The following is a 57,671-nucleotide window of genomic DNA, read 5'->3' as shown; positions in this document are numbered from 1 at the left end:
GCCCGGCCACGAGCCGCAGCGGCGGCATCGGAATGTCCTTGGAATCATCGCTGGGCAGCGGCCACTGCCGATCGTCGACCGGCAGCGGCTCGACAACGGTGCGTACGAACGGCGCCTTTCGCGGATCGACGCCAGTCGATGGCTCGTCCGCTTCAGCGAAGGTCTGGAGCACAGCCCCTTTCCGCGCCCGCACCTCGATGCGCGAGGTCTGGGAGAAGGAAAAGATCAGGCGATCGGCATCGCCGGCACGTTCTGCGTAAGCGGGGTTGGTGGCGCCGACCAGCAGATGGAGGTCAATCAGGCGCGGCCGCCGCCACGGAGGACCGCCAGCGCCCCCGGGGCGAGGCTGGTCGGCGGTGAGCAGACGAAGCGGATAGACATGATCCGCATTGACGCCGCTCGGCTTATTGAACTCGTCGAATGTATTCTTCCGCCCGAAATAGGGTGCAGTGGCCGACAACACCCAGAAAAACCGCGCGTCACGTTGGGTCGTCTGCGCGGAATGTCGCCCGGCGTTGCCCGCCAACGTAACCTGGCGGAGCTGCGGCTGATCGTCGTCGATGATCAGGTCGGCCATGACTAACCCTCGCTCGCAAAGGCAGCCCACTCAGGCGGCGCGACGTCGGTCTCGATCTCGCCGATCGCCTTCCAGTCGTGCGCGGGGCCTTGGCTTCCCGCCTTTTGCTTCGACATGTCGATCGCGTTTCGCCGGTCTACGGCGCGGATCTTGAACTCCTCCGCCGCACCAAACAGCCGCTCGCGGCAAAGCCGCCACAACACGCCGCCCTTCTTGCCGAACGGGTGCTGATCGAGCGCCAGCACCCCATCAGCCTCAGTCTGTGTCGGCAGGTCAGAGACAGTCAATATTTCCGCGCCGGTGCGTTCGATCACAAGCGTCAGCGGCAGCGTCGTATTGATCGGGGGCAGGACAGCGTCGTCAGCCGCGGATGTCAGCAACGCCAGCACCCGGTAGCGTTCGCCGCTCAAAAATGCGAGATCGGGCAGCGCAGGGCCGGCGAGCGCGTCCGCTTCGGCTTTCAAATTGCCGGCCATGCCCTTCAAAGCTTCGGCGAGACGTTCGTTATCGTCCGACGCGTCAAGGGTGTCGGCGGCAGCGACAAGAGCATCACTGGCATCGGCGAAGCGCTTCTTGACGGCGGCAATGTCGGGCAATCCCTCGAAGTCGAGCTTGAGAACTAATCGCCGCTCAGCGCGCAGCAAAGCAAATGCATTCGCCTTGTCGTTGAAGTCCTTGCGGACCGGATCCTGTTTTGACCCGTCCGGATCCTTCGGCGTGTAACGCGCAGTTTGTTCCTGGATCAGACCATCTGTGCGCGGCACCAGCGAGAAGGCCAGATGGAATTCACGTCCAAGCTTCGCCGGCGAGGGTCCGAACACCTTGTCGATCTCGTTTGTCGCGACCGCAGGCCATCCTGCAGCATGGTCTGCGTCTGCCGCTTGCGGCTCGAACCGAGGCCCACGGCAGCGCACAACAATCGGAACTGGCGGCGCCTGATTGTCGGCCTGCGTATCGGGCCGCGCCACCAATTGCACCACCGCGTCTTCTTCTTCGAGAACAGTCTTTTCGGTTGCTGTGCCCGACGTGCCCTCGCCATGGCGCAGCAAGGCGTAAGTCACGTTCGGGTCCGGCCACCACACGACATCTCTGCGGGCCATGTGGTCGTCTGGATCGGTCGCGATCCATGGCCACGCTTCCTCCACCGTCAGGTCGGCGTGCGAAATGAGGCGCACGCCTTCGACCTGGATGGTGGATTTCTTGCCGTGGCCATCGCGCACAATCTCGATAGCAGGATTACCAAGCAACTTCTCGACCTCACGGCCCTTGAGTTGCTGTCGCGGCGTCTCATCCTGCACGGCAGATACGACGTTGGAGACGACGAGGCCGGCCCGTGCGACGGCGAGTGCCGTGACCCGATAGTGGGGCGGCAATTGATCGATGCGCCAGATGTCGGCGCCCTTCCAGAGCGACGGATAGCGGTCCGCGACTTCGCCAAGCGTCTTGCCGTCGATGTCGTTGTCGCCCAGCGGCCGCTTCAGAGGACCGACCAGTCGCTTGGGATAGAGTTGGACGTCCTCAGGCCACGTGTCGTCGGCCCTGGCCCGCCTGAGCCGATCCGGCCAGTCCCGGTCGCGATATTCGCGTGCGAAGGTCAAGGCCGTTCCTTCGCTGCCCAGCCGGGCGAACAACGAACGATTGGAGAAGGCGAGCGCTTCCTCGCCATGGCGGGCCACAACCAGCTCCCAGATCTCCCCGGGGCTGCCGTCGTCCTTCCTTCCCGTGAGCCGCGAGCCCAGGATGACCGGCGGCTCGATCCTCTCGGTGCGCGGCGATACGGCGACCGCGTAACCGATCGGCTTCTTGAACCTGTTGGCGTCGTCCTTGTTGCCTTCGAGGAGGCCGCGCGTCACCAGCCGCTCGCTGTCCTCCTGGTCGTCGCCGTAATAACCGGCGCCGAGCGCAAGGTTCTGATAGCGCGGCGTCGGCCGCACCGCATAAGCGCGCGCATGGGCCCAGCGATCGGCATGGAGGAAGGACAATGTCAGCATGCCGTCGGAATCGGCGGCCAGATGCCACGGCTGCGCCTTGACCGGCGCAGCGAGCCCATAGGGAAGCTCAGGCGCCTCGCCGGCCACCGCGCCATGATCGAGGAAGCGCTGCGACCAACCTAGATAGGCGCCCATCACCTGCTGGTAGTCGTCGTAGGTCGGCTGCACCAGCCGTCCATCGGAACTCTTCGCCGGCCAGGCAAAGTCGGGGAGCGCCGCCCCCAGATTTCGTTGAAGCGAAGCGAACGCCGCCCTGCTCGCTGTCGTCGATTTCGGCGTTCCCGGTTCGATATTGTCCGGCCGGCTCGCCTCCGCCACGGCCATGACCGACCAGATGTCGGCCTTGATCTCTCCGAACAGCTCGAACGGCGAGCGGCGCGTCACCCTTTCGGAAACGGCGGCGGGTGACTTCAGTTCGACCAGACCCGGCACGTCGTCATGTTCACCCGCGAAGGGCTTGACGGGAAAATCAACGGGGTCATCCGCTGGCGGATCGAAGTCCTTTCTCTCATCGATGATGAATTGCCTCAGATCCTTGAAGAGGACGAACGTCTGCTTCCTGTCGACCGCTTTGTCGCCTGTCGCCGTCGTGATGACAATGCGCGCCCTCACTTTGAGGGCTGCAGCAAGATCGATCGTCTCGTCCGCCGCCACGCGTAAGAACAGGCTGAGACCGGGATCGAGCTTGGTCGAAAGCACCCGCCCCTTCGGCCAGGCGGTGGTCTGCAGGCTCGCGGGCGCCGATTCCATCTGGCCTGGCGTCCCCGCTGGCGCCGTCTCCGGTGGTCTCACCTCGACAATCCTGCCGTCGGCTACGCGCAGCACCTCGAATGTGGGCTTGCCGATCTGATTTTCGAAGCACAGTTCGTAGCCGGCAATGCTGATGGTCTTCCAAATCTCGGAGTTGGACTTTGGATTGCCAGCCGCGATTTGCGCCGATGGCCAGTTCCCCTCGGACCACCCCATCTCGAGCAGATAGTACTTCCAGTACTTCGCCCGTCGCGGGCGCAGCGACAGTTGCGCCATCGCAAGTCCATCATCGTCGAGATTCAAGCCCGCCGTTTCGTCTTCGACGCTCGATGTCGAGAGAACGGTGTTGAACGGCCCCGCCAGCCGATCGCTGCCGGGCTTGAGCAGTACGTCCACGAAGGGGTCTCCCAAGGCGTTGTCGCCACCAAAGACGGAACGATACCGTCTGGCGGCCTCCTTCATTACCGGATCGATCCGGCCGAGGAGCTCCGAGGGCAGGACGAAGCGGTCCTGATCGCGGTCATACAGTCTCAGCGTAACGGCAAGGCCGAGCTGATGCAGGGCCGCCCAGCCATAAGGATCCTTCTCGGCAATCGTTGCCGAGAGGAAGCCGGCAAAATCCTTGGCATCGCCCGGCTGGACGCTTTGGGGCGTCACAACATATCGCCGGTACAACGCCGTTTGCGTCAGCTGGTATTCAAGTTCGCCGATGACCTCTTCGAGCAGCGGATGACGGAATGTCTTGAATTCAAGCGGCTCGATCCACTTGCCGGTTTCAATGTGCGCGCCGCGGATTAGTGTGTGGCCCGTAAGTTCAATGGCCAAACCGTCGAGTGCGGTACGATCCTCCGTGAATATTTCAACAATGGCCGGAGACGGTTTCCAGCCGAACCCGAGCAGCGCCTCCCGGAGCAATCGAGCCGAGAACCTCTGATCTTCGCTGTTGGCCCCAAACTCGCAATGGCCAACGTTCGGGTAGAAAGAGAGGCGGTCCGGATCACCTTCGCCAGCCGCCAGAGCCGTACGCTCCCACCCGCAGCCGGCCAACGCCACTTCGAGCGAGGGCGCGATCGAGAGCAGGGTCTTTTCCGCGCGGCTGCCCGCTGCAGCCACAAGCTGCGCCCTGACGGCGAATGGTCGTCCATTCCGCATCAGATCCGTGACCGCACCTTCCGGAGCGGTCGGCATCAGCCGGATGCGCGGCACCCGTTCGGCGAAATGCAACGTCGATTCAGCGGCCGAGTACCAGGGCGCGCGGATCGGCTGCGATTGCCTGTCGCGCCCCTTACCGCGGTTCAGCAGCCGCCAGGTTTCGCTAGGGTAATGCGCCTGCCAACCCTGCCAATCCCTGTTGTGATCCGGCATGAGGCGCGCCATTTCGGGCGAAACTCTTTCAATGCGCGCAACACGGCGGGCACGCCGCCAGGTCTTGGCGTTCTCCTCGAGCTTTACCGTGCTGGTATCGAGCCGCGCCAGATCATCAAGGTCGAGTTCATGCACGTCGTAGCCGGCGACTGCGGTCTGGTGGATCTTGTCGATGCCGGTCGCCGAACTCGCATCAAATCCGGACGAGGCTGCAAAGGAAATCCGGGTCAGCACGCGCCGGTCGGCGTCGCGCACCAGCGCCGGCGGCTCGCCTCCGATCAGCGAGTCAAGGCCGCCGACCGCACCGACCGGCGGAACGCGGAATCGGGCAAAGCCGGATTCGGCGCGAACCTGTCCGGCAAGATGCGGCGGCATGTCGAGATGGACAGGCCACTCGAACGCTTCCGGCCGCATCAGACCGACGTTCTGCCCCGAACCGTCGTCAACGAGGGGTTGGACCCGCACTTCGATCGCGACAGGAGTCCGCTTTGAATTGAAGGTCGTCACGATCTTCGGCTGCTTCGGATCGCTGTAGTCCATGACCGTATGGAACGTCTCCAGCGAGAAGCGCGTCGCGATGCGCTCCCTATCTCCATTCTCGCGACGCCACAGGCTGCCCAAGAAGACGTCGCTACTGCCGATGCCTTCCGGATCTCTGTCTTCCGGGTTGAGCTTGCGGACCGGAGGTCTCTTGTCGAACTTCAAGTCGAATTCGTTGATCGTCTGACCGTCGAGCCGCCGCCACAGCGGAAACTTGGCAAGCGTGTCGTGGTCAGGCTCTATCCAATCAACGTCGGTATTGTTGGGGACCTTTCCGCCGCGGCGCACGTCAAGGAACAGATCGCGATCTTTGTCCCTGAAGTTGACAATCCAGATCAGCTCGTCGGCGGTCGGCCCAACGCCCGAAGGCGGACCCAGACGCCGGTCGGTCAAGCCATCGGAGCCGTAATGTCCGGAAGGACGTATCGATTCGGGATCGGCGATGAGCCGGTAGTTGCGCACCACGCGCAGGGAGCCGCTGCTCCAATCCTTCTCCGAACGGAACGGATCTCGCAGCGCCATCACGACCCCGACATTGCCCTTCGGAGCAAGATCCGAAGTCCAGGCGACGTCCCCCTTCACGCCTTGTCCCATCTTAGTGACGACAAATCGCAATTCGGCTTCCGCTGGCCGGATCGGAGGCCGCGGCTTGGCCACGTCGACCAAGAAGCTCTTGGGCAAGCCGCGCGTACCGGCGATATCGACCGGCGTCACCGTGTAGGTGACGGATATGGAATCGTCCCCGCCGATCAGATTGACCCAATTGATCGCGGCCTGCAGTGCCTGGGATTCATCGCGTGCCGGCAGCAGCGCGGCGCGCAGATCGGCGGCAATGTCAGCGAGGTCGTCGGTGAATTGCCAGTCAGGCCGGATCAGCTTGACGACACCGCCTTCGCATCCGCCGATGGTGGCCGCGGGCTTGATCTTCATGATCCGCGGTGTGAATTCCTGACCTTCGATCGTGCGCCTGATCTCGTAATGGTGCAGGAAATGCTCGGGATCGCCGTCGGACCACGCCAAGTGCAGCCGCCAGTCGAGCTTGATTCCATCCGGCGCCACCGTGGAGCGTCCGGATGCGAGAATCGGGTCCTGCACCTCGAACCAGGTGTCCTTCCCGTTGAAGATCGTGATCTTGCCCGACTTCGCTACGGGTTTGGCGGTTTCGTCCTTGTCGTCTCGCTCCAGCTTCTCGATGTGGAGGTTCGCGAGGCGCGCCAGGTCGGTGGCCTTGCCGCGGAACACCAGCCCGAGATGGGAGACATGGGCAAAGGCCTCGTCGCGCAGACCGGTGTCCGGAAGCGCGACGAATTGCTCCAGGAACATCGAGAGCACTGTCGAACGCGCCAGATGAACGGCCTCGACGACAGGATTTTCCGCAGCCGTCGCGGCGCGAGCGCGCTGGGCCGTGTCTCGCGCCGCGATCCGCTCCTGCTCGGTGACACCTTCGGAGTCTTCGGCTCGGTCATGCCGGCGCAACGGCGGCTCACACCACGCCGCCAGCGTGACTCGGTAGGGCCCGCCATCCTCGCCGATTCGCCATTCCGTGTCGGTCAGGAAGCACTCGTCGAACAGATGGGCGAGCGTAAACTTTTCCGGACCCGTGCCCGCTGGCTGCTCTGTCTGGACCGGCTTGTTCCACCTGACCTTGATGCCGGCTGTCGTAGGATCGGCCGGATCCGCTTTGACTGGCTGCCAGGTGATGGTGGCAGCATCCCAACGCTCGACGCCGGGCTGATTCCAGTCACCCGCAGGCCCCCGCAGCTGATAAGCGGGCGCATCCTCCGAACGTTCGCCCGTCTTTGGCTTGAACTCCGTCGGCGCGGCGTAAAAGCTGGACCGGTCCGTGATCTCTTTCCCCGGTTCGCACGGCACCAGCAGTGCATAGCAGTCATCGCCACTTCCGACCCGATGCAGCACCAGCCAAAAGTCGGTCGGCTGCGTCGCCGCGCCGAATTGAGCCCGGTACTGCGACGGCTTGAGTGACGCATTGGTCGGATTCGGCTTGACCACCTGTTCCTTCGGCGGCGCCATTGCGGGAGCTTCGGCATTCTTAGCGTCGCTTTCGATCCGCTGGTCGCCGCTGCTGCTCGCCGCGACCGGCGCAGCATCGGGCTCCTCGGCGGTGATCGACATCGCCATGAAGCGCTGCACACGGGCGCGGGCTTCCGCGAGCTGGGTGGCGCCAAGGGTAAAGCCGATGCTGACCGAGAGCGTGCAGCCGAACGCCGAGATTGCGACGCGCGCATGCACCTGGGCACCGACGCCTTCAGTCGAGATGACCATCTCCACCGAGGCCGAAAGCTGCAGCGAGCGCGAGAAGCTGATGCGGATCGTGAAGGACTTGAAGCCGAGGTCGACTTCCAGCCAGGCACGGATCGAGATCGCCAGTGACGCATCCAGAGCGATCAAGCCATAAATCAGCGAGCCCTTGATCCGCCACGACAGATAGCAGATCACCCGCGCGACCAGATGAGCGTCTAGGGTCGCCTCGCCCGCAACGCCGACGGGCCCGATCTGAAGCGCCCCGCCGAAACGGAAAAATGCGTCGGCCTCGATGTTGTAGCCCCACAACAGCCCGTCATCGGCCGCGCGGAAGATCATGCCGCCGCGCACCGTGACGCGCATGTTGGGCTCGTTCATCAGGCGGACCACGAGTTGGTCGGGCCAGCCCATTTCGTAGTGAAACAGGCCGGGCTTGATGAACAGGGTGACTGACCAGTCGATCGAGCGCAGCGCCCTGCGCAGCGGCGGCTCGGAATCGCCGGATTTTGCCAGCGCCGGGATGCGATTGCCGATGTAGCCTTGGCTGTCGCCTATGCCGCGGGCAAGCAGCCGCTTGTGCGGTGCTGAAATGTACAGGTAGCCGCGGAGGCCCGGGTTGCTCCGCAGCTTGTCCTTGTCCTTGAGGTACTCGATGTAGTTGGTGCCGAGCCAGCCGCGCAGCCCCATGAAAAGTGTGAAGTCGGAACGGATGGCTGCCACGAGATCGAACAGGAATGGATTTTCTGCCGCTTCCTCCGCTTCTTCCTTCCAACTCTTCTCCGCCGGATAGGCCTGGATCGCGCCCTTCAGCGCCAGCGTGACGTGATCGCCCTCGACCTCGGGGCGCCAGGCGGAGAATTTGTGAAGGTCGCCTTGCCGCTTGGAGATGTCGTCGAGCGCGCTGATCAGCTTTGGAATCGAAGTCGCCCGATCGGCTGCGGCGAGCGCCTCGAGCGTGTAACGGAAGCCGAAACCGAAGCCGACCTCGCGCAGATAGAAGGTCCAGACGACGGCCGGTATTTCGACCGCCATCTGGCGCTTCTCCGCATAGAAGAAAAAGGACTTGCGCCGCTCGCCCGGATGATCCTCCCGTTCCAGTTCGAGAAAACCCAGGCTTGCGGCAAGGTTGCCGAATCCGGGAATCTCCAGCTCACCTTCCCCCAGGAAGCCGTAGGTGTTGTAGCCGGGCGGCGCCAGCTCGGTGCCTTCCACGGTCGTGCCGGGATCGACCGCCAGCACGGCGCCGCGGACGTGGATCGCGCCCTTGAGATTGAGATCGACACCCAGCCCGTCCGCCCTGATGCGGGGCAGCGACTGGCCCTTGGCGGGCGGCGCAATCCACAACCCGTGAAAGTCGATCTTCGGCTGCATGATGTCGCCGATTTCGACGAACTTGATTTGGCCGGATACGTTGACAGCGGGGTCGCCGCCGAACTTCGGAGAGGCCGGATGATAACCGAAACCCCGTATTTCGAACGAAAAGAGATTGAACAGGCTGAAGGTTTTCTTGGGATTGAGCGATTTCTGAAACGAGATGTGCTTGAGCAGAACCCGCGGATCCGCAGACAAGGGCGTGCGCTCGAGGTTCATCTCGACGCCATCGAGGAACTGGAGCAGCCCGCTCTCGAACTCGCCCGATTTCGGCGTGAACCGCAACGAACCCGTCACGAGATAGTAGAAGTGATATCCGTTGTCCTTGACGAAGGAAATGTCGAGGTCGGTGATCGTGAGCGTGAAACGCGACGCGTGACAGACGATCGGGTCTCCCTTCTTGTCGAGCTCGACCTTGCCCGATTGCAGCACGATGCCTTCCTTGGCGTCCTCTCCGAACGTCAGCGCCACGGTGCAGTCGGCATCGCCGATCAGCTTTGGCGGCAGTGATCCTCGCCCGGCGATCGATGCCGAGACCAGCCGACCGGCCTTGATCTCCAGCGAGCCGCCGGTGAAGCGGAACGGCACGTCGATCCCATTCATCTGCACGGCAGCGTCGCGGACCTTGGCCTTCAGATCGAGGCCGCCGGCGCTGATCTTGAAGATCTCGACGTCGAACACCACACCTTTGCCGTCGGAGGACAGGCCATCGAAACGCAGCTCCATCCGGGCGTTCGTCGTGTTGAGCTCGAAGCCGCTCTGGCCACCGGTGAAACCCAGTTGGAACATGTCGACCGGCGTGTCGGCAAGGCGTTCCTCTTCCTTCTTCTGCTCGACCACCCAGACAAGGCCGAGCGCATGCTCCTCGATGCGCCGCGACTTGATCGGAAACAGCTTCCCCGCCTCGACAGTGACGTCGAAATTGTCGAGGCTGAGCTCGGTTTGCAGCGTGACCTCGGTTTCAACGCCGGCGGCCTTGAGACCCAGGATGAGGTCGACCTCCGCAAAACGATTCGGGCCCGAGATGTTGGCTTTCGCCTTGGTGTCTTTGACCCAGATGACGTTCGACAGTGAGTTCTGCAGCTTGTCGAGAAAGCTCGGCGGTTTCGGACCGCTCGTTTCCATGCCGGGCTCGCCCATGCCCAGCAACGGCAAGATGCGTTTCTTGTCGAACTGGACGGAGACGTCGAATTTGTCCTGAATCGGTTTGAGCACGAATGCACCGGAGACCGTTTTGGCCTTGATGCTGGCCGACGGTACAGGCAGTGGAAGGTCGGTAACTTCCCCGTCGAGCCATTGGAGAAATATCGGGTTGCCGCGATTGAGTCCGGCAACCACAACGATGAGGCTGCCCGCATTCGCGCTGTCCAGAAGGTTCAAGTCGAGCTCAAGCAGCGGCTTCGCCGCGCGATCTCCGGTGCCCGCGTCGGCATCGCGCACCGGTTTCGTCGTGCTTGCTCCAGCAGTCGTGCTCTTCAGCCATAGATCGGTCGATAGGCTCGATGCGGTCAGTTTCGCGCCCGCAGCCACAACATCGTGCGTCAGCGTCAGATAGGCGCCGGGCTGGCTGACGAAGTCGATCAACAGCCCCGGCTGCCAGCCGTTGTCGATGTCCACCTGCACGCCGAGCGCACCGCCCGCGATCTTCCTGCCCGTCGCCGGATTCGGCTCCGCGACCGGCGGCAAGGTGATCAAGACCTGCCTAAGCTCGATCGGGTCGGTCGCGATCCGGATTTCGACAACGAGATTCGGAGTATCCTTGCTGAGATTCCTGAGTTCTTTCAGCGCCGCTCCAATCAGTTCGGCGATGCCGGACAGAATCTTGGATACCAGGTCGGCAACGCTGTCGACGATCTCACCAGCGACAAGCACGGCAGCCCGCGCGACCGCGGCCGCCATCTTCCCGATGATTACGATGATATCTTCTGCTTGCTTGGCGGCGGAGGCGACCAGCTCGAACATGATCTTGACGATCGGAGCCGCTTCGCGCGCAACGGCCGCGGCCGTGTCGGCGATCAGCTGGATCGGATACGGCTCGACCAGACGTAATTCCGTGATCTGGGCGCCTTTTGGGGACAGCTTGAGCTTTCCCGAGAAGGCGAGAAATGCTGTGGGCTCGTCGTGAACCCGGACAATGAGACGACGGAAACTCACATCGACCCACAGCGACTCGCCGCCGGTCGATACTGACGGCACGACGGTCAGACCTTCCCAGGACACTTCCAGTGGCCCGAAGCGAGACTTGCCGGGTTGGACTTCCAGCGGATCCCTGACGGTGATGGTTGCGTCGACGACGAGCTTGGTCGCCGTGGAGGCAAACCGCATCGCCTCGAACGTGGCCACCGGCGCCGCGCCGCCACCCTTGTTCTGCTTAATCGTCGCTTTGAATTTGGCGAGCTTGCCTTCGATCAGGGCATCGGCCCAGTCGCCCTCGGCGAGATCCTGTGTCACGACGGCCCAGTCGATGCCGCCCGCGCCTCCCGGTCTCACGCGCAGCGCCAGCCGCGCTTCCTCGTTCGGCCCCGGAGCAGGATCCTGTTCGAAGCTGGCTTCGATCTTCGCCGCTTCAACCTTGCTCACCAGCCGGTGGAAGGCGCCGGCGAGTCCATTCAGCCCGCTCTTCAGCTTCAGCGGACTGTGAATGGACGGCAAATTGAGTGAGGGCAGCTCGAATTCCGGGAGGCTGATGTTGAAATCGTCCACGTCGATGCGCAATGTCGCGCTGGTCTCCATCTCGACGATGCACACCAGCGATACCGATCGCTTGACGGCGCCAATCGAAAGGCTGGCGCCGCCGACCACCTCGCACCTGCCGCTGAACTTGATCTGCGGCGGATTCTGCTCAAGCATGCTTTCGTCGAGCAGCCTGAGCTTGATTGATCCGCCGGCAAAGGCATTGCCGCTTCCGAACGGCGACGCGACGCCCAGAAAAACAGCCCCCGTCGCCGAGATCTCGACGACCTGGAGGCGTCGCTGGGCCTCGTGCAACAAAGCGGCAAACTGTCGCACGAGACTCGCTTTGGCGGCGTTGAGCGCAGTGGTGAGCTCGCCGTTGAGTTCGGCCTCCGTTCGAAATCCGGTCTTGTCTTCCTTGATCAATCCGGCCGGAACGTCGATCGGTTTGGCTAACGCGACGCTGACACGTTCAGTCGCGTCAGCCTTGACGATGACTTTCGTGATTTGAAATACCGCGCGGTTCAGCTTTTCCGGCGAGGGGCCTTCGTACTCGAATATCTTGCCCGGCGCCCCTGAAGCGATGTCTCCTTCAAGCTGAAGCTCCCAGCTCAGCCCGCCCGGAAGAGGTCCGCCAAATGCCCTCAGCCCTGTCATTGGACACGCCCCAAAAATGAACTGACAAAAAATGAAATGGTGAACTGCTTGCGGCCCCCTCCGATCCGCCTCAAAAGCTGCTGCACTGCACGCTTAAAAATTTCATTCGCGTTATGATTGCAAAATTCATCTAATCATACATCATAGTGCTTGGCTAGGGAGTGCGGAGGTGAAGCGAAGCGCGGGCGACGTTAGTCGATCGCTTGGGGGAAATAGCCAATGGCTGACAGTGATATTGAATTGATTTCATCATTTGTTTGGGGCGAGTCCAGCGGACTGAGCGGTCTGGGTGACGAGCCCGACAAGGCACTGGACCGGCTGTGGTCCGATCTTGCCCACATCGCGATGAAAGCGCGGCCGCTTGGATTGCTCGGACAAATGAAGCGCTCGGGAAGTTCGGTCGGCACCGATGAGACCGCGAACTACACCCGCATGAAGGAGGCCGTCAGAAGGGTCGTCGAGGAAAAATACGGCGGCCAGGGCCTGCCGCAGCAGGCGGCTTTGTGGCAGATCGATGCCGACGGCAGGTTGCTTTTCAACGCGGGCGACGCCGGTCAGGCGCCGCCGTCCTGGATTTTTCAGCCGACCGCGACCCAGGCTGGAGAGTTTTCCAGCAAGGCCGGCGCGCGATTCCGTCTCTATGAACTGAAAGATCCACCGGCCGCCGGTCTGATGGGCTACGTGTCATCCTACAGTTCGACTGGCCTTGCGATCAGAAAATGGACCGTGCCGACGCCGACGCGCAGGATCGCATGGGGCATTGGCATTGCAGCATCGATTCTCTTCGTCTTCGGCGGCGTTCTGGCAAAACGGACCGGAGAGGCAGATGGCGCAATCCGCATGGAGATGGCAACCGCTGATTTCCAATACGACATCGTCTTCAAGCTGGCCAATAACTGCATCAACGACCAGAAACTGTTTCCGAAGTGGAAGCGCGGCGCATGCACCTTTCTTCAGGAAGGCGACAAATACGTTATGCCGCGCAAGGTTGAGGAGGCCGAGGCAGCTCGCGCGAAGGAGGCACAAGCAAAGGGCGTCGCCGTACAAGCGGCTGCTGCCCCCACTGCTACACCTACAGCGGCACCCTCGGCTACGCCGCGCCCGCCCCCACGGCAACACCAACACCCGCCCCCACGGCTGCACCGACGGCGACACCTACAGCTGCACCGCGTGCGTCACCGGCACCTTCGCAGAACGGTTCAGCTCCCAAAAAGGACGTCAGAGAGTTCGGCGACGTCGGCGCGACAATCGCGTTGATACGCAAATGCCTGAACGTAGGGCTGGCGGCGCCGCCCACCGAGGACAAGCCGGCAGGAACTACCGATGCCGATGCTGCTGCCGCCGCCGCGGATCAAGCCGCATCCTGTGAATTGATCGCGCGTAGCGCCGGCAATCTCGTTCCTGTGAAGGCGGATGCCGGTTTTCTCAACAACTCCGTAGCGATGCTCTTTGGAGCCAAGCTTGTCGCCGGAACGAGGTCAATTCTGCTGCAGCTGTTCTTGACGACGATCGGGATCGCAGGGCTCGCGATCGCTCTCGGTCTAGGCACCAAGGGCCGAGTTGACGGCATCTGGGTCGACGAGCGCAACCGTGTATCGCTGGCGCGCGCGCAGGTGACGCTGTGGACCATCGTCGCGCTCGGGGGCTTCGCTACAATCGCCCTATACAATGTGGGGCTAGGGGCGCCGGTCGCGTTTCCGCAAATCCCGACATCGATTGCGGCCGCCCTAGGCATCGCTTTTGCCGCGCCGATGATCTCGGCGCTCATCCTCAAGACCAAGGGACTTGAGGATGTCACGACAGTGGGAGGATCTGCCAGAGACGCCAGGGATTTCGCGGGTCGCGGTGATTTTCTGACGGCGCCGCCTTCGGGGCTCGAGACGCGGGCGGATCCTACCCTGGCATCCATCGCCGATGTGTTCATGGGCGAGAAGGTGACGGATGCGGGCAACGTCGACATATCGAGATTGCAGAACGTCGTGCTGACAGTCACCCTGGTGCTCGGATATTTCGCGATGCTGACCGGACAGCTTCGCGCAATATCTCCGGACAGCATCCTGAGCGGGTTGGACCACCTTCCCGATCCGGGCGCTGCCTTCACTGCGGTTCTGCTGGTCAGCCACGCGACCTATCTTGGCACCAAAGCGTACACTACGGCCGCCCCCGCAACCGGCGACAAGCCCTACTGAGATTTGAAGATGCCGGATTCGAACGCAGCATCCTTCATTGGACTGGGCCTAACCGCGGCGGGGTTTGCATTTGCTCTTTATCAATATCGGAGGAACAGCGAGGAGGCCGATCGTGCCCGGAGACGGGAGCGTGCCGTCATGGCCGTCGAACATATGAAAGAGTTCTACGATGACCCGAACGTGAAATTCGCAATGCAGCTGCTCGACCACGGACGCGCCCATCTTAAGGGCGCCGGAGAAGTTGCGGCTTCCGAGTTGAGTGACGCCTTGAAACAACACTGGGTCGACACACGGCGCGGATCGGAGCAGGAGCGGACAGAGAAAAAATCGTTTACGGCTAGGGACCGAGCGATACGCACTGCGTTTGACGGTTTTCTCGTGCAGCTGGAATCGATCGAGCATCTCATCGTCAACGGCGTGATCGGCGCTCGCGAATTCGGAGAATTATTTTCGTATTGGCTAACTCTTCTGGGGGAGACGGCCCGCCCCGATGACAAGATCGGCCACCTGTCCGATGACGCTCGGAGCGCGCTATGGACTTACATCCGGGTCTATCAGTTCGATGCCGTGGTACGCCTCTTTGCGAGATACGGCCGCGCCGCACCCCGGGGGTAGAGGGTCGCTTCGTCGCGCGCGGCAATGCGAAGATTCCTTTGGAGCAATTATTCTAGACGTCGTTGGTTGCCCGGCAGTTTCAGAATCGAGAGATGGACCGCTTTGCTGCTGGATCAGAACGTCGACGCTTTTCATAGTTTTTGGGCGTGCGTCCACTGAAGACGCATCATGACGGAGGACAGGCCATGGGCAAGATCGAATTTCCGCTGCCGACCGAAACCGACGAGATGCTTGTGGTCGGCGCGATCTTCTCGGAAGCGACGACCGGCGCGAACGCAAGCGACGACGAGAAGCGTGCCATCGGCCTGTGCGTTGTCAACATGGCCTACTATGCGCGCATGACGACGCAGAACGGCAAGAAGTGTTTCAACACGACATTCGGCGACGGCACGATCATCAAGGCCATCAAGACAAGCGTAAAGGGCTACGACACTCCTCGCTGGAGACTGGTCATGAACGGCGACGTTCTCAAGACAAAGGCCGCCCTCGAAAAGGATCTCGACGCACTCGAAACAGCCGTCCTGAAAAGCGTCGTCTCGATTGCTGCCGCGGTGATGAAGGCCGCTTTGCCCGCGGCCGGCCCGGGTTCGACACGCGCCCCGCTGCAGTTCAACCAGGCCGCGAATGATCCACCGAGTAAGCGGGAGGAAAAGATATTCAATCTTGGAAGCCACACGTTCTACGGATTTATCGCCGGAAGGGAGTGTCAGTGAACTCCTTTCCAGGTTGCCGGTCGGCCTTCCAGTGGTGGCGGGCGAGACGCCACGTGGAACAGAGCAAATCCCTCCAGGTGGCGACCGTTATCTGAAGCAGTTCGGCCCCAGCGCTCGGCCCATCAGGCATTTCGCCATCGGTACAACGCCCAACTTCCTCGCAGAACTTGCGGATCGGAAAGTGTCCCGCCGAGCGAGATCGACTGTGTCGTCGATGTAACGACGTCGCGGGCGTCAGCGAAAGAAAGAGCGATCGAACGATAATTGCGAGACGACTGAAACCGCATGCAACGCTTGTCTGAAAGGGCTGAGCAGCGGTCGCCCGCGCGATCGAAGACGTGCTCAGAAAGAGTCTGACACACACGCGGCGATGAATGCGTCTCGCAGGAGAGGAAAATGCCTGCGAGCATGGCCGACATGGCGCTCAGTGTATGAATCTATCAGGGCTTGCGGTGCGGCTTCGAGCCGTCGATGTTTGGATTGTCAGATCCAGATGCATGCGTCGCGTGCGCGATTAAAGCTTGTGGATTGTCCTGGATTGATTTGAGGCGATTTTCAGCGTCATCAAGCAAGGTTGATATTGGAGCACACGCGCGAACTCAAGTTTGACAAAAGCGGACTCGGGGGCGAACGACTCAGCATTCTGCAGATGTTCGATTGCCCGATCTTGATTACCGCAGCTGACGCGAGAGGAAGCCGGCAAACCAGAGCCGCAAGGGAGCCCGTTCAGACGCGAACGAAATTGCGGCCTCGTAGGCCGCCTCCGCTTTTTGGGCGATGTTCAACATCGCCTTTACCCGATGGACGTCCGAATCTTGCAGTTGGTTAGCTGCTCGGCCGCCGCGCCATGTCCAATGCGGAAAGAGGCACCAACCTGTATCCGTCCCTCAGATGCTCCAACGTGTCCACACCGATCCTCGTCACCATGCGAACGTACCAATGCCAACTCTCCATTAGCAACACCCAGATCAGGATGCTCACCGCCTGGATAAATCCCCAAGTAACTTCGGCTGGTCCAGCCCTAACAGACCTTTCTGGCGACATCACTAGGGCAAGCGCCAGCATAACAAAAATCCAAACGAGCCCGACAACTCCCCGCCGCCATTTCCAGGTGCCGCAGACTTGGTTCTCGACCAATCGTAACTGCTCCAACGCAATTGCGTCGTACGGGTGACTGTATACTTGGCGGGCGTGCTGAATCATGGGCTGAAGAAAAGATACCAAGTATTGCCACGCGGCATGGTCGACAATGGTAAACAGCGCCAGGACCCCGACGAACTGTAGGAATGTGTCCACCCACACCAAGGCTGCACCAACAATGAGGATCGCAAAGGCCATTCCAAACGCCTGCAAGGGCATCTTGCCTTTGTTCGGTGCGTCCAAGTAAACCCGCTCCTGCAGCCCAACATCCCAGAGCGTTCCCCACACCCACGCGAAGAAATAGACGACGAGGGCGGTCTTCCAGACGATCCCGCTGGCAGACGCGTTAGAGATCAGCTGCGCGATCTCTGACGAGGACAAATTGCGGAGCTTCAGCCATGTGAAAGCGAGTGGCAGGACGAAAAATATCGAACGGACCATGAGCCGAGCAACGGCCGCGAGTCTCGTTCGAGAGCCAATGTTCGTCGATTTTACGATTGGATCGGTCATAGCCGGGCCCCCGGTCACTACCTTTCCTATCGGACTCGGGAAGAAATTACCCCGAACGTGTCCGCAACGCAATTGTGGCTCACTCTTCACATCCGCGACGAAAGCTCGAACACCTGAGACTGACGTTTAGTCGCAAACACCGCATTCTCGACAAGAGCATCGCTCCTGGAATCGCTGTTATTCTTCAGTGATGCGGCGGCAGGAGCGCAATGCACCGCGCTGGCCAACTTCCGTATCCCTCTAGACTAGAGTAGCGGCGGCGCCGGTTTTTTGCGTTTCAGCCGGAACTCGCGATGAACAAGAGCGCGAGCTCTCGTTTTGAAGCCGCAAGACGTCGCGGCAGCTCGATCGCAGAGTCGTCGCGGACTACCTCCTGCCCTGTGGCGGGTAAGCGCATGTTATGGCTGCAAGCGAACGATGCGGTTCCTATGGAGCGCTCGCGATCCGCTTTATCAGCCGTCCCAACCGGACACGTCGGTAGCCGATTTGCGCGACGATGCGGAAGTCGCGACCATTTGGAGGAAAACTCCGCGATCGCCATGTTGAAGATATCGACAAACCCGGAGCACTCCTGTAGGCAAGTGCACAATGTTTAATGCGCTACCTAAGAGCGTGACCGTAATTCAATCTGTTTCAAGTCGCCCGTATGCTTGGGCTCAATGCTTTCAATGTGAGCTGGCGCGAATGCTTGGTACCCGAGCCCACTTCTGTGGCTTGCCAGCGACCTCCATAAATATGTGAGGAGAGGACGCGATGACTGTGCGCGAGCAGCTGTTTACTTTGTTGCGCAACCTTCGATGGATAATTGTTCTGTCGGTAGCTATCTCGGTGTTGCTCTACCTGCCAGATCAAATTCAGGAGCTTTACCGGATAGCCGCCGACGACCTTGGTTGGGTGACATTCAAGGAGTTCGCTGGCTTGGGCGTGATTGCGATAGCGATTTGGGCAAGCGCCTTTCAGCTCACGACTGCATCCCTGCCGCAAATCCCCCAGCCTTCCGGGCGCCTAGCTTTCTATATAAGACTTGCTCCCGTGTTGCTTGGAGCACTGCCGATCATCGCCGCTACAGCAGGTCAATTCGCCTCGCGGCCGGCGCGAAAGGTTGGCGAGGTCGAGGAAGTCGGAAGCATCTTCCGCATTCAAGACCAGGCGCTCGCGTTTGAGAGGAACGTGCTGTTCGTCCTCGCCATTACCATGCTGATCATGCTCGTCTGTTTCGTGACATTTACTTGGCGAATGGGATCAAGAGATCGTTCGATTGATGTAGCGAGCCGCGCTAATAATGCTTACTTCATCCGTTACAGGTTTCTCGCGCTCTCGATCGGCGGCATCGTGCTGCTGACAGCAGCATTCCTTATGGTGCCTGATAGGCTCGCACAATTTGTCGGATCGTTCGGCGTGATCGCCCTCTTTGCGGTTTGCGTCCTTGGTCTTACGGTCCATTTTTCTCTCCTGACCATCAGATTTGCGTTTCCGTTTATTCCGGTTGTGTTCGGTGGGTTGTTTCTGCTTGCCTCCTTATTGGGAGGTGACGACCATGAACTACGTACCGTCTTTGAAGCAAACAGCTCGCCGGAAAAGGCGCGCATGTCCGCAGCCGCCGCATTCCGCGAGTGGCTTTTACAAAAACCGCGGGTAGAGGAAGCCAAGAGGCTCGGCGAATATCCCGTCTTCATTGTGGCGGCTCAAGGCGGAGGTATCTATGCCGCTAATAATGCCGCGCGGTTTCTTGCGCGGATGCAGGATCTCTGTCCGGCATTTCGCCAACATCTGTTTGCGATAAGCGGTGTGTCCGGGGGCAGCGTCGGTTCGGCAATCTTCGCCGCTGCGCTCCACGCGGAAAATGCGTCCCTTGATCCGAATGCCGTCGACGCAAAAACATGCCCCAAAATCGCGGATTTCCTGGCAGGGGTTGGACGGGTCCAAGATATTGATGCTCCTGGGCCGGTCGAGCAGCGCGTAGCAAGCGTTCTGGCAACAGATTTTCTGTCGCCTTTGGTTGCCGGCTTTCTGTTTACTGACTTCACTCAGATGTTTTCACCGCACGCGATCCCGGCCTTCGATCGCGCGCGCTTCCTCGAATACACGTTGGAGAACGCCGGTGACAGAGTCCTCGGCAGCAGCGAGGGCAGCGGCGATCAATCCAATCTGCTAAGGGCTGACTTCCAGTCCCATTGGGCGCCCGACAACAACATGCCCGCCCTGTTGTTCAACACGACGGATGCGGGCAGCGGCAAACGGGCCGTCATCTCTCCCTTTGATTTCGATTCGCTGCACCCCAAAGACACGGACCTGTGTGTTCTTGCCGCGCTTGAACGTCAGGGCACTGGGATGGACCAAACGGTCAAGAGCCACTCGCTGCATATTCCGCTGAGCACGGCCGCTTTCACGAGCGCACGTTTTCCGTGGGTGACGCCAGCGGCGACCGTCTCAGTCAAAAATGACTGCATAACCTCTCATCCGCAGGCGCGCCTGGTGGACGGCGGATATGTGGAGAACTCTGGGATTGAGACCGCGCTCGACCTGATTGAGAAGCTTAACGCCATCAAGGGCACCTCCGATGCGCCGAAATTCAGGATTTACCTGCTGTCCCTCGTCAGCGGGCAGTTCGGCGATCATGGTTCATTCATGTTCGGAGAGCTCATGGAGCCGGTGCGCGCGCTTCTAAGCACGCGGACCTCCCGTACCTATGTGGCCCTCAATCATGCAACCAGCATCGACCGTCGGCCCGACGTCGATGTGACGTCCAGTGTTCAGCGCTTTCCAACGTTCGGCCGGACGGACATAACAGGATTGTTTTATAGCCTTCCACTCGGCTGGACACTGTCCCAGAAGACCGAGGACATCATCTCATTGAGCAGCGGCCGCTTTTGGGACTGCGTGCCGAAGGACGACTTCGATCAGTCCCGCGAAAGGCAGAGCAATGCAGATTGCCTGCAAGTGAAGTTGTTCCATCTTCTGAATGGATCGGTCGCGACCGCATTTGAGACGCTGAAGGATGCCAAACTTGCACGGGCTGCCTACGCCGACGAGCTAGCGAAGGAATATCAACCAACTCCAAAGATCAAGCCGCAGCCATTGCTTGCTTGTTATGAGAGCAATTGGTTGCAACAGCGCGGTTATGAGGAATATCAGGAAAAAGTCGCCGCCTACGAGCACCAGCTGAGTGAATCGCGCAAAGATTATTCGCCGGCCCCTCGACCCGTTCCGCCATATCGCAAGAGCTATATGGCCTACTATCAGGCCGAGCAGGTCAAAGCCTTGTTGCAGGAATGGGATCGCGTCGAGGAAACGAATCCCCGTATCCTTGCCTATATTCTAGGATCCGTCTCATACGACAGCGCCGATTTTACTCGCAGCAGCGAGAACTTTTCTTACAGCGCGGTTTCTCAACTTCCGCAGAAATGGCGCGATCGCATTGACAAGAACAACTCAAGGCTCCTGGCCGCAAACAAGCCAGCGGTCGACGTGAACTCTTTGCTGAATCATCCCAAGGAACTGGCCAATTTCGTGCTCGCTTACGATGACAACGACTTTGGCAACCAGCCCGGAACGGACGACGGCTGGCTGTTTCGCCCGAGAGGAATGTATCAATTGGTCGGCCGTGAGCAGTATCAGGAGGCGCAGGATCAGATGGTGCAGCTGCGCGAGCTACAAGGACTTGATCTGCTAACGCTACCCGACGCGCTATTTGATGCGAAGATCTCGGCTAAGGTGACCTTCGCTCACTTCCGACTGCACCGGTATAAGGACGGCCGGTTATCTCCGCCGGACAACCGCCGAACGCTGTTCGAATTGCTCAAGGATCGTGCGAACGACTGGACAACGGTGCGCGCGTTGCAAACGGATATGACGCATCCAGCCGATCACGCGCGGGTCAATGCACGCAGTGAGATGTTCCTCGGCTGTATCGAGGAGGCGTTGCATCCGACGAAACTCAAGACCTTGCAAAGCCAATTCTACGGTGAGGAATGAAGGATTTGATCCGGTCGCCCGCATTGCCTTGGCGAGGCGCGTAGCGGCGAGATGTAGTTGTTCGACAGCTGATGTTTAAATTCTTGCTCTTACAGGGGGATTTTCCAATGATCGCGAGGGGTCAAATCAACGGATCTCTGTTTCCGCGACGGCTCGCAAGCTTGCTAGCGGCAGGGTTGATGTTCGTCGCAGCTTTGGAGGTAGGAACGGCTCCCGCGCAAGCCGGGTCGAGGCCGCTTGCGCCCAATGATGTATCCATTCTCTTTCCTCCGCCGAAGTCGGCGGCCGACCTCGCCAATCTGATCGCCGTGTCCGATCTTGCGGGCCCTTCGGGATCGCCGCAGCGGCTGTTTTCCGACGCGGATTTCGCGCATTTTATCGCCAACGCCGAAAATCCGGAGCATCCGGGCGTGCCGGATTCGGGTGCACGGCACATTCAGTTTCCCGATGCCGTGAAAAAGATCGGCGCCTGGTTTGTGGCCGGCATCCGCATCGATCCGGGCGCGCCGGGATTGTCGCCGGAGATCATCGCGCAGTTTGGCCGACAACCACAGATCCGGCTCATCATTCAGCCGGTGACCAACGGGCCGGACGGCTTCAAGGTTCATGACACTGCAGGCCACCTTATCTTCAGCTTCACTCTCGCCCCGGACCCGCCTCTGGACGGTTGCGCGCCCTTCCCGCGATTCAAACCGGACGACGAAGCATTCAAGGCGATCCTTCGTGACGTCGCGTCCTTGCGCGATCAGCTTGGGGCAGGACAGTTTGGCAATGTCAAAGTCTCGACTGCGGGTGATCTGAATGTGCATCCGGGTCTTGTAGGAGCATCGGCAAAGGCGTTCCGCGATGCCCTCAAGGCTTTGATTGAGAAGCACCTCTCGCCGCAGCGTCTCAATACCATGGCCGTGATGGGCATCGCCCCGCCCGAACCCTGGATTTTCGTGTCGATGTTAAGGGTCCCGCAAGCAGGCCTAATCCCGGTACCCGGCCCTACGCTTGATGGCATGCACGTGGCACAGATGTTCAGCGCCGTCGGCGGAAAGCACGTGGTCCCGCAACCGGGCACGAACAATCAAAACCCGGTCACCTGTCGACACGCGGCGTTGCAAAATCCGCCCTTGCCCCAAGGTAATCGTAAGGGTGTTTCGACCTCCGAGTTCATCGATGGTAACGTGCCCAACAGCCGCATCATCGAGATCGTCAATACCATTGCCGATACGAAGAAGAGCCACTTCTTCAATACCGATTGCGTGAGCTGTCACACCGAGACGGCACAGCCACTCGCCCGGAAAATTCCAAATTTCGTAGCGCTGGGCGTCAACCGCGCGGTGTGGCCGAAAGAAAACTGGAATGTTCGCAACTTCGGTTGGTTCCCATCCTTTTTGCGCGGCGGCCCGGCAGCGGCGACGATAACCAGGCGCGCGGCAGCCGAGACGTCCGACGTTGTCGCCTTCATCAATAGCCAATTGCTGAACAAGTAACAGACACCGTCGCCGTTTCCGGTAGCCTGCCGGGTCGGCTGGACGGATGAAAAAGATGGATGGAGTCCTTGCTATGGGCAGACCTTCTTTTGGCTCTCGTCTTTATTCCTGGTTGATGCGCTGGCCTCATATCACCAGCCTGTTATTAGCAACCATCGTTGTCGTGATCGTGGCGGCCGGCCTGGTGTATTTCGCCCCGGAGAAGGTTCGCGACGCAGCCCTTAAGATCAAGAACGATGCCAATCTCGTCGCTCAATTACTGCCTGCGACGCTGCCCGAGCCATCAAAAATCGAAAGCGCTTATTGGCTCCCGCAAAATTGGAGCGCCCGCCAGCGTTACTGGTTTCACCACACATCGCAGGGAACAGCGACCATCCCTGTCCCTTATCAGTGGTTTTTGGCCCTGGAACGCCCGGAGCTGTCCTTCTCTTACACGAGCTTAACGGACGAGAACTACCTGCGCCGCCTCGGCTTCATTCCCAGTCCTGGCTCAAAGGACTTCGCGGGTATTGCGCCCGCATACGGTTATCACGACGATGCGCCGAATGGGGACATAGCCAACCACGGTTGGACTCCAAGCTCGCCCGCGAACCCGAATGCTTTGCCGGTCGGCTTTGCCATCCTCAAGGGCGGTGTCGATCCGGCGACTGGCGTCCCGTATGAAGATCAGATTGGGCTAACCTGCGCCGCCTGTCATACGGGCCATCTCGAATACAAGAATGTCAGCATACGGTTCGACGGCGGGCCGGCGATGGTCAATCTTGGCGAGGTTGAAAGAGCCGTCGGGCTGTCTATCGGCTACACGCTGATCTTACCATGGCGTTTCGAGCGTTTCGCCAGCAAGCTGGAGCAGATCAAAGGGCAGAGCGTCGATCGAAATCAGCTTCGAAGCGATCTTGAGCTAGCACTCCAAAAGATCAAGAAGCAGAAGGCAGAGACCGACAGACTTTTGACGGGACAGGGAGTGGCGGATCTCGATGAAGGGTTCGGTCGACTTGATGCGCTGAACCGGATCGGGAACCAGGTTTTCTATAGCAATCTACTCGATCCCTTGACCGGCGAACTGTCCGAGCCACTCCTCAAGGGCAACTTCGCGCGCCACGATGCCCCCGTGAGCTTTCCACCGATCTGGGACACGCCGTATTTCCTTTGGGCACAGTATGACGCATCTGTTCTCAACGACCTCGTTCGCAATGCAGGCGAAGCGCTCGGTGTCAGCGCAAAAATCAATATGACCGCTGCCGCGCCGGGAAGGCCGCTCTTTGCCTCATCCATACATCTCTCCGACATCGCGCGGTTCGAAGAGCTTCTACGCGGCACTGATCCCTTTTCGTCTGAAGATGCAGGAGGCAGAAAATTCACCGGGCTCGTAGCCCCCCGATGGAAGGACGCGCAGGAGAAATTCCGCAGTGACCCGGCCTGGGCGATCGATGAAAAGGTCGTTGAACAGGGTCGCGATCTTTATCGTGCTCACTGCTTTGAATGCCACCGAGGCCCGGTGAACGATGCTGCCTTCGACAAAAAATGGCCGGAAGACTCGTTCTGGCGCGCAGAGAACCCCGATCGCTCAGCCAAGAGCGAGAAGAATTGGGTAGAGATCGGGGGACGACATTATTTTAACGTCGTCCAGATGCCGGTCTCGGCGATCGGCACCGACCGCCAACAATCTAACGTCCTCACGACGCGGCGCGTTCACCTACCCGAGTCACTCGGATTAAATCCTGCAGATGACCTCAACAAAGCCGGAGGTTGTGGCCTTCTGGCAGATAAAGGCGTAGATCCTCTGTTTGTACTCGCGCTCATGGACGTGGTCAGCAAAACGATCGATCAATGGATCATTGCGAACGACACTTCTGAAGAGACCAAGCGGCAAATGTGGGGGCCTCGGAAGAACTGCCAAAACCAGCGGGTCTATGTCGGGGCGCGTGCGAGCCACAACGGCAAGGACGAGACAGTACTCGCCCTTGAGCCTCAGTACCGGGCCCGCCCATTGGACGGTGTTTGGGCAACGGCTCCTTATCTTCACAATGGGTCCGTTCCGACACTGAGAGACATGTTGGTGCCGCAAGCCGAACGCCCGAGGTCGTTTTGCGTCGGCAGTCGTGCGTTCGACCCGGTCAAGGTCGGGCTTGTTACAAAAGCAAAGGCGATCGAGAGCTGTGCGGCCGGCCTTACAAACTTTGATGTGTCGCTGCTTGGCAACAGCAATCGCGGACATTCGTTCGAGGGCAAGGAAACCGACTTAACGAAGCTGCCGCCTGGCGTCATCGGACCAGAATTGACCGAAGCCGAGCGCCGAGCGCTTGTTGAGTATCTCAAGACTTTATGAGCGATGGGTTACCCGTCGGCCTGTGTGTCGGCGCCGCCACCTTGAGCTTCCGCCGACGTCGCGCGCGCCTCGTCAGCGCGCGTGCCATTCGGGATGCGATCGGAACCTTCACCACTTGCACTCGTCCGCTAGTTGCGCTTGATTGCGCCTTTTGGGGCTCTTTTGATGACAGCAGCTACCAACCGCATAGGAAGCGGCAGAATCGGTGCACCGACCTTTCCGCTTGAGGTCTGCGTACAGTGAGCGACTTTCTTGCTTGGCTTGAACCGGTCGCTCTGGGCGCCTTAGGAGCGGTTATTGGCTGGATCACTGCGGAGTTTGTCGGCAAACCTGTTCGCGCGTTCTTCGATCTAAAGAAGGAATGCATAGAGACCCTCATACATTTCGGCAATGTAAGCGCAGTACCTGTTGAGTTACGCCCAAATATGTTCAGGCCACGAGACCCACAGGTCGAGGCGATTAAAAAAAGACTGGCCGATGCCGGGGAGGCTTTTAGAAAGTGCGGCAGCAGATTACAGGCATTCGCACAGACCGAAACTTTAGCGGTCATCGCGTTGGGTGCGATAGGATACAAGCCACGTGAGGCCGGGCGGGGGTTCATTGGGTTATCTGCCTCAATTGGCGATGAGGGGGCGACCCTGCACGGAAATCGGGTATTGATCGAACACGCATTGAGAATGGATCATTAGCGCTTTGCGACACGGCCACCGATGCGACTTCGTTGTATTAAGAAGCGCATCCCCAGTGAACTCGGGCGCTCGCAATCACAATGGCAATGGCAATGGCAATGGTCGATATTGATTGTGTGGCCGAGTGCGAGACTTTTGACTAGCCCTGGGGATTTCCCTAGGTTCTTTAGCGCATCCGAAGGACTTACTTTACACCTGCGCCAAAGGAGTAGAAGACGCCGGAGGCAATAGGGCGATTCTTTAGGCGGCCACCATTATGTCAAGCCCAGTTCAAGTCTAGCTTGCGCATGATTGTTCTTGGCCGAACATGGTCTGCAGTTGCCGAATTTTCTTTTGGGGGCGCACAATATGGCGGAGCGGGCTGAAATCAAGGAACCAGCTGGCGGACTGAAAATCAATTGCACGGCTGCGGACAACGTCAACATCGCCTTCTATCAAAACGCTGTCCCAATAGTCCGCGAATTGGCAATCGAGAACGGCACGGGGCGCGATCTTTCAGAACTCTCCGTACATCTCACAGCGGAGCCTCCGTTTCTGACACCCGCGGTGTCACGGATCCAATACGTTGCCGATCGCGCCATTCATCATATCCGCAGCCCAGACTTGAAGCTGGATCCCGCGTTCCTGGCCGGCGTAACCGCGTCCAGGCGAGCGCAGTTGCGTATTCGCGTAGAATCCGCGGGTGAAACGCTTTTCGAGAGCGCAGTCGAGCTCAATCTGCTCCCTCCCTCGCACTGGGGCGGCGTCAACGCCGCGCCCGAGCTGCTGGCCGCTTTCGTTAGACCGACGGATCCCACCATCGATGTCATCCTTCGGGAAGCCTCGGGTAAGCTGGCGGCAGCAGGCCGTCATGATGCGATAGATGGCTATCACAAGAAGACCAAGGCTCGGGCCTGGGAGATAGCCGATGCCGTCTGGGCAGCTCTGGTTTCACACTCAATCGCCTACGTCCTCCCCCCGAAAAGCTTTGAACGGTCGGGCCAGCAGATCCGAGGCCCCAGCGAAATCCTGTCTCGAAAGGTCGGAACCTGTCTGGATCTTACTCTCCTCTATGCGTCCTGCCTTGAGCAGGCAGGCCTCAATCCTGTGCTTGTCCTAACTGAAGGTCACGCTTTCGTTGGCGTGTGGCTTGTTGACGAGGACTTCTCAAGCCTTGTAATCGATGACCCGCAGATGTTGCGCAAGCGCGTGCAGCTCGATGAGATGGTCCTGGTGGAGACGACGATCCTCACCGGGTCAAATCCAGGGCGTTTCAAACAAGCTGTCGATGCCGGCGCCAAGTTGATCGTCGAGGAGGCAACGTCCGAGTTCGAGCTTGCCATCGACGTCAAGCGTGCACGAAGCGCTAAGATCCGGCCACTCGATCTATCGAGGTCCGGCGAGCCGACCATAACCCCTTCTGGCGCACCGTCTGTCCCGAATGAACTTGGCGAAATACCAAAATTTGAAGAGAATCTCGATAAACCACGGGAAGACGTTTCGGAACGGAGCCTGGATCGGCTAGAGGTTTGGAAACGCAATCTTCTAGACCTCACGCTGAGGAACCGCCTGCTGAACTTCAAGGACTCGAAATCCACCATCGGGATCGAGTGCCCTGATGCGGCGATATTGGAGGACAAGCTCTCAGGTGGAGACCGCTTCAAATTGCTCGGAAGAGCCAGCGTGCTCGATGGCAGCGATGGCCGCGATACTGCGCTGCTCGCGCAGCGGCTGCAGGACGACGCCCGCAAAGATTTCATCTCTGACGCCATGGCCCGCGGCGAACTCCACACCGCCGTTTCGGACACCGAACTCGAAGGTCGGCTAACCGACCTCTACCGGGCCACCCGCCTCGCCTTCGAGGAGGGCGGGGCCAACATACTGTACCTCTGCCTCGGGTTCCTAAAGTGGACACCCCAGGATGGCGCCGGGCCCTACCGCGCTCCGTTGATCCTTGTCCCGGTCCAGCTTGAGCGCAAGAGCGTGCGCTCCGGCTTTCGCCTCGCGCTGCACGAGGATGAGGCTCGGTTCAATCCGACCCTGCTGCAGATGCTGAAGCAGGATTTTGACCTCTCGATTCCCGAACTCGAAGGAGAATTGCCGGAAGACGCAACTGGGGTCGATGTTGCAGGTATTTGGAAGACAATCAGGCGTCATATCAAGAGTATCAAAGGCTGGGAGGTTACCGAGCAGGTCGTGCTCGCGACGCTGTCCTTCACGAAGTACCTGATGTGGAAGGATCTCGTCGACCGTACCGAAATTCTGAAGCGAAATTCGGTGGTCCGGCATCTGATAGACACCCCCACCCACACCTATGACGGCTCGGGCGCCGCCTTTATCGCAGAGCACACCATCGACCAAGTCACCGATCCGGCCGAACTCTTCACGCCGCTCTCGGCCGACTCCTCCCAAGTTGCTGCCGTGCTCGCCGCGCAGCGTGGAAGCGATTTCGTGCTCTTCGGCCCGCCGGGCACGGGCAAGAGCCAGACTATCGCGAATATGATCACGAATTGCCTCGCTCATCAAAAGACGGTTCTTTTCGTGTCGCAAAAGACTGCTGCGCTCGAAGTCGTAAGACAGCGAATGCAGGCGATCGGTCTCGGTAATTACTGTCTCGAGGTTCATTCGACCAAAGCCCAGAAGTCTAATGTGCTGGAGCAGCTGGCCACCGCCTGGCGCGAGCGCAATCTCGTCACCGAGGAACATTGGTCGGCAGCGGCTAGCGAGCTGAAGCGGCGACGCGACCAACTGAACAAGCTTGTTTCCGCGCTACACCGGCGCCGCGCCAATGGAATGACAGCATACGAGGCCTTCGGACGGGTCGTCGCCGATCGCGATCGATTTCCAGACGTCGGCCTGACATGGCCTATCGGTACGGTACATACCCCCGAAGATCTCGTTCGCATGCGCGAGATTTGCTCAGATATTCGCACCGCCCTCGAAGCCGTGGGTGATCCTGTCAATCATCCACTCAAAGGCATCGAGCAGACCAAATGGAGTCCTGCGTGGGTACAGTCGCTTCAGCAGCTGGTCGACCGTCTCCATCTCGCCCTCCAGGAAGTTAGGACGGCTGCCGACGATCTGGTGTTGTCGATTGGGCTCGATGGCACCGCTCGCAACGATGGTCTGTTGCCGCAACTGATCAAGCTCGTCTCGTTGCTGCTGCACGCCGATGCTGCGGACGGATCGCTTTTGCTCTCGACCGACGCACCAGAACGCGTGAGCGCGTTGCACGACCTTGCCGACGCCGTAGGCCGGCTAAACGAAAAAAACTCGCAGCTTTCCGTCCAATACGAGCTCAGGGCGGCGCTGCTGGATCTGCCATCGCTGGAGCGTGATTGGACGGATGCATGCGCGTCGAATGTTCTCGTGCGAAGCGGCCGGAAAAAGAAGGTCAGATTGGCTCTGAAGCCATATTGCCCGGACGAGGTGCCTGAGGACATCGGTCGAGACATTGTTGTGCTGCAAGAGCTCGCTGGCTTGCTGCGCGAAATCGAGAATACGAGACCTCGCTTCAGGGGCATGGAGCGCCTTTGGCGCGGGCCGCAGAGCGAGGTGTCTCGTTTCCAAGGGCTGATCGACTGGGCCACAAGCGTACGCGATGCGGTCGATGCATATCCTATCGATGGCATGGAGCCGCATCAGCTGCTCCTGCATATCCAAGATATGCTGCTTCGCGACAACCCTCGCTTCCGGCCGAGCGGACAGGTCCGCCATGCATTCGAGGCTATGTACAGGGCATTTCCGACTATGCACCGGACGGCCAAAGAGTTGGGTGCATGCATCGGCCTTGATGACCCGGAGGACATCGTCAAGATCGAGTCTGGCTGGATCGAGGCCCTCCTCCAACGAACCGCGAATTGGAGATCAAACGTCATCAAGGCTCCGCAATGGGCCACTTGGCGTTGGGCTGCTCGTTCGGCACGCGCAGCGGGACTTTCCCCTCTCGTCGATGCCGTCGAAAACGGAATCGTAGATGGGACGGCCCTCTCGAACGTCTTCGATTACTCTTATGCGCGCTGGATTGCCGAAGCTATCGTCAACGAGGACGAGGTTCTAAGTGGCTTTCTTGCGGAAAAGCACGAGGCCACGATTGAGGTGTTCATCGCCGCTGACAAGCGGGTTGGAGAACTCGCCAGGGACATCGTAAAGGCACGCATTGGGGCGGGGGTGCCAACTCAGACCAATTTCGGCAAGGATCCGGAATGGGGCACGCTCGCGCGCGAGATCAATAAGAAAGCTCGGCACATGCCGCTTCGGCAGCTGTTTGGCCGCCTCCCGACGGTGCTAACCCAGCTCGCCCCATGCGTTATGATGAGCCCGCTTTCTATTGCGCAGTACCTACCCGCAGACGCCAAACCCTTCGATGTCGTCATTTTCGACGAGGCCTCTCAGATCCCGGTATGGGACGCAATCGGAGCGATTGCGCGCGGCACTCAAGTTGTGATCGTGGGCGACCCGGAGCAGCTGCCCCCTACGAACGTCGGACAGCGTGGCGTCGATGACGAAGATGACGACGGCTCGACCGTCCAGAGCCAACAGAGCATACTTGACGAATGCCTTGCCTCGAACATTCCGAGCATGCGGCTGTCTTGGCACTACCGCAGCCGCCACGAGAGTCTAATCGCTTTCTCCAACGTCAAATATTATCGGGGTGAGCTGACGACTTTCCCCTCGCCCGTGACGCGCGATACCGCGGTCCGCTATATTCACGTAGAGGGCGGCGTCTACGAGCGAGGCGGCGCCAAGATAAACCGCAAGGAGGCCGAAGCCGTGGTGGCCGAGGTCGTCCGGCGCATGAAAACGTCTTCCCATTCAATTGGCATCGTCACATTTAATGGCGAACAGCAACGGCTGATCGAGAACTTGCTCGATCAAGCCCGCCACTCTGACCCATCGCTGGAGCCCCACTTCGATCGCAACCAGTCCAGGGAACCGATCCTCGTCAAGAACATCGAGAACGTGCAGGGCGACGAGCGGGATGTGATCGTATTCTCGGTGGCGATCGGACCGGACAAGACTGGACGTGTCACAGCTCAGATCTCGTCGCTGAACAGCGAGGGCGGCCACCGCCGCCTCAACGTCGCGGTCACTCGTGCGCGGCGCGAGTTGTTGGTGTTCGCGACATTGCGGCCCGAGCAGATCGATCTCGGGCGGACCGGCGCCAAAGGTGTAGTCGACTTCAAACACTTCCTCGAGTTCGCTGAGAACGGCGCACGGGCTATCGCCGAGGCCTTCTCGCCAACTGGGCGCGACGTGGAATCGCCGTTTGAGGACGCTGTGATGCGGGCCCTCCAAGAGAAGGGTTGGGAGGTTCATCCTCAGGTGGGCGTCTCCTTCTTCCGGATCGATCTCGGCGTCGTTCATCCGGATTTCCCCGGGCGATATCTTGCCGGCGTCGAATGCGACGGCGCCGCCTACCACCGATCGGCCACCGCCCGCGACCGCGACCGTCTGCGCGAAATGGTGCTTACGGATCTTGGTTGGCGAATTCGGCGGATCTGGAGCACGGAATGGTGGATGGATTCATCTACTGCGACGGAAAAGATCCACGCAAGGCTGGTCGCCGATCTCGAAGCCGACCGTGCTTCTCGGCGAGCTCCCGCGATAAGTGAAGAACCAGCGCCTCCGCCGGAGAGAATCCCGACCGTTAATGATACCGGCGAGCCGGCCGGCGCCGAAACGTCGGTCGCAGAGGCGGCCCCCGAATCTGAGCAAACCGAAGTCTCGCCGGAATCGGTAAACGACGACGGAGCGCCTGTCGGGGCAACGAAGGTCTACGCTCGTGGACCGATGACCGAGGTGCGGGAGCCCGATCGAGGGACGGCCACGTATGTCAAAGCCGATCCCGCCAATGTGGCGCCCCCTGATCGGGAGCGCTTCTACGACGCGAGCTACCGCGGGACACTCCGTAGTATGGTCGATCATGTTGTCGATACCGAAGGCCCAATCTATTTCGACGTGATTGTAGATCGCATTGCGCGTGCACACGGTTTCATGCGCTCGGGTGAGACGGTACAAAACATCGTCGCCTCATCCCTCGGACGAAATCGGTTTCCGATGTCCAAGGACGGCGAGCGGCAGATTGTTTGGCCTCAGGATGCCGCGGCGCAGGACAGGGCTCCTTACAGGGGCGCTGGGGGACGCGATCACAGTGACATTCCGCTTCCCGAATTGGTGGGTCTCGCTGGGATGCTGCGGACCGCTGGCCTCGAGCAAGATGAGGATATCATCCGCGGCATGCAGGAGCACTTCGGCTTAGGGCGGCTGGCAGCTTCGACCCGCGATCGTTTCGAAGCTGCTGTGGCGGCAGCTAGCTAGCCCTACAGATTGGCTCAAGAGGCTGTTCGTGCGCGAAAGGATCATCCAGCAGCTGCTACCTCAAAGCGCGCGCCGGCCAGCGGCTGGCGGGGCCTTCCAGAACCGCCGCGTCGGGCGCTCCGCCCGGGGTGCCCAGACGGCGGAGAGGACCTCGGTCGGGCCTCGTGCCCGAGCTCATCCGCAGGGAGGCGAATGAGGCGGAGCAAAGGTTCCAGAATAGTGGACCTGGAACAAAATTCTGGTAAGCCATTGATTTTACTATACCCATTTTGCCGAAATGGACACAAGGGCTTGCTACCATTTCGGCATAATGGATACAAAGAGACCTTTGTTACCACTTCGCCAAAATGGTAACAAAGACCCATGAAGCAGTTTTCAAACATCGACCAAGTCATGTTTTCCGACCTGGTTCAAAAGGCGACCGACGCCGACTTCGATGAGAATTTCCCGGAGAACGGGACCTTTATCAAACAGAAGCGGGCCAATCGCGAATACTACTATTACAAGGCCTATGAGACCGCCGGCGGCCAGGGACCGACGAAGACGGCCCTCAAATAAGTCGGGCCGGCCGACGATCCGGAGATCGCCAAGCGCGCCCAAGTGTTTCAGCGCACGAAGATCGGATATCGCGCGCGTCGATAGCTAGCTGCGAAGTTGAGGCGGGCGGGCTACCCGGCTCCGCCTCATATGGAAGGTCTCGTTGTCAGCGAACTCGCGCGAGCGGGACTTTTTCGACTTCGCGCCACGCTTGTCGGTTCGATGGCTTATCAAACATACAGCGGCGTCCTCGGCGTCAGGCTTCCCGACGAACTCGTCACGACCGAGGATACGGATATCGCCAAGTTCTACGGCATCTCGATCTCGATCGATGAGAGCATGCCGGACATTGAAGACATCCTGAAAAAGGTCGATCCGACGTTCGCGCCCTCGTTCTCCCCCGACGAGACGAAGCTGTTCAGCGGTTTCGCCAACGCCACCGGGTTCAAAGTCGAATTCCTCACGCCGAACCGCGGCGACGAGGACTACTCCTCCAGGCTAACGAAGATGCCGTCGTTGGGGCCGTCGGTGGGCGCACAGGTATTACGGTTCTTGGACTACCTGATCCATGAGCCGATCCGCTCCGTCGTTCTGCACGATGCAGGCGTACCGGTCCTTGTACCGGCGCCGGAGCGTTACGCCATCCACAAGCTCATAGTCGCGACCAAGAGCAACGTCTTCTTTGCGGACAAGGCGAAGAAGGACATCAACCAAGCCGGTGCGCTCATTCAGGCGTTCGATACCGTTAAGCGCGGAAGTGACCTAGGCTTCGCATGGATGGAGGCATGGGAACGCGGAGCGAGATGGCGACGCCGCCTTGGCGTTGGCGCCCTACGTCTTTCCGATGACACTTTCGCCATGCTCTCGAAGGGTGTCGCCGAAGCGGCCAAACTCGACCGGAAGTCGGCAGACGAGTACGGCCTTACGGGTGGCAAGGACGGGCTTCTCGCGCGCCTCTCGATAGCGAAGGCGACAGCAGCGCCTGCGCCGTAACGGTACATTGGCTCGTCGACGGGACATGGCAGCCCTGCAAGGCTCCCCTCGCCTATAGGGCGGCACCTTATTCCCGATCGGCATGCCGATGCTGCTGCTGATTGTCGCCATCGCGGCATGACGTATCGCGTGATAGCCAACGAGAACCAGCGTATTCACACGCATCCGGTCCTCGACATATTGAGAAGCCCACCCGTCGCGCAAGTACGCATCCCCAAAGTCGGCGGTAGTCAGGATGAGATCACCTTGATCGAGACCGATCGCGCGGTCCCCGAGGCGGCCGTGCAGATGCAGAATGCCGTGATCACCAGGAGTGCCCGGTCGCGGCAACGACTTGGCCGCATGGCTGCGGCATTCGACACCGTCCGCGCGGGCTGCCCGCTCGAAGAGCGTGTCGAAATTGGTGGTAAGAAGCCTGGGGCGGCCGCTTTTGTCGCGTGACAAGGTGAGCAGGGAGATATGGCGCGAGAGGTCGGGAGCCGGCGGCGGAGCCAAGATTTCTGCGACGGCTTCGCGGCACGTGAATCTTTTCCGGGAAGAAGCGTGCACTTCTCAAGAGACCGCAACACCCGGTCGTATTCGGCGCGCTTGTAGGCTATTCGCTCCGCTGGCTCGTTGTCGAAAGACTCCTGATCTTTTCGTAGACCTTGTCGGTTAGTTCCTGAAACAGCGGCAAGTTAGCGCCCCGTGAGACACCGGCGCCGCGTAGGAATACGACCTCCCCATCGTTGACCTCGTGGATCAAATTCATTCGGGATATCAGGGCTGGCCTCAATGAATTTCATCAATACCTGAAATCAGAATGGGCAAAACGACTCGCGTTGGGAGAGTAGCAGGATTTTACGCCCTCAGATTGCCGCCAGCACAGGGGACGGCCACCGAAAGGCTATGCCAGCAAAGACCGTAATTTCAATGTGTTAGTACAGTTTTTGCATGATTTTTCAATGAAAAACCTTGCACTACGGGCCTGCTTGCCTATATTGCTGGCATGACCAAGCTCGACCAACTCAAACGCCATCTTAAGCCAGGCCAAGCCTATCGACGGGCGGATTTGGCCCGATGGTCGACGGCTGTCGATCGGCATCTCAAGCAGTTGGTTGAGAGCGGCACACTCAAGAAGCTTTCGGGCGGCCTCTATGTTTATCCGAAGGAGACCGTGTTTGGACCGGCCCCGGCATCCGACAAGGATGTCGTGTGCGCATTCCTGAAGGATGACAGGTTTCTGCTGGCCTCCCCGAATGCCTATAACAGCCTCGGGGTGGGAACGACGCAGCTCTATGACAAGACGGTCGTCTATAATCACAAGCGCCATGGTGAGTTTCAACTCGGAAATCGCAAGTATGTATTCCGGGTGAAGCCACGCTTTCCGAAGTCATTGACGCCGGAATTCTTGCTCGTCGATCTCGTCAATAATGTCGACCAGCTTGCAGAAGCTGAAGAAGAAGTCCTGGAGCGCGTCCAGAAGCGCGCTGCCTCGACCGACCGACAGCGCTTGCGTCGCGCGGTTCGCGAGTATGGGAATGAACGAACGAAGAAGTTCTTCAATCGGGCGTTAGAGGAGTGGTGCGTATAGTTGCTGCGCCCGAATTGCAGTGAGCTTCCGAAAGCGATCTCATGTCGTGTTATGTCGCGTCGAGATCGCTCCCAGAGTTTCCCAAGCCTCCCGAACCTTCCCTTTTGTCCTGGGTTCGGCCTATTTGGATGTTCGGAAAGCGGGTCCCTAATAGCGAGACTCAGCCCGTTCTCGAGTATCTCAAGTGCGGGCCGTATCAGCCTCCCCAGAGCTATCAGGCCAATACGGAGGCATGTCATGGCTGGCGCCGGCTTAGTGTTGCTGCCGCTGCTGATCATCGGCGCGCCGATGATCGCGGTCCGGCAAATTCCGGCACCGGTGCGGCCGACGGCCATTATGGGCTCGATGATCGGGCTGTCGACAGCGATGCCGACGCCGACGATCAACATGCCGCGGCTGGTGCTGCCCGTGCAGTCGATCTGCTAGCCCCAAAAATTAGGCTCCCTTCAGAACGCGTTCGCAGTCCTGAGCTCGTTTGGTCAAAGCCGCTGCCAATCGCTCGATAACGGCGTTCTCCAATCCCTCCTTTTGCGCGCGCGCGCGGATGTCGTTAACGAGGTCGGGGATCTGCCCAGCCATGGAGATAAGAGTAGCAGTGACCACATCCGCATCAGCCCGCGTTTCGCGCGAGAACTTCTGCCATTGACGCAAGCCAATTTGGTCGAGCTTGTACTCGCCCCCGACTTTCATGGCGAGCTTAACCTTCCGCGCGTCGACGTGATCGTAAGGAAGAATGCTAGCTATGTCGTAGAGCGGCGCAAGCCGTACGTGCGGGCCGCTAGCCAAAAGCAAAGAATAGTTCTTGGCGTGAGCGTCGGAACCGCCAATGAGCCAGTTGAAGCCCAAAGCGCTGACGAAAGTCTCAAGGTCAGCGTCGCGGTCCGTCGAGTATGTCCGTAAGAGCTCGATCACGTCGGCAGACGTTGGTCCTCCCTCGTTCTGGTATCTCTTGGTCGGCAGGATGCCCATAGCTTGGCAAATATCTTCCTGGTGAACCCGAATGATGTCGTTCCCACTGACTTGCCGGTCGTAGCGTTCAACGACGATTGCGATTTCCTTTTCGAAGCGCATGACCTTGGTTTCAGCGGCCGGCAGCCCGAGTTCTCGCGCGAGCTGCAGGCAGATATGCTCGTTCTCGGCGTGACCATCGAAGTGGCCCGTCGGCGGTTTCAAAATGTGGGTGGTTGGTATGCGGCCGGACGGAATGCCCCATTTGCTGTCTTTGAGGACAAGAGCAGTTTTGGGCTGGGCGCCTGCAAGGCTGAATTGACCCATATCGCGGGGCAGACGCCAGGCAGCATGATCCTCCCGTAAGGTTTGAAGCCGGTTGGCTATTTCCGGCTCGTCAAGCCATTCGATCTTGTCATCTCGGCCCGTTATCAGAGCCTCCAGCCGATCGGGCGTGACGAACTGAACGGCGCCTGCGCAATCTTCACCGACGTTCGAGATGAGAGCAAACACGTTGCGCGCTGATACCTGAAATTTCTTGGCCCAACGCTCCAGCACCTGCTCATTGTCGGGAAGCAGCCCCCACAGGAAGGCCTGAATGGCGGCTGGACCATGCTCCTCAGCGGCAAGCGGCATCGAAAGCGAGAGAGGATAGGCTCCCTCAGCGTTGCGCCATGCATTGTCATAGACAAAGGTCAGGCGGCCGCGTGCGTCACTTCGGACACGACCGACTTCGTTGCCATCCAAGAGTGCAATGAGCTCAGCCATTAAGGCTTGCCTTTTTTGGCTTTCGCCACGATGGCGTCCAGATCGACGGCGGTTTTCGGGGCGCTGCGGCCCGCGGAGGGATTGCTGTCTGCATCGAGCTTAATGCCGAGAGCATCGAGGACGCGGAGGATTAGCCCGAGTTCTGCGCGCGGGTGTCCATGCTCGACTTCAATGAGCCATTGGCGACTGACACCAACCTGTTTGGCCAGCGTCGACTGATCGAGCTTGAGGCGTTTGCGCCGGTCGCGGATGACAGCGCCAAGATCGGCTGCGGTGCGTGTAAGCATAGGAAATCCAAATGTCAGCGTTCGCTTACATTATCATATGTCGCCGTTCGCCGACAATCAAAAATGTCGACGTTCGTCGACATTCCCAAATGTCGTCGATCGACGACATCCGTGACCCAGACTCCAACATTTTCAAGGGCCTACAGGCTTAACCCGATTAACCACGCCCGCTCCGCTGCAGCCAATTCCTCGCTGTCATCACGACGGGGAAATAGGTGTCTGTCGGATGTCCAGGGTCATCGCGATGGTCGAATGATCAAGGCGCTCCTGAACTACCTTCGGCGGCAATTCGAGCTCGCCGTCTGGTAATCCCGGCGGCAATCTGCACCGGCCATAGGCCTCGTTTGACGATGTAGTCGCGGCCGATGATTTCTACATCCTCCATCGGGCTCGGAAATACCAGCCCGAGCTCGGTCTTGTGGCACTGGAGCTTCCATTCACGCAGCGCATTAAGCACGATCGGCAGCGCCGCGGTCCGTTCATGGTCATGGGGCCGCTGGGAAAGAAAGGGTATTCTAGCGGATGTCTGCTTGGGCTGGATGAGAACTATCCGCCGCCTCAAAATGGCTCTTTACCTACTGAACGGTCGGCGTTCCGTTTTCAAATCTCACGTCCAGGATCAGGTTGAACACCGATCGGTCCCACGGATCAGGATCCGTCGCATAGCTTCAAAGCATGCGCAAGTGAGGGAATGTTGCAGTGGTGCCAGCAGATGATCGACAATTTGCCTTCGTATTGGTCCTGCTTACGCAAGCCGTGCGCGGGCGCTCCTCCGTAATCTTGGTCTACAAAAGAGATATCCATTGTCAGATGGCAAGCAGCCGCCAGCGGCTCCAGCGTTTCTATGGGCCTTCGACTATGCTTAGGGGCGACAAGAAACTGGCGCAGGCCTATGCGGTGCACATTCTTGATGTGTACGATCACTACCGGACCGACTCGTTGACCGGCCATGACATTGCCTCGGCCGCAACATGGGCAGACCGGAGGGCCCGCCGACTGGGCGAAGGAAGCTTTTGCGATTTCGAAAGACGACGCTTATGGCGCCCTTCCCTCCCCGAACCCGCGCGGAAGCTTTCGCCTGACCGACGATTACGTCACAACGGCGACAAATGATGCCGCCCTACAGCTGAGCAAGGCGGGGGTACGCCTCGCCAGATCCTGAATCAGGCACTTCGAAAACCGTAGCACGGCAACTCTCTGACTGCGCGCGAGCCGGTTCCTAGTACAGCTGGCTTGCATCGCGATTTAACTATCGCCACTCAGAGAGTGGCATTGGATGAGGATGTGGTAGCGAAACGAATAATCTTGCTTCTTGATGGTACGTGGAATGATGCCGATCAAGGACCGGCCGATACTAACATCGTTCGGCTTCGTGAAAGAATAGCTGCATTCCTGGCGGACCCCGGAAGAAGCACTCTTGCCAGCCCGAGCGGCGCTTCTCGGCAGACATTTGTCACGAGCGGCAGCAAACAAGGAAGCATCGAAAATGTCGTTCTGTATGAACGCGGCGTGGGCACAAGCGGGTTTCTCGACAATCTGAGAGGCTCTTGGCGCGGGGCTGGATCGCAACATCCGCCGTGCGTATACTTTTCTGGTGCAGAACTATGAGCCCGACGAAATCTACATTTTCGGATTCTCGCGCGGCTCCTATACGGCACGATCACTAGTCTAGTCGGTTGCATCTACTCCGTCGGTCTGCTTCGTCGGGAAGATTGCGATGCGAAGGCCCTTTCGAAGCTGTGGAGCTACTATCGGATGGACCGCACCGAGCGCGTTCCGAGAATATCCGATGAGCTTGGCTCGATTTCGTTTAAGCCAGGCACGGTTAAGGTGAAGTGCCTCGGTGTTTTTGAGACCGTCGGCGCGCTCGGAATACCGATTAGTCGCGTCTGGCGCGAAAACCGGGATTTATACGGTTTTCACGATGTCGGGCTCGCGCCGATCTGCGAACACAGTCTTCATGGGTTGGCGATCGACGAGCACCGCGAGCAGTTCGAGGCGACTCTCTGGCGGTAGCAGAAATTCATCGATACGGATCCACGTGTCGAGCAGGTGTGGTTCGCGGGCGCACACGCCGACATCGGCGGCGGCTATGTCATCGAGGATACTCGCAACGCACAATGTAAATACCCGGATGATATCACGCTCGACTGGATGATCCGCAGGGTCCAGTTCATCGCAGGTGGTGATTTTCCGCTGGCGCCTCTGGAGTCCGTCCTCGCCCGTACGGCGGAACGATCGCATCTGGTAGCGCCACAGCACGATCCCAGGCGCGGATTGCGCTGTCCGACGCTTCTAGCGTTGAAATATCTATGGAATTTCCATCAGCGACAGAGGATGTTTACCAGCCGCATTACGCATCCGTGGGAGGCTCCGCATCAGCCTCTCTTTGCAGAACCCACTCGGAGTTTAACCTTAAAACAGCCCGGTCCCCACATTTGCAGCTCACGTCCACGCCGTCTTTGACCTTGCTCTGCACAATGTCCCGCTTTTCCCCGCAGGCCGGGCAGTCCCAGCTCAGCGAGTGCGGGACAATCAGGTATTGCTTACCCTCACTGCCATGTGGCTCTGCCTCGTACAACTGGCCGCAGTTGCCGCACTCTATCGGGCTTCCCTTATCCAGGGCCAGGCTACGGCGTCGGATAGGGGCCTTACACGAGGTGCAGTCGAAGTTGACGGCCATGGCAATATTGAAGTTCCAGACAGTCGCGCCTAGCACGCGTGTAAGCTCATCCTGAATCAGCACTGCACGCTGGCGGCATTCCACCGCATCGAAGGTGCCACCTTCCCGCTGCTGCCTGATGGTAGGGATATGCAAGAAGCTGCCTAACTGATGAAACGCCTTAGAGACCCATGCGGACTTCGGGCGGCGATCCTCGCCCATACTTCTCCACGGCCCGTTCGGCTCACCGTCCGTTCCCTGTCGTCTTACTCGGATGAGGGTGTTCTGCTCAGCGGACGGATCAATCCGAACCAACTCCTTAAACACCTTGTCCGGCTGCCAAGTCTCCATGATGAGCTTCATGGGTGCTTCCGCCAGATAACCGTTGAGTAACTCGTAGGAGACCGCCTCAATACACTTACGCAGCTCAAGACAGGCATAGATTAATTGGTCGGTATCGCCGGTGGCCAGAAGACCGGATGCTCTCTTCAGATGTTCCTTGGCGAGGAACCGATATTGCATCTCATATGACCATGATGGTGCAGGTTAGGACATACACCGCGCAGACGGTGCCTAAACTAGCCCGCAAGCGACTTGGCGTAGTAGTCAAAGAGCTGAGAACACGTCAGCTTATTTTCAATGCGGATGTTGTAGCGCAGGCCAGGAAGCGTCGCCGCAACAGGCGGGGGCAGTATTGAAAATGCCGCGGTGGGAGGTTCATCGTCTTGATCCGGGAAGAACGATCCCAGCTCGTCAGCCACCTCGCTTACATCACTATCCGACATTCCATAGGCAGTACCGTAGACTTGCTTTCTCTTGCGCTCGTGCCCAGGCGGTTCGAGGAGCGCCATGTTCTGCTTATGATAGGCGAACCCGAGAAAGACAACACATTCAGCCTCTTGAACGGCGGCCCGCATCTTATATAAGACCTCCTGCTCTTCAATCTGCTCTGTGTATGTCTTAATCGTCGTCGACAGATCCCGGTAGTCGAGCCGCATGTGGTCGTGGCCACCAAACGGCACTTTCTCAAGTGAGCCGACCGATTCATATGGGTGGATTATGTTTGCCTTCGAGATAAGGCTCGCGGCGTGTTGTGGTTCGATGCCGTACACGAGCTGGGAAGCGTGCCGGAGAAAGTATTCTAGGCAGCGGTCATAGTTGAAGGTGATAAACGAGACATCGCCAAGAACGCTCTCAACCTCAGCCACCTTTCTGCCAGGCCCCAGCACCTGCATGAATTTGACGAACCACGAATCTCTAATCGGGGCGACATTCAATTTGTTGTAAACGTTGGAAGGGTCCACATAGAGCTTGCAATGTCGTTCGGCATTCAAGATCGACCGAACAATTGCGGCCTTCCCGACCAAAACAACTTCAGGGGAGCCTTCGTGAATGTTCAAGAAATCATCGATCCAATTGGCAAGTAGTACACCGTCACGGATCCGCCGAAATGCATCGGCGTATGCGTTCGTCTTCGCGGCGTCGTCTCCACGCTCAAAGAAACTGAGCGCTAGGCCCTCATCGGCTGTGTTTCGTTGTAGCTGCCCGTATTGGATGGAAACCCGCGTGCGTTGCGCGATGTCTTCGGCCAATTGCCGCCCCGCCGGCACACCAATGTCATGCCCGGCGCCCGCTCCGATGACGAAGAGTGTCTTACGGTTGAACATCTTCGGGGCATATCATGATTCGCGACCAAAATCCCCTTCACGCCGCCGTTACGCAGCACCAAGGGCCACCATTAGAACAGGAACGGAAAGTCGGCCTGACTCCCGCTTCGAAGCTTCTCAATCAGCACTGCGGAGTGTGTCGGCCCATCCGCCTCCTCGTGCTGAGCAAGGTCAAGGTAATAGTTCTGGCCGCAGTGCTTTGCGAAGACGAGCCAATCACCTGTCAGGCGGTTTGCACTTGCACGTTCGGTGAGGCCGTCCACGAATATCCGGTGGGCTAAGGCACCCGGCCACGCAGCGGGATCATGTCCGTGCTGCTCAATGATCGTACTCAAGGCTGCGATGAGGTCGCGATTGCCTTCGCCTCTTGCGAGGTTCCATCTCTCACCGATGTTTGCCAACACATGCCGAGAGGCAAAGTAGTGCTTATGCCACAAGGGGAAGAGGGGCGGATGCTTGAATTGTTCACCCCGCTTAGACTTGACGGTGGTAGCGGGCTTGAGGCCCTCTAGGGCATCAATCTCGCGGAGAACTGGGATCATGTCTCCTGTGATGACGAGACGGATCACCAGTCCGAAACTGACGCGGGACGCATATGGGGCCTGAAGCAATACTTCTGACTTGAGTTGGGCGAGCTGCTCTAGGGTCAGGCCCATCTTCACCGCATCGGCCGGAACAGTCTGATCTGTCATCTAGTCACCGGCGCTATGCGTCCGCTTGCTGAAACTCAATCTTCGGCGGCACGTCTGTCATGGCATAATGAACAAACTGTTCACCAAGCGCCGTCAGTTCATACGCCTCGCCGTCATCGAACGCAGATTTCATTACGCGCTGCGCCCCACGCGGCAGGGCTGGCCCTTTGCGCGTCGGCTTGGCTAGGAAATTTCCCATATGGTCGGTCTCGCGGTGCTGCCGGACGAGGCCGCCTGTACTTAGGTCTCTGAAGATGAGTCGAAACAGATCGGCATCGGACGAGTCCTCGCGCACCGGCTCTCGGCCCAACTTTTGCCAGATACCGCCGCGCGTGATCCCAGCATCATTGTATATCGCTCCGACAACCGCAATGTGCAGCTCGGAGTAGTCCTTGATCCATTGCAAAAATAGCTTTACGACATCGTCACTGGCTAGTGATGCGCCCGCAGCGTTACTCAATAAGTTGCGCACCAGGACGCGCTTGGCTTCGCTCTCTGTTCCTGCCCAGTCGCGAAATGCTTTGCGCAGGAGCGATTGATACTCCGCGCTCCTGATCCGCTCGGCCGTCTTTTCATCTTGCATGTCGATGCGAGTGGTTAACTCCAGAATAGTTTGGGTCTTCTCCTTCATCTCTGCGGCCAGCATGTCCGCCAAGTGCTTTAGAAAATCATTTATGCGCGCCTGCTCGCCCTCTGACCAAGCGCTTGCGCCGGCGGACAACAAGCCACCTACGAGGGGAATCGCGCCACTCACTGGGTTCAGCGCGAACCTTATAGCGCCTCCTCCTTTGCTCCCTTCTGGAAGCTTAGGTGCGTTGTTTTCCGATTCCTGTGGCACGGCGCCGAACCTAGTTTATGATACGGAAGCTCCGGCCTTTATCCCGCGCATCTTCCGCATCTATTTGCGCCTTGCGCTGACTCGCGGCCCGTTGGATCGTCTGCTCCATTTGCGGCTTTGCGCGCTCATATTCAGTCCTGAGAATTCTCAGGTTTCCCTCAACGGTGTTCTTGAAATCCTGCACTTCGCTTTCGGCTCGGTCATCATCGGCGACGGCGATGGTGAGGCTATTGCGCCCGATGGTCGCTCGCTGATTCAGCAAAGTCATTGTTGACGGCGCGATCCTGAGCGATTCAGCTTCTCCGACGAAAGGAATGTTAACCTCAAGAAGCGTTACTTCGACAGTACGAGCGTCTCCCCACATATCTTGACGCCGCTTTTGCTCCGTTCGGCGCTTCGCAGTCATCTCTCCCTCAAATTGAGCGATCTGCACATCGTGTTTCTTTGCAATGCGCTGCAAATGTTGTCCCAGGGCGGCATCATTGAACAGCCGTCGATCTAACTGCTGTACGTCTCGCGTGGCTTGTTCAAGCATCTGCTGCCAAACCGCATAGAATGATTTCTTGAAAAGTGCTTCTTCCACCACCAAACCTCCTAACACTCTAGCGTCGGGCTCCCACGCAATGGCGCAACTTCTGATTCCAATTGGTCGTTTATTCTACCCTGATTCTGTCCCGCCATGCATACACTATTCTGCTTTCGTTCTCGGCAAACATTTTGGGGTGGCAAACTCGAACGATAAGGCGTGGGGCTGCGTCGCGACATCCCCCGTATGCCGCCACGAGGGTGGGTTGGATCGGCCTAGCGCCACGCGCAATGCATTGATCGGTAGGAGAACACTGGCATATTGTGCGCCGACTTGGATTGCATCAGTCGCGGGAGTTCCGGCACAGGAGCACCGCGCCTTGCTCGGCAGTGCTTTGCGAAATGGTTGTACACAGGAAATGACGAGATCAGTGATTCGGCTTCCTCCAACATTGAACATGAGCAACGCACTTCGGCTGCGACGGAAGTTGGCCGAACTCGATGAAGATAACGACTACCTATTCGATTTCGAGCGGGTTGGACACACAGACCCATTTGGCCTGCTCCTCGCGTCAGATGCAATTTCGAGCTTCCAGTCTCGTCAATTCTTTGGCAGTAGCACCTGCCGCAACCATCAGCGACTGTCGTATCAGAGCGTCATGGGCTTCTTTAGAGCATGCGGCTTTGAGTACGGTTATGCTCCCGGTGAGGCGGGTGGTGGGACCAATTATTTGCCTATCACTCACCTAGATTACGACACCCTAAATAAAGAAGCCGAAGAGCAATGCATTGCCTTTGGAGAAGCGATCGAACTACGCTCACAGCGAATGGCAGAACTCCTTTCGAGGCAGGCGGACGGCGACCTGTGCGAAGCACTGACATATGCACTACGAGAGGTCATTCGAAACGTTTTTGAACACAGCGGCGCCGAGCAGGTACAGTTTTGCGCCCAGCACTGGCCATCTCGAAACCGCGTCCACTTAGCCATTCTTGACAAGGGCACTGGCGTGCGGCGGAGCTTGTCTCGCAATCCATACCTGACAATAGATTCGGACTTGGACGCCTTAAAGCTCAGCTTAATGCCCGGCGTTTCAGGCAAGATGTACAAGGGTATAAAGCGCCGAAAGCACGACACGTGGCAGAACTCCGGCTACGGGCTTTATATGACAAGTCGTTTAGCCGTTAACGGCGGCAACTTCTGGATCATAAGCGGCGAAAATGCATACGTTGTTGCGTCTGGGCGCACCCGAGAGCTTCACATTTCCCCTTTCGAGGGGACAGCTTTGCGGGTTTCTTTCGACACCGCCCAGCTTAGAACAATACAAGCGAAGCTCAAACGTATTAAGAAGGAAGGCCACGAACTCGCTAAGCTGTTTTCTGGCGCGGATCCCCGTGGAGCGTCGTTGGCGTCAACGACCATAAGAACAAAATTCTGAGACGACCATCGCCCCTGCTCGCTCGTGGCGCTGATAGCGCGCGGTCCCGCCATTCACCATCAACCGCTTCATCACCAACCAGGACTCGCAAGCGCAACGGTGTTGATGACGAGAGAGAGAGAGAGAGAGAGAGAGAGAGAGAGGCGAGACGGTCCGAGGTCGGCCGCCGCTGCAAACATCATAAGCCAGCCTCCCTGCATGATGCAGCACCGGCGTCATAGCACGCCGATGCGCCTGAAGTGGCGGCTGGTCGGTGCTGTCGGTGAAGGACTTCAGCTCACTCATCACCATCTCCGACCACCAAGCACCTTGCCCTTGACCGGCCCCCGCTGAAGCTTCTTCAAAGCGTCGCGCTGGGCGGAGAGACTCTCGATTTTGGCCTGCATGCGCTCGAGCAGGGCTTTGGCTGATGCGGTGGCAATGCCGGCGCGCTGGAGCAGAAGGATCTCCCTGCGCTGCCGGACCACCTGCGCGCGCATGCGCTCGATTTCACTCCGGATGAAGTCAATGTTCGGCATTTCTCGCCCCTCAAACCTCGAATAAGCCATGAGAACAAAACTGGAACATACAATCAAGTTAAACGTTGGGAGAGGCAAACTCTTAGGAGGTTCAAATGGCGGACAACACCCAAAAAGACCCCGAGGATTGGGTTTCCGGCGATGATCCCATGACCGGCGCCCAGCAGTCCTACTTGAAGACCCTCAGCGAGCAGGCGCATAAGCTCGACCCGACCGGCAAGACGCTCACCAAGGCCGAAGCGTCCGAGCTAATTGACCAACTGCGTGGAGAGGCCGGGCTGGAAAAGTAGCCGCACCGTCCACAGACGGTGGGAATCGGCGGACAAGCCCGAACGTCCCACATTGCGAATCCCTGCCTTGTGCTAGCCGACCGGAACGGGACACGGCGGATCCGGATCGTCCGGCATGGCGGGAGTGATCGACATGCTGATGATGAGGAGACGAGGGTCGAAGGTTCGGCGCGTAGTGTCCTCCAGCACGCGGGCGCTATTCGCGAGTGCGAAGAACATGACTGGATGAAAGATCGTGCCGATCCGCATGCGCGTGATCGCGCCCGTCGGATCGCGCGCGAAGAACCGGCCTTCGGCCTCTCGCCTGACGAGTTGCCATCGACGACATACTACGCCTCGATCGGTGATACTTGTCCGGAGTGCCCAACCGATCAAGGTTGAGATGCTTGATCCTAAGGACTGCTCAAATTTCTCATTTTGAGCAGCAATCTCGGAGGCGCCTCAGCCTAACAAGTGCTGGACTCTGAAATCAAATCGGAACGTACTTACCTCATCGCCGCGGGACCGAGGCTTTCATCGGTGACCGAGAGACCGCTCGCGCTCCCGCCAACTAGGAGAGTGCATCGATGCCAATCGCAAGACGGAGCGACCTGATTGTTGCGAATGATTGAACAGAAGATTCCTACGATTGCCGCATAAGCGCACTCGATCGGGCCACTGACAAGAGTGAGCCTCGATCTAAGAAAGTCAAACTTGCCCCGCGCACCACAGGAGCTTACCTGCCCAAAGTGGCGTATTCGTCTGATCATCGGCAAGCCAAAGCATCGAGAACACGACGTAGCGTCGCTATCACCGTCGCTATCGATCCGGATGCGGTGCCGGTACCAGGATCAATGTCGATGATGCCCTGGCTCTTTTCGATCGACGCGCTGCCATCGTCGTCAATGGCGCTTCGGCCACTTCCCGCGGTGCACAGACGACCCAATCTCGACCGCGACGAAGGCGCTATATACTCGCTTCAGCGTGCTTGCAATGCTCCGCCACCTGAACAGCTGGCTCAGACGAAGGCCGGCCATGCGAGCTGCCCTCGGAAACACTGGCACCGAGCTGCAGCGATGATGCAACAAGCCGCTCCTTCTCATCCAGCGATCACCGCGCCGCCGCTTCTCGTAGGATTACCGCGGGGGCCGCTATCGCGTTCGTCAAACTAGGTGGCCTTTCGCGGAGGTATATGACTCGGCGTACGGTCCCACTGCCCCGCGCTTAGAGAGAAAGATGCCATTGACCGGCGCTCAGTCGCCGCCCTCGCGTCTCGTCCACAACATGCCGTCGCACCACACGTGGTCAACGCGATTCCACTGGCAGGCAGATGCCGCATTCGGGAAAAAGCCGCGTCCATTGTGATTGGCGCTGGTGTTGCATAGTAGCGGAATGCCTGTGAGGCCTTCGTATTCGACGAGAAGTTCGGCGATCTTGTGCCGAGAGGTCCTGCAAATGGTCTGCAATCGCGCAGATCCGTCCAGATGCACAACAGCGGGGATCTTATCCCGCCATTCTGCTCGTGTTAGGTGCTCGAACAGCATGTAAGGGTCTGGCGTTCCGGGACTAAAAATATCCGGCGCCCGATCCTCCAGGCATATTGGCGCTACAGGCCGGAAGTGCTCGCGAAGTTTGATGTCGTTGAGACGGTCCTTCATTTGCGGCGATGTCGCCGCGGCCAGTATGCTTCTGCTACCGAGAGCCCGAGGTCCAAGCTCCGCGCGGCCGGCAAGAAAAATGACGGGTTTGTTGCTGGCGAGAATGGTTGCAAGTTCACGCATGCTGCATGGTGAGCCGCCCCATCCGGGCGGCATGTCGCCTCGTTCCACGGCTGGACCACTATAGACGGACCATTCCAATGGTACAAAACCTTGGTCCGCCGCCAATGCGGAGCAAGCAGCACCTATTGCCGAGCCACTGTCATTCGGAAAGGGTGGCACCCAGATAGCATCGAACAAGCCGGCAGCTCGTAGTGCACTATTCCATTTTATGTTGAGGCCGCAGCCACCGACTATGCACAGATTGCGCGCGGGAAACCTCGAATGTCTCTGTATAGCACTCGCCAGTTTGCTAACGAGCAGACGCTCTTGGAAGCAATGAAAGGATGCAAGCACATCTGCGGGGGCTTTGGCCTTTAACCGTGGCACGCAGGCATCGAAGAACGCATGGACAGGCTCAAGCGCGGCGTCCTCGCTGCAACGACCGACTGGCTCCGTGAACATGCTAAAGTGCTTTTCATAGAGCTCCTGAAACACCTCGACGATGCTTTCATCGGCCGAACCGAGCGCGATGTAGGCCATCAACTTGCCCGCAACACCGAGGTCCCACTTGATGCGGTTAGCCTGCTTGTATGGTCCGAAGTGATAGCCTGCGGCAGCATAAGCATGCCCGATCAGCGGAAAGAGGCACTCGACGAACCTGGCTGCGTGGCGTTCTACATGGTAGAGCCGTGGAAAGGAGGCGCCGTCCCAAACCAGACAGAACGCGGGTTGCCCGGCCTTGGCGAAAGGACTGGTACAAAAAGCGGAAGCCACGTGACCTGTGACATGCGGATAGCTTTTATAAGGGAAGGCGCTCCCCTTGAGCATCAGCCCAGCGCCGTCGTGCGCTATGAGGAGGCCGTCGGCATCGCCCTCAACATACGGCGCCCCTTTCAGGGTAATGGGCGCAGTCCCGCTGAGAACCTGAAATTGTGACTCACTCTCGCCCCACCATCCATCGATGACGAACCGGTCAACGTCCCGCGGATCCAAACCGTGTTCTGCCAAGGCGACAACAACCGCATCGAGATTGTGGAGCTTTTGATATCGCGGATTATTGTCCCGCTTCTCCTGCTCCACACAAAAGACCAGCCTTCCGTCCTCGACAAGGGCGACTGCTCCGTCATGAGTCAGTTTGATACCGCAGATTCGCATACAGTCTCCGAACCTAATGTCAGATACACTCGATTTGAACGCTCTCCCCAACCGCTGCTCATGTCGCGAGACTCAGATGGGCTCCCATCTTTCACGATGCACGCTCTGGGCCAGTTCCAATCAGAGGAATCGCCGGCAATTGTCTGATTAAAGTCGAGATTGGAGGCTGCTTGACCGATTCGTGACACCGAACGTGTTCGGTTTCGGACGAAGCACTCGGGCCTACAGCAACAATTTCCATGCGCACGACCCGGGGGCCTCCCTTATGCCTAGCGAGGTAGAGCGGACGAGTGCGGCGAAATTCTCTGCCGGCTAAACGAGATCATGGCCGCGCTGCCACGAAATGGCTCAACGTGAAACGAACGCGCTTCGCAATTCAGTTCGCGCCTAGGCATTCGCGCTAGCACGACATTATGCATCGTGGCGACTGCGCATATCATAGGTGCCATGTGCCGAGATTCCGGGAGTGTCGGTAACACCGATGCGCTAGTCTGCACCGCTTTGGGAGTGACGGCACTTTGAGAAAACAAACAGATGCTCCCTTTTTAGTGATGTCTCGCTCAACGTCGCGAACAGCCCCTGATCGTTGCACCGTCGTCTATGTTGCGTGAAGACACAGGGACGAGGATGCCCTCGACGGCTAAGGCTCGGCAGTACAGGATCCGGGATCATGGCGGCTTGGTATATCCGCCTACCCACCTTTTATCTCAGCGCCGCCGATCGAGTCGCGCTTTGCCGCCAAGCACGTGGATCCCTGAGTTCCCTCGGGCTCGAAGGATTTCGGACACAAGTAATTTGGCCACGCGCGCCGCGACAGAGCCGTTGAAGGTGACCAAACTGTTTGAAGGTGCATCGTCATGCGTTGGTCCGCGTAAGCGACACGATTCGTTCTGGCCAAGATTCATGGTCCTGATCAATCACCACTGTTAGTAGTTGATCAGGCGAGCGTCGAACGCCACTCTCTGGCCTCTCTGAGCTCCTTTTCTTAGGCTGGTTGACTTTAAAGACCCGGTTTGGTGGCTGGACGCAAAAATAAAAGACATGAGTGGAAGATCAGAAGGCTTTCGTCGACCTTGAGCCCCCCTTCCTGCTCGCTCCGGTGCGGAGCGTTTCGCACATGGTTGTAGCATCCTGAACATCGCGTGGGTGCTTAAACGACGCACAATACCACTCGATGGACTCGATGGCTAGAATGGCCTGTCTTCCAACCCTACTCGCTCCGGAAATGCCAGCTAGCATATGCAAAGCGCTGGTACGACGCTTGCTTAAGGATGAAGCGACGTGCCATCGAGGCGCCCCCGCCAGAGCGACTCCTTAACAAGTGGGTAACTATATGTCCGGTGTCGCCGGTGCATTTTTCTGCGCTTCAAGCGAACCATCGCCCCGTGTCGTTGATCAGCTGAACAAAATGATTCCGACACTTGCACTCCGTGGGCAAGCGGGCGTCATCGTCTCTGCTTTTATGCAAGAGCGTGGGCTCCGGTATGGAAGGGCCTTTCAATCGAACGATGGTTCGGTGCGCATTGACTGCATCGAACAGGACCCGTGCTTTCGGCCTCATGTTGCAATCGCGCAGATCCGTAGCGGATCCTGTGGAGCTAGGGATGACGACGACGTGCAGTCAAATCCTAGCCGCCATTTTGCCATTGCTCTGGACGGCGCCTTGGTGAACGCTCATGAACTCAGGAGCGAAGTACTCGCTCGAGGACAACTTACAGATACGAATACAGACGCCGAGCTCTTGCTGAGGTGGATTGAACACTCTTGCGAACGAGAATATTGGCGTCACGGCCGGCCCGCAAACTACGAAGCTATCTTTCGCGAGCTTGATAATCGTATCGATGGTGCCCTTAGTGCGCTTTTGCTAGATAAGAACGGAGATCTTGTTGCATACCGCAGTCGAAGCGGTTTGCGACCATTGGAGACTATGCGAGCAAGTAATGGCTTGCTGCTCTTTGCTTCTGAAAATTGCGCCTTCGCAGGCTTGGAAGGTGAGATCAGCCAGCTCTCGCCTGGGAGCATACAGCGCATGGATGCTAAGACCGGCGCCAGCGTTGACCATGCCCTGAACTGCCGAGGACATAAGGCCAAGCTCTGCGCGTACGAAGCTCTCTATTTGGGAAGTCCAAACACATCGGTGGAGGGCCATTCACATCGCCAAACCCGTTACAACATCGGGCTCTCTTTGGGGAGAATTGTTGCGGAGCGACTTCAAGCAGCGCCACTCTTGATGCCGCCAATCGTGTCCTCAATGCCAAATACTGGGGGGCCGTACGCCGATGGTCTGTTTGACTCTCTCGCCGAACAGGGCGTGCTTGCCGAGCGTAGTGACGTAGTGGCAACGCAATTTCATGAGCGAACGCTCCTCGGCAGAACAAGCGCCCGGCAATCTCGCATTGCCCGGAAGTATCGAGTGTCGGAGCCCGCCGTAGCTGAACGGACGGTAATAGTTGTCGACGAAGCCCTCATTCGAGGCGATACCAGCCAAGCCGTCACAACGATGCTCCTTGCCGCTGGAGCCAAACACGTACATTGGGCGATAGGTTCTCCCCCTATAGTTGCGCCAAACTACTACGGCATGGGTATTGATACGCTAGATGAGCTCGCATTCTGGCAGGCATTGAAGCGGCTGCCGTCCGAACTGCGCGCCCAATGCCTTCGCTTCCACAGGATGGAGCCGCCAGCGCTCAGAATCGTTGAGAGCAACATCGCGACGGCGATCCAAGCGGCATCGATAACTTATCTGCCTTTCCGCGCCCTTGTATCCGTTTTGGCCAACAGGCTAGAGGGCATCGATCTGTCACCGTTCACGTTCGAGATGCCGACCCCCGCTGGACGGCAGCGCGCGCGTAGGCACTTGGAAGCGTTGCTGGCCGCTCTTCCTGTCAATACCCGCCTGAGGTCAGGATCATGAAACCCGCTCTCGTATTTGACTGGAACGGAACACTGCTCGATGACACCTATGCGCTGCTCGAAACGACCAACGTCATTTTGGACCGCTTTGGTCGTCCGAGCATCGATATAAAGACCTTTCGGGACCGTTGTGATGTTCCCCTCTCTCATCTCTATCGTAGCCTTGGAATGTCGCGCGAAGAGATTGAGGCAGTTGAGCGTGACGATGGCGCACTGTTTCACGACTTATACGAGCCTCTTGCGGACAAGGCCGATCTCCGTGAGGGGGCGCGCAGAGTTCTCGAGAAGGCGCGACGACAATCCGCTCCACTCATCATCCTCAGCAACCACATAGTCGCGCCTTTACAGTCCCAGCTGAGGAGGCTTGGAGTAGATCACTACGTCACCGATGTGCTCGCTTTTGAAAGCCGCGCCACGCAATACAAATCGATGAGCAAAGGAGAGCGGCTTCGGCTTTATATGCAAAGGTATGACCTGAAGCCCGCATCAACCTTCATCATCGGCGATATGCCCGTGGAGACCGATATTGCACGTAATCTCGGTCTGACGAGCATATCCATTACCGGAGGATTTGTTTCGACCTCGCGCCTGCAAGCCGCGCGTCCAGATTACACAATCAACAACCATCACGAGCTGCTGCCCATCCTGCAAAGCCGTGGCTACTTTTCGGAATGCTAAGTCATGAGCAAGGAACCATCAGCGAGCGCGGCTCCCAGACTGATCAAGCAGAGCGTAGGGCTTATCGGAGCGGGGCGCATGGGAACAGGTATAGGCATCAGCCTGCTGCGTCAGCAACGCGAACTCCACATCAAAGTCAACAAGAAGCGGTTCGGTGCCGATCGCCTGATAAATGCAGGGGCCCGCGAACATACGTCGATCGCTGAGTTGGCGCAGCATGTAAGTGTGGTGGTGTTGTGCTTGCCGTCCAGCCGCGAAGTTGAGATGGTGTGCCTTGATGACGATGGACTATTTGGCCACATGTGCCGAGGAGGCTTGATAATTGATTGTACAACTTCGTATCCTGCCTCGACTATTGTATTGGCGAAAACGGCGCAAAGACGAGGTCTAAGCTTTATTGATGCTCCCGTAACACGAAGCCCCGAGCAAGCAGAGCTCGGCCTTCTCAATGCGATGGTTGGATCGGATACAACACTCTTTCCCGTCGCTGAACGCATTCTTGCTGCGTTTTGCGAGACCGTGACGCATGTTGGAGATGTCGGACACGGCCACAAGCTCAAGCTTGTTTACAACAGCATGACTATGGGCATAGCTGCGGTCGCCGCTGAGGTCTGCCAATTCGCGGATAGTCTTCAGATAGATCTTGTAACACTACGGTCTTTGGTCAGTCGGGGCTCTACGAACAGTGGAATATTCCAAGCCTTCGCCGCCTTTTTGTTGGGAGAGAAACCGGATGCACTGGCAATCTCGATTGCAAATGCTGCAAAGGACATCGAGTGTGCTGTGCGCCTAGCGCGCGAGAGTGCCGTTTCCGTGCCGGTCCTGGATGCTGCCGCGCAGGAACTCAACCTCTCAGTTGTCGCAGGCAAAGGTGAACTGACGCTACCACATTTGGCCCTATCGTAAACGCTTGGTATGGCTCCAAGCGGGCCATTTTTCCACGTACCCCTCGACTCCCTCGTCATCGAGAACGATGATTAGGACGAGACGGTCCGCATCTTCAAAGAAGTCGGCGGCGTTTCATTCGACGATGGGCGGAGTTCGATCCAAACAGCCTCAAGGTCAATCGCATTCGCGAGGAAACCGAGTATGGCGGACTGCGTATCACCGCCGACGCATTGTTCCGCCAAGGCCCGTATCGTTATCGATATGTCCTTTGATGATGCGGTCGAACCGGGTCTACTGGAAATGGACTTGTCGGTTCTCCACGATCTTCCTGCTCCGCATCTGCGCGCTTATGCGCGTGAGATGGTCATCGCCGAGAAATTCGGCGATGGTCATGCTGGGCCGCGCCAATATTCGTGGTGCTCGCGGGCTATCATTGGCGCGGAGGCTTGAGGGCTTTGGACGCAGCTGTTATCCGTCCGCGCCGATTTGCCGGACAAGGTATCTTACTTCTGCTCCCGCCTGAATGAACAATAAGGTGTCAGTCCCGCAAAGAAAAAGAACCGCTGCCGGATTTCTCCGACAGCGGCTGAAGTCTGGGGAGAAGGCAGGCGTACCGGTCTGCCAGCGGAGAAGGGGAAAGCGCTTGAGGCGATCCGGCGGCACTGTCGAACAATCGTTCTGCTCCGGTTTGGCACCTGGGATTCCGGTTCTAGCTCGCCTGGCTCACAAATTTAGTGTCGAGATAGCCCTCGATTGCCTCAAGGCCACCTTCCGAGCCGAAGCCGGACTCCTTCGTTCCTCCGAAGGGCACTTCGGGAAGCCCCAGCCCATGATGATTGATCGATACCATCCCGCATTGGAGATCGGCCCCGATCGCGGCCATGGTTGCGGCGGATCGCGTGTAGGCATAGGCGGCGAGCCCGTAAGGCAGTCGATTGGCCTCCGTGACAACGTCGTCATAGGTTTTAAACCGCGCAATCGGGGCGACAGGGCCGAACGGCTCTTCATTCATGATGCGCGCTCGAGGTGGAACATCGGTCAGGACCGTCGGCGCGAAGAAGCATCCCGCATTGCCGATACGCTTGCCGCCGGTGCGCAACTGGGCGCCGCAATCGAGAGCGTCCGCGACAAAGCTCTCCATTGCGTCGACCCGCCGCGAATTGGCGAGCGGTCCCATGCGGCTATCTCTCTCAAGGCCATTGCCAACCTTGATCGCGCTGGCCTCGGCAACAAACCTCTTGACGAAATCTTCATAGACACTCTCATGCACCAGAAACCGCGTCGGCGAGACGCAGACTTGGCCGGCATTGCGGAACTTGTTCGCCGACAAGATTCTTGCGGCTTTCTCGACGTCGGCATCTGGGAAAACGATGGCAGGCGCGTGCCCGCCGAGCTCCATGGTGGCGCGCTTCATGTGGGCGCCGGCAAGGGCTGCGAGATGCTTTCCGACTACGGTCGAACCCGTGAAGGAGACTTTACGGACGATAGGATGGCGTATGAGATGATCTGAAACTTCGGATGGCACGCCGAAGACGAGATTGATCACGCCCGCCGGCAAGCCCGCATCCGCGAAACTACGCACCAACTCCATGCAGCTCGCTGGCGTCTCTTCAGGTCCCTTGACGATGATGGAGCAGCCGGCCGCTAGGCTCGCCGAAATCTTCCGCACGGCCTGGTTGATTGGAAAATTCCAAGGCGTAAATGCCGCAACCGGCCCGACCGGCTCCTTCGTCACGAGCTGGGCGACATTGCCAAGGCGCGCCGGCACGATCCGCCCATAAGCGCGCCGCCCTTCTTCGGCGAGCCAGTCGATGATATCGGCAGCGAGGAGCGTTTCGGCACTCGATTCGCTCAGCGGCTTACCCTGTTCGAGGGTCATGATTGCAGCGATGCCGGCTGCACGCGAGCGTATGAGCTCGGCGGCCTTGCGCATGGTCCTGTACCGGTCGAAGGCTGAAACCTTCCGCCAGATCTCGAATCCGTCCGCGGCGGCCGCGAGGGCACGATCAAGATCACCGCGGGAGGCGTAAGGCGTTTCACCAATGGGCTGTCCGGTCGCGGGGTTGAGGATCTCTTCCGAGCGCTCCGCCTCCCCTTCCGTCCATTCCCCGGCAATGAACATCTTGATCTGGGGGTACACAGGTTGTGCCTGCACCGCTTGTTCCGGATTGTTCATGCCTCAATGTCCCCAGCGAAGAGCGAGCGGGTTGAGCTCGTGCGCAAGCTCGATCAATCCAGCTCTCGTCGCCGGATGGAGCCGATCGAGCGGATGCCGCACTGCTTCGCATTTGATCACACCACCTTCAGCCATCACGCTCTTGGCAGCGCGCAGGCCGCACTGGCGGTTCTCGAAATTGATGAGCGGCAGCACCTTTGCATAGGCTAGAGCGGCTTCCTGCCTGCGTCCCGCTTTGTGGTGATCGAGCACCGGGCGAAGCAGATCGGGCAGCAGCGCACTCGACATCGTTCCGGTCGCACCGGCGTCGAGGTCTGCCATCATCGTGATGGCCTCCTCCCCGTCAAAAGGACCAATGATGGCCTCACCGCCGAGCTCGATCAGACTGCGCAACTTGGCAGCAGCAAACGGCACCTCGATCTTGAAATATCTGGCGAGCGGCACCTCACAAGCGAGGCGGACGAGAAACGGGACCGTCAATGTAACGCCGGAGAGCGGCGCGTCCTGGACCATGATTGGAATCCCTGCCGCGTCCGCGACCCGGCCGAAATGCCCAATCATGGCCCCGTCATCCGCCTTGAGGCTTGCACCATGATAAGGCGGCATCAGCATGAGGAGGCTTGCGCCACGTTCGGCCGCATAGCGGGCGCGTTGCACCGCAATCTGGGTGCTGAAATGGCTGCAGGTCACCATCACTGGCTTACGGCCCGCGACATGCGAAAGACAGAGCTCGACCAGAATGTCGCGTTCTTGATCAGACAGCAGGAACTGCTCGGAATAGTTGGCTAGAATGCAGATTCCGTCCACGCCTTGATCGATCATGCAATCCAGCACGCGCCGCTGCCCTTGGAGATCGAGATCTCCAGCCTCCGTGAACGGCGTCGGAGCGACCGGGAACAAGCCGCGATAGATGGGAGTTTTCGCATTGCTCATGTAGAGGATTCCAGACAGGAGGCGGTCACTTGCTGTCGAACGGGGGCAGCCATGCAAACATCTAAGGAGTGGCGCCGATACCGGCGCACTTTTTTTGACAGATTGACTGGCGTGGCGTCACAAACGAGATTGGTTTGAGGCTTTGCTCGCGTTGGACGGCTTTCGTGCCTCCTCATTAAATCCAGCCAGGCGGCACCAGGTCGGTGAGGACGGCAAGACATTCAAACAGGAAGTAGCTTCCGAAGATCAGCTCGACGTTCTGGGCCGCATCGATATCGCGCACAATCGCCTTTCGGGTGAAGCAGCCGCCGATGAGCATTCCAGGCGGGCGCCGGTCATCGGGAGTAGTCGGCGTCAGGTATTTCGAGATCAGCTGAGTAACTGTTCGCTCCGCAAATAGTCTGTATTTGGCGCCCTGCTCAGGACCAAGTGCGGATGCGAGGCGCAGTGCCGCGGCAGCAGCGATAGCAGTGGCCGCAGTATCCCTGCTGGTGTTGGGGATCGCCGGATCGTCGAAATCCCAGAAGGCAATGAGATCCGCAGGCACATGATCGATCCACCAGTCAAGAAGGCGCACGGCGTAGTCGCGCCATAGCGGTTCATCCGGGCGGACCATGGCGGCGTGAGCGGTGTAGAGCATCGCCCATCCCTGCGCCCGGCCCCAGGTGCTGATATCGCTATATCCCTTGTGCGTGTGCGTTCTGAGCACCTTGCCGGTGTGTGGATCAAGGGTGGAAGACTGGATAACTGAATTGTCCTGCCGTACGTGGATCTCGAGGACACGCCGCATATGTGCATTGGCGACCTCATCCATCCGAGCATCGGAAAGCTCTTCCGCGGCCCAATAGAGCAGGCCTGTCGCCTGAAGGGAGTCGATGCTGCTCTCGGAGGCTCCGACTGCGCTCGCCTCCTCGGCATCCCTGCCCAACGGTATCAGTCCGAGGTGTGGATCGAACATATCACGAAGCGACCTTGCAGCTGTCAGAGCCACCTCGCGCGCGTTTTCGTCCTCGAACAGGATGCTGCCGAGGGCGCCAGCATGATAGAAGCCGAAACCCTTGAAGGCCGTAAGCCGCTCGGCACGCGGCAACATTCGGCTTAGCGCAGCACGCGCGTCTTCGATTGGGAACTGCCTGGGATCAGCGAGATGCGCGAGCCAAAGCTCGCCGACAAAGGCCCCGCCGGTCCAATCACCATCGGGCGTAAATGTCCATGTTCCATCGGCAGCACTCGCCCAGTGTGGCAAGCCCGAGTGTGCAGTGTCCCTGGTCTCGGCAATGCGCTTCAGCATACGCTCGCGCGCGAGCAGATATTGGCGTTCCGTCATG

36 protein-coding genes and 3 pseudogenes (2 of these 39 running past the window's edge) are annotated in these 57,671 nt (G+C 58.8%); 22 read left to right on the top strand and 17 right to left on the bottom strand.

The window, feature by feature from the left end:
• Both FOM02_RS35645 and FOM02_RS35640 read right to left on the bottom strand, forming a co-directional pair.
• Nucleotides 1–577, bottom strand: the start of a protein-coding gene (locus FOM02_RS35645) for a hypothetical protein (protein WP_265440751.1). 7,385 nt of this gene lie to the left of the window's left edge; the window shows 577 of its 7,962 coding nt (coding positions 1–577); it begins with the start codon at nt 575–577; its stop codon lies beyond the left edge, outside the window.
• A 2-nt stretch (nt 578–579) separates the two neighbouring features.
• Nucleotides 580–12,186: a hypothetical protein gene (locus FOM02_RS35640; RefSeq protein WP_265440750.1), complete on the bottom strand. Its 11,607-nt coding sequence runs from the start codon at nt 12,184–12,186 to the stop codon at nt 580–582.
• Between the two features lie 219 nt (nt 12,187–12,405).
• Here FOM02_RS35640 and FOM02_RS35635 point away from each other — a divergent pair, with 219 nt between their 5' ends.
• The 4 genes from FOM02_RS35635 (at nt 12,406) to FOM02_RS35620 (ending at nt 15,703) form a co-directional block, all read left to right on the top strand.
• Nucleotides 12,406–13,443, top strand: coding sequence for a hypothetical protein (locus FOM02_RS35635; RefSeq protein ID WP_265440749.1), 1,038 nt, complete (start codon nt 12,406–12,408; stop codon nt 13,441–13,443).
• A 146-nt stretch (nt 13,444–13,589) separates the two neighbouring features.
• Nucleotides 13,590–14,375 carry a hypothetical protein gene (locus tag FOM02_RS35630; RefSeq protein WP_265440748.1) on the top strand — a complete coding sequence of 262 codons (786 nt, stop codon included), beginning with the start codon at nt 13,590–13,592 and terminating at the stop codon, nt 14,373–14,375.
• Between the two features lie 138 nt (nt 14,376–14,513).
• Complete coding sequence (locus FOM02_RS35625) at nt 14,514–14,990, top strand: hypothetical protein (RefSeq protein WP_265440747.1); 477 nt, start codon at nt 14,514–14,516, stop codon at nt 14,988–14,990.
• 185 nt (nt 14,991–15,175) lie between these two features.
• Entirely contained in the window at nt 15,176–15,703 is a 528-nt protein-coding gene (locus FOM02_RS35620; RefSeq protein WP_265440746.1) for a hypothetical protein, read from the top strand.
• An 825-nt stretch (nt 15,704–16,528) separates the two neighbouring features.
• Here FOM02_RS35620 and FOM02_RS35615 read toward each other — a convergent pair.
• Nucleotides 16,529–17,353 carry a hypothetical protein gene (locus FOM02_RS35615; RefSeq protein WP_265440745.1) on the bottom strand — a complete coding sequence of 275 codons (825 nt, stop codon included), beginning with the start codon at nt 17,351–17,353 and terminating at the stop codon, nt 16,529–16,531.
• Between the two features lie 753 nt (nt 17,354–18,106).
• Here FOM02_RS35615 and FOM02_RS35610 point away from each other — a divergent pair.
• The 7 genes from FOM02_RS35610 to FOM02_RS35580 all read left to right on the top strand — a co-directional run bounded on the left by FOM02_RS35610 (nt 18,107) and on the right by FOM02_RS35580 (nt 33,657).
• Nucleotides 18,107–21,328 carry a hypothetical protein gene (locus tag FOM02_RS35610; RefSeq protein WP_265440744.1) on the top strand — a complete coding sequence of 1,074 codons (3,222 nt, stop codon included), beginning with the start codon at nt 18,107–18,109 and terminating at the stop codon, nt 21,326–21,328.
• Nucleotides 21,329–21,507: 179 nt separating this feature from the next.
• Nucleotides 21,508–22,809 carry a hypothetical protein gene (locus FOM02_RS35605; protein ID WP_231164243.1) on the top strand — a complete coding sequence of 434 codons (1,302 nt, stop codon included), beginning with the start codon at nt 21,508–21,510 and terminating at the stop codon, nt 22,807–22,809.
• 46 nt (nt 22,810–22,855) lie between these two features.
• Nucleotides 22,856–25,138 (top strand): di-heme-cytochrome C peroxidase, encoded by a 2,283-nt coding sequence (locus tag FOM02_RS35600; protein WP_322596924.1) that lies wholly within the window; start codon nt 22,856–22,858, stop codon nt 25,136–25,138.
• A gap of 239 nt (nt 25,139–25,377) precedes the next feature.
• A complete protein-coding gene (locus FOM02_RS35595) occupies nt 25,378–25,827 on the top strand; it encodes a hypothetical protein (protein ID WP_265440743.1) in 450 nt (149 codons plus the stop codon).
• A 297-nt stretch (nt 25,828–26,124) separates the two neighbouring features.
• Nucleotides 26,125–32,127, top strand: a complete 6,003-nt coding sequence (locus tag FOM02_RS35590) for a DUF3320 domain-containing protein (RefSeq protein WP_265440742.1) — start codon at nt 26,125–26,127, stop codon at nt 32,125–32,127.
• A gap of 363 nt (nt 32,128–32,490) precedes the next feature.
• Nucleotides 32,491–32,685: a hypothetical protein gene (locus FOM02_RS35585; protein WP_265440741.1), complete on the top strand. Its 195-nt coding sequence runs from the start codon at nt 32,491–32,493 to the stop codon at nt 32,683–32,685.
• Nucleotides 32,686–32,814: 129 nt separating this feature from the next.
• On the top strand, nt 32,815–33,657 hold the full coding sequence (locus FOM02_RS35580; protein WP_265440740.1) for a GSU2403 family nucleotidyltransferase fold protein: 843 nt from the start codon (nt 32,815–32,817) through the stop codon (nt 33,655–33,657).
• A gap of 192 nt (nt 33,658–33,849) precedes the next feature.
• On the opposite strand, the pseudogene FOM02_RS47340 reads toward FOM02_RS35580, so the two are convergent.
• Nucleotides 33,850–34,206 (bottom strand): annotated as a pseudogene (locus FOM02_RS47340) (SIR2 family protein); the annotation flags it as partial.
• A 439-nt stretch (nt 34,207–34,645) separates the two neighbouring features.
• On the opposite strand from FOM02_RS47340, the gene FOM02_RS35570 reads away from it, so the two are divergent.
• Complete coding sequence (locus tag FOM02_RS35570; RefSeq protein WP_265440738.1) at nt 34,646–35,230, top strand: DUF6088 family protein; 585 nt, start codon at nt 34,646–34,648, stop codon at nt 35,228–35,230.
• A 237-nt stretch (nt 35,231–35,467) separates the two neighbouring features.
• Nucleotides 35,468–35,656 carry a hypothetical protein gene (locus tag FOM02_RS35565; protein ID WP_265440737.1) on the top strand — a complete coding sequence of 63 codons (189 nt, stop codon included), beginning with the start codon at nt 35,468–35,470 and terminating at the stop codon, nt 35,654–35,656.
• Nucleotides 35,657–35,665: 9 nt separating this feature from the next.
• On the opposite strand, the gene FOM02_RS35560 is transcribed toward FOM02_RS35565, so the two are convergent.
• Nucleotides 35,666–36,946: a type II toxin-antitoxin system HipA family toxin gene (locus tag FOM02_RS35560; RefSeq protein WP_265440736.1), complete on the bottom strand. Its 1,281-nt coding sequence runs from the start codon at nt 36,944–36,946 to the stop codon at nt 35,666–35,668.
• Complete coding sequence (locus FOM02_RS35555; protein WP_265440735.1) at nt 36,946–37,233, bottom strand: type II toxin-antitoxin system Y4mF family antitoxin; 288 nt, start codon at nt 37,231–37,233, stop codon at nt 36,946–36,948. The genes FOM02_RS35560 and FOM02_RS35555 overlap by 1 nt, the downstream gene beginning before the upstream one ends.
• Nucleotides 37,234–38,499: 1,266 nt before the next feature.
• Between FOM02_RS35555 and FOM02_RS47335 the strand changes: the two genes are divergently transcribed.
• The 3 genes and pseudogenes from FOM02_RS47335 (at nt 38,500) to FOM02_RS35545 (ending at nt 39,699) form a co-directional block, all read left to right on the top strand.
• A complete protein-coding gene (locus FOM02_RS47335; RefSeq protein ID WP_416207732.1) occupies nt 38,500–38,841 on the top strand; it encodes a phospholipase effector Tle1 domain-containing protein in 342 nt (113 codons plus the stop codon).
• Nucleotides 38,789–38,905 (top strand): annotated as a pseudogene (locus FOM02_RS35550) (phospholipase effector Tle1 domain-containing protein); the annotation flags it as partial. The gene FOM02_RS47335 and the pseudogene FOM02_RS35550, both read left to right, overlap by 53 nt.
• Nucleotides 38,866–39,699 (top strand): annotated as a pseudogene (locus FOM02_RS35545) (phospholipase effector Tle1 domain-containing protein). The pseudogenes FOM02_RS35550 and FOM02_RS35545, both read left to right, overlap by 40 nt.
• Here the strand turns inward: FOM02_RS35545 and FOM02_RS35540 are convergent.
• The 5 genes from FOM02_RS35540 to FOM02_RS35520 form a co-directional block, all read right to left on the bottom strand.
• Nucleotides 39,587–40,417, bottom strand: a complete 831-nt coding sequence (locus FOM02_RS35540) for a hypothetical protein (protein ID WP_265440734.1) — start codon at nt 40,415–40,417, stop codon at nt 39,587–39,589. The pseudogene FOM02_RS35545 and the gene FOM02_RS35540 overlap by 113 nt on opposite strands.
• Nucleotides 40,418–40,473: 56 nt before the next feature.
• A complete protein-coding gene (locus FOM02_RS35535; RefSeq protein ID WP_265440733.1) occupies nt 40,474–41,562 on the bottom strand; it encodes a hypothetical protein in 1,089 nt (362 codons plus the stop codon).
• Nucleotides 41,563–41,633: 71 nt separating this feature from the next.
• Nucleotides 41,634–42,254 (bottom strand): hypothetical protein, encoded by a 621-nt coding sequence (locus FOM02_RS35530; protein WP_265440732.1) that lies wholly within the window; start codon nt 42,252–42,254, stop codon nt 41,634–41,636.
• Nucleotides 42,255–42,267: 13 nt separating this feature from the next.
• Nucleotides 42,268–42,975 carry a hypothetical protein gene (locus FOM02_RS35525; protein ID WP_265440731.1) on the bottom strand — a complete coding sequence of 236 codons (708 nt, stop codon included), beginning with the start codon at nt 42,973–42,975 and terminating at the stop codon, nt 42,268–42,270.
• Between the two features lie 127 nt (nt 42,976–43,102).
• Nucleotides 43,103–43,675, bottom strand: a complete 573-nt coding sequence (locus tag FOM02_RS35520) for a hypothetical protein (protein ID WP_265440730.1) — start codon at nt 43,673–43,675, stop codon at nt 43,103–43,105.
• Between the two features lie 430 nt (nt 43,676–44,105).
• Between FOM02_RS35520 and FOM02_RS35515 the strand changes: the two genes are divergently transcribed.
• A complete protein-coding gene (locus FOM02_RS35515) occupies nt 44,106–45,053 on the top strand; it encodes a hypothetical protein (RefSeq protein WP_265440729.1) in 948 nt (315 codons plus the stop codon).
• Between the two features lie 284 nt (nt 45,054–45,337).
• Here FOM02_RS35515 and FOM02_RS35510 read toward each other — a convergent pair whose 3' ends face one another.
• Complete coding sequence (locus tag FOM02_RS35510; protein ID WP_265440728.1) at nt 45,338–45,571, bottom strand: hypothetical protein; 234 nt, start codon at nt 45,569–45,571, stop codon at nt 45,338–45,340.
• Between the two features lie 95 nt (nt 45,572–45,666).
• Here FOM02_RS35510 and FOM02_RS35505 point away from each other — a divergent pair, with 95 nt between their 5' ends.
• Nucleotides 45,667–45,861: a DUF3072 domain-containing protein gene (locus FOM02_RS35505; RefSeq protein ID WP_265440727.1), complete on the top strand. Its 195-nt coding sequence runs from the start codon at nt 45,667–45,669 to the stop codon at nt 45,859–45,861.
• A gap of 72 nt (nt 45,862–45,933) precedes the next feature.
• Here FOM02_RS35505 and FOM02_RS46980 read toward each other — a convergent pair whose 3' ends face one another.
• Both FOM02_RS46980 and nodU read right to left on the bottom strand, forming a co-directional pair.
• Entirely contained in the window at nt 45,934–46,110 is a 177-nt protein-coding gene (locus tag FOM02_RS46980; RefSeq protein WP_322596923.1) for a hypothetical protein, read from the bottom strand.
• 983 nt (nt 46,111–47,093) lie between these two features.
• A complete protein-coding gene (gene nodU / locus FOM02_RS35495; RefSeq protein WP_265440726.1) occupies nt 47,094–48,755 on the bottom strand; it encodes a nodulation protein NodU in 1,662 nt (553 codons plus the stop codon).
• Between the two features lie 1,333 nt (nt 48,756–50,088).
• Between nodU and FOM02_RS35490 the strand changes: the two genes are divergently transcribed.
• The 4 genes from FOM02_RS35490 (at nt 50,089) to FOM02_RS35475 (ending at nt 53,684) form a co-directional block, all read left to right on the top strand.
• The gene (locus tag FOM02_RS35490) at nt 50,089–51,669 is read left to right on the top strand and encodes a hypothetical protein (protein WP_265440725.1); all 1,581 of its coding nucleotides are present in this window, start codon (nt 50,089–50,091) and stop codon (nt 51,667–51,669) included.
• Nucleotides 51,666–52,346, top strand: coding sequence for an HAD family hydrolase (locus FOM02_RS35485; protein ID WP_265440724.1), 681 nt, complete (start codon nt 51,666–51,668; stop codon nt 52,344–52,346). Before FOM02_RS35490 ends, FOM02_RS35485 begins: the two co-directional genes overlap by 4 nt.
• A 3-nt stretch (nt 52,347–52,349) precedes the next feature.
• Nucleotides 52,350–53,252, top strand: coding sequence for an NAD(P)-dependent oxidoreductase (locus tag FOM02_RS35480; protein ID WP_265440723.1), 903 nt, complete (start codon nt 52,350–52,352; stop codon nt 53,250–53,252).
• Between the two features lie 183 nt (nt 53,253–53,435).
• A complete protein-coding gene (locus FOM02_RS35475) occupies nt 53,436–53,684 on the top strand; it encodes a hypothetical protein (protein ID WP_265440722.1) in 249 nt (82 codons plus the stop codon).
• A gap of 259 nt (nt 53,685–53,943) precedes the next feature.
• Here FOM02_RS35475 and FOM02_RS35470 read toward each other — a convergent pair whose 3' ends face one another.
• The 3 genes from FOM02_RS35470 to FOM02_RS35460 all read right to left on the bottom strand — a co-directional run.
• The gene (locus tag FOM02_RS35470; protein ID WP_265440721.1) at nt 53,944–55,410 is read right to left on the bottom strand and encodes an NAD-dependent succinate-semialdehyde dehydrogenase; all 1,467 of its coding nucleotides are present in this window, start codon (nt 55,408–55,410) and stop codon (nt 53,944–53,946) included.
• 3 nt (nt 55,411–55,413) lie between these two features.
• A complete protein-coding gene (locus FOM02_RS35465) occupies nt 55,414–56,343 on the bottom strand; it encodes a dihydrodipicolinate synthase family protein (RefSeq protein ID WP_265440720.1) in 930 nt (309 codons plus the stop codon).
• Between the two features lie 175 nt (nt 56,344–56,518).
• Nucleotides 56,519–57,671, bottom strand: the 3' portion of a protein-coding gene (locus tag FOM02_RS35460) for a hypothetical protein (protein WP_265440719.1). 146 nt of this gene lie beyond the right edge of the window; the window shows 1,153 of its 1,299 coding nt (coding positions 147–1,299); its start codon lies beyond the right edge, outside the window; its stop codon occupies nt 56,519–56,521.

This window comes from Bradyrhizobium sp. SEMIA (assembly GCF_014844175.1).
Classification (GTDB): domain Bacteria; phylum Pseudomonadota; class Alphaproteobacteria; order Rhizobiales; family Xanthobacteraceae; genus Bradyrhizobium; species Bradyrhizobium arachidis.
The sequence above is the reverse complement of the archived record's forward strand: the minus strand, read 5'-3'. Positions and strand labels throughout refer to the sequence as shown.

Coding starts and splice junctions, on each gene's coding strand:
- FOM02_RS35640 (WP_265440750.1), bottom strand. CDS start 12,186: ATGACAGGGCTGAGGGCATTTGGCGGACCTCTTCCGGGCGGGCTGAGC.
- FOM02_RS35635 (WP_265440749.1), top strand. CDS start 12,406: ATGGCTGACAGTGATATTGAATTGATTTCATCATTTGTTTGGGGCGAG.
- FOM02_RS35625 (WP_265440747.1), top strand. CDS start 14,514: ATGGCCGTCGAACATATGAAAGAGTTCTACGATGACCCGAACGTGAAA.
- FOM02_RS35620 (WP_265440746.1), top strand. CDS start 15,176: ATGGGCAAGATCGAATTTCCGCTGCCGACCGAAACCGACGAGATGCTT.
- FOM02_RS35615 (WP_265440745.1), bottom strand. CDS start 17,353: ATGACCGATCCAATCGTAAAATCGACGAACATTGGCTCTCGAACGAGA.
- FOM02_RS35610 (WP_265440744.1), top strand. CDS start 18,107: ATGACTGTGCGCGAGCAGCTGTTTACTTTGTTGCGCAACCTTCGATGG.
- FOM02_RS35605 (WP_231164243.1), top strand. CDS start 21,508: ATGTTCGTCGCAGCTTTGGAGGTAGGAACGGCTCCCGCGCAAGCCGGG.
- FOM02_RS35600 (WP_322596924.1), top strand. CDS start 22,856: ATGAAAAAGATGGATGGAGTCCTTGCTATGGGCAGACCTTCTTTTGGC.
- FOM02_RS35585 (WP_265440741.1), top strand. CDS start 32,491: ATGAAGCAGTTTTCAAACATCGACCAAGTCATGTTTTCCGACCTGGTT.
- FOM02_RS35580 (WP_265440740.1), top strand. CDS start 32,815: ATGGAAGGTCTCGTTGTCAGCGAACTCGCGCGAGCGGGACTTTTTCGA.
- FOM02_RS35570 (WP_265440738.1), top strand. CDS start 34,646: ATGACCAAGCTCGACCAACTCAAACGCCATCTTAAGCCAGGCCAAGCC.
- FOM02_RS35565 (WP_265440737.1), top strand. CDS start 35,468: ATGGCTGGCGCCGGCTTAGTGTTGCTGCCGCTGCTGATCATCGGCGCG.
- FOM02_RS35560 (WP_265440736.1), bottom strand. CDS start 36,946: ATGGCTGAGCTCATTGCACTCTTGGATGGCAACGAAGTCGGTCGTGTC.
- FOM02_RS35555 (WP_265440735.1), bottom strand. CDS start 37,233: ATGCTTACACGCACCGCAGCCGATCTTGGCGCTGTCATCCGCGACCGG.
- FOM02_RS35540 (WP_265440734.1), bottom strand. CDS start 40,417: ATGCAATATCGGTTCCTCGCCAAGGAACATCTGAAGAGAGCATCCGGT.
- FOM02_RS35535 (WP_265440733.1), bottom strand. CDS start 41,562: ATGTTCAACCGTAAGACACTCTTCGTCATCGGAGCGGGCGCCGGGCAT.
- FOM02_RS35530 (WP_265440732.1), bottom strand. CDS start 42,254: ATGACAGATCAGACTGTTCCGGCCGATGCGGTGAAGATGGGCCTGACC.
- FOM02_RS35510 (WP_265440728.1), bottom strand. CDS start 45,571: ATGCCGAACATTGACTTCATCCGGAGTGAAATCGAGCGCATGCGCGCG.
- FOM02_RS35505 (WP_265440727.1), top strand. CDS start 45,667: ATGGCGGACAACACCCAAAAAGACCCCGAGGATTGGGTTTCCGGCGAT.
- FOM02_RS46980 (WP_322596923.1), bottom strand. CDS start 46,110: ATGCGGATCGGCACGATCTTTCATCCAGTCATGTTCTTCGCACTCGCG.
- nodU (WP_265440726.1), bottom strand. CDS start 48,755: ATGCGAATCTGCGGTATCAAACTGACTCATGACGGAGCAGTCGCCCTT.
- FOM02_RS35490 (WP_265440725.1), top strand. CDS start 50,089: ATGTCCGGTGTCGCCGGTGCATTTTTCTGCGCTTCAAGCGAACCATCG.
- FOM02_RS35485 (WP_265440724.1), top strand. CDS start 51,666: ATGAAACCCGCTCTCGTATTTGACTGGAACGGAACACTGCTCGATGAC.
- FOM02_RS35480 (WP_265440723.1), top strand. CDS start 52,350: ATGAGCAAGGAACCATCAGCGAGCGCGGCTCCCAGACTGATCAAGCAG.
- FOM02_RS35475 (WP_265440722.1), top strand. CDS start 53,436: ATGGCGGACTGCGTATCACCGCCGACGCATTGTTCCGCCAAGGCCCGT.
- FOM02_RS35470 (WP_265440721.1), bottom strand. CDS start 55,410: ATGAACAATCCGGAACAAGCGGTGCAGGCACAACCTGTGTACCCCCAG.
- FOM02_RS35465 (WP_265440720.1), bottom strand. CDS start 56,343: ATGAGCAATGCGAAAACTCCCATCTATCGCGGCTTGTTCCCGGTCGCT.